Annotated in this window: 57 protein-coding genes, 1 tRNA gene and 1 riboswitch (2 of these 59 cut by a window edge); of the genes, 22 read left to right on the forward strand and 36 right to left on the reverse strand. The window is 67.7% G+C overall.

The annotated features are described in order from the left end of the window. On the forward strand, positions 1–825 hold the 3' portion of the coding sequence (locus ABMQ42_RS03255) for a hypothetical protein (RefSeq protein WP_349721363.1). The gene continues 225 nt to the left of window position 1, outside the view; 825 of the gene's 1,050 nt are visible here — the last part of the coding sequence; the start codon falls outside the window, past its left edge; it ends in the stop codon at positions 823–825. 9 nt (positions 826–834) lie between these two features. Here the strand turns inward: ABMQ42_RS03255 and ABMQ42_RS03260 are convergent, their stop codons facing one another. Both ABMQ42_RS03260 and ABMQ42_RS03265 read right to left on the reverse strand, forming a co-directional pair. Next, positions 835–1,635, reverse strand: coding sequence for an SDR family oxidoreductase (locus ABMQ42_RS03260; RefSeq protein WP_349721365.1), 801 nt, complete (start codon positions 1,633–1,635; stop codon positions 835–837). Between the two features lie 3 nt (positions 1,636–1,638). Then, positions 1,639–2,109, reverse strand: a complete 471-nt coding sequence (locus ABMQ42_RS03265; RefSeq protein ID WP_349721366.1) for a MarR family winged helix-turn-helix transcriptional regulator — start codon at positions 2,107–2,109, stop codon at positions 1,639–1,641. A gap of 101 nt (positions 2,110–2,210) precedes the next feature. Between ABMQ42_RS03265 and ABMQ42_RS03270 the strand changes: the two genes are divergently transcribed. Together ABMQ42_RS03270 and ABMQ42_RS03275 are read left to right on the forward strand one after the other, a co-directional pair. Continuing rightward, positions 2,211–2,301: transfer RNA gene (locus ABMQ42_RS03270), tRNA-Ser, on the forward strand. A gap of 364 nt (positions 2,302–2,665) precedes the next feature. Then, the gene (locus ABMQ42_RS03275; protein ID WP_349721368.1) at positions 2,666–3,490 is read left to right on the forward strand and encodes a hypothetical protein; all 825 of its coding nucleotides are present in this window, start codon (positions 2,666–2,668) and stop codon (positions 3,488–3,490) included. Between the two features lie 30 nt (positions 3,491–3,520). On the opposite strand, the gene ABMQ42_RS03280 is transcribed toward ABMQ42_RS03275, so the two are convergent. From ABMQ42_RS03280 to ABMQ42_RS03290, 3 genes are all read right to left on the reverse strand, one after another. Then, complete coding sequence (locus ABMQ42_RS03280; protein WP_349721369.1) at positions 3,521–4,744, reverse strand: GTP pyrophosphokinase; 1,224 nt, start codon at positions 4,742–4,744, stop codon at positions 3,521–3,523. Between the two features lie 45 nt (positions 4,745–4,789). After that, complete coding sequence (locus tag ABMQ42_RS03285; RefSeq protein ID WP_349721371.1) at positions 4,790–5,392, reverse strand: GIY-YIG nuclease family protein; 603 nt, start codon at positions 5,390–5,392, stop codon at positions 4,790–4,792. 154 nt (positions 5,393–5,546) lie between these two features. Further along, positions 5,547–6,548 (reverse strand): hypothetical protein, encoded by a 1,002-nt coding sequence (locus tag ABMQ42_RS03290; protein ID WP_349721373.1) that lies wholly within the window; start codon positions 6,546–6,548, stop codon positions 5,547–5,549. Between the two features lie 211 nt (positions 6,549–6,759). On the opposite strand from ABMQ42_RS03290, the gene ABMQ42_RS03295 reads away from it, so the two are divergent. Next, on the forward strand, positions 6,760–7,983 hold the full coding sequence (locus tag ABMQ42_RS03295) for an AlbA family DNA-binding domain-containing protein (RefSeq protein ID WP_349721374.1): 1,224 nt from the start codon (positions 6,760–6,762) through the stop codon (positions 7,981–7,983). Between the two features lie 4 nt (positions 7,984–7,987). Next, on the forward strand, positions 7,988–8,320 hold the full coding sequence (locus ABMQ42_RS03300; RefSeq protein WP_349721376.1) for a hypothetical protein: 333 nt from the start codon (positions 7,988–7,990) through the stop codon (positions 8,318–8,320). Positions 8,321–8,393: 73 nt separating this feature from the next. Here ABMQ42_RS03300 and ABMQ42_RS03305 read toward each other — a convergent pair whose 3' ends face one another. From ABMQ42_RS03305 to ABMQ42_RS03325, 5 genes are all read right to left on the reverse strand, one after another. After that, the gene (locus tag ABMQ42_RS03305; protein WP_349721377.1) at positions 8,394–9,221 is read right to left on the reverse strand and encodes a hypothetical protein; all 828 of its coding nucleotides are present in this window, start codon (positions 9,219–9,221) and stop codon (positions 8,394–8,396) included. 473 nt (positions 9,222–9,694) lie between these two features. Further along, positions 9,695–10,807 carry a transaldolase gene (gene tal, locus ABMQ42_RS03310; protein WP_349721379.1) on the reverse strand — a complete coding sequence of 371 codons (1,113 nt, stop codon included), beginning with the start codon at positions 10,805–10,807 and terminating at the stop codon, positions 9,695–9,697. Positions 10,808–10,843: 36 nt separating this feature from the next. After that, a complete protein-coding gene (locus ABMQ42_RS03315) occupies positions 10,844–12,523 on the reverse strand; it encodes a dihydroxyacetone kinase family protein (protein WP_349721380.1) in 1,680 nt (559 codons plus the stop codon). Positions 12,524–12,607: 84 nt separating this feature from the next. Beyond that, entirely contained in the window at positions 12,608–13,507 is a 900-nt protein-coding gene (locus ABMQ42_RS03320) for a dihydrodipicolinate synthase family protein (RefSeq protein ID WP_349721381.1), read from the reverse strand. An 81-nt stretch (positions 13,508–13,588) separates the two neighbouring features. Next, positions 13,589–14,866 (reverse strand): MFS transporter, encoded by a 1,278-nt coding sequence (locus ABMQ42_RS03325; protein WP_349721383.1) that lies wholly within the window; start codon positions 14,864–14,866, stop codon positions 13,589–13,591. Positions 14,867–15,046: 180 nt separating this feature from the next. Between ABMQ42_RS03325 and ABMQ42_RS03330 the strand changes: the two genes are divergently transcribed. Next, positions 15,047–15,760 (forward strand): GntR family transcriptional regulator, encoded by a 714-nt coding sequence (locus ABMQ42_RS03330; RefSeq protein WP_349721385.1) that lies wholly within the window; start codon positions 15,047–15,049, stop codon positions 15,758–15,760. Positions 15,761–15,771: 11 nt separating this feature from the next. Here ABMQ42_RS03330 and ABMQ42_RS03335 read toward each other — a convergent pair whose 3' ends face one another. The 5 genes from ABMQ42_RS03335 to ABMQ42_RS03355 form a co-directional block, all read right to left on the reverse strand. Then, positions 15,772–16,512, reverse strand: a complete 741-nt coding sequence (locus tag ABMQ42_RS03335; protein ID WP_349721387.1) for an Lrp/AsnC family transcriptional regulator — start codon at positions 16,510–16,512, stop codon at positions 15,772–15,774. Continuing rightward, positions 16,475–17,248, reverse strand: a complete 774-nt coding sequence (locus ABMQ42_RS03340; protein ID WP_349721389.1) for an amino acid ABC transporter ATP-binding protein — start codon at positions 17,246–17,248, stop codon at positions 16,475–16,477. The genes ABMQ42_RS03335 and ABMQ42_RS03340 overlap by 38 nt, the downstream gene beginning before the upstream one ends. Next, positions 17,245–18,138: an amino acid ABC transporter permease gene (locus ABMQ42_RS03345; protein ID WP_349721391.1), complete on the reverse strand. Its 894-nt coding sequence runs from the start codon at positions 18,136–18,138 to the stop codon at positions 17,245–17,247. The genes ABMQ42_RS03340 and ABMQ42_RS03345 overlap by 4 nt, the downstream gene beginning before the upstream one ends. A gap of 118 nt (positions 18,139–18,256) precedes the next feature. Then, complete coding sequence (locus tag ABMQ42_RS03350) at positions 18,257–19,063, reverse strand: ABC transporter substrate-binding protein (protein ID WP_349721393.1); 807 nt, start codon at positions 19,061–19,063, stop codon at positions 18,257–18,259. Positions 19,064–19,261: 198 nt separating this feature from the next. Continuing rightward, positions 19,262–20,440: a pyridoxal phosphate-dependent aminotransferase gene (locus ABMQ42_RS03355; RefSeq protein ID WP_349721395.1), complete on the reverse strand. Its 1,179-nt coding sequence runs from the start codon at positions 20,438–20,440 to the stop codon at positions 19,262–19,264. 259 nt (positions 20,441–20,699) lie between these two features. Here ABMQ42_RS03355 and ABMQ42_RS03360 point away from each other — a divergent pair, with 259 nt between their 5' ends. Beyond that, positions 20,700–20,828, forward strand: a complete 129-nt coding sequence (locus tag ABMQ42_RS03360) for a hypothetical protein (protein WP_349721396.1) — start codon at positions 20,700–20,702, stop codon at positions 20,826–20,828. Between the two features lie 44 nt (positions 20,829–20,872). On the opposite strand, the gene ABMQ42_RS03365 is transcribed toward ABMQ42_RS03360, so the two are convergent. After that, a complete protein-coding gene (locus ABMQ42_RS03365; RefSeq protein ID WP_349721397.1) occupies positions 20,873–21,265 on the reverse strand; it encodes a VOC family protein in 393 nt (130 codons plus the stop codon). A gap of 120 nt (positions 21,266–21,385) precedes the next feature. Between ABMQ42_RS03365 and ABMQ42_RS03370 the strand changes: the two genes are divergently transcribed. The 3 genes from ABMQ42_RS03370 to ABMQ42_RS03380 are packed head-to-tail and all read left to right on the forward strand — an operon-like array spanning position 21,386 to position 24,082. Next, the gene (locus ABMQ42_RS03370; protein ID WP_349721399.1) at positions 21,386–22,009 is read left to right on the forward strand and encodes a TetR/AcrR family transcriptional regulator; all 624 of its coding nucleotides are present in this window, start codon (positions 21,386–21,388) and stop codon (positions 22,007–22,009) included. Between the two features lie 2 nt (positions 22,010–22,011). Continuing rightward, complete coding sequence (locus tag ABMQ42_RS03375; protein WP_349721400.1) at positions 22,012–23,106, forward strand: zinc-binding dehydrogenase; 1,095 nt, start codon at positions 22,012–22,014, stop codon at positions 23,104–23,106. A 43-nt stretch (positions 23,107–23,149) separates the two neighbouring features. Then, a complete protein-coding gene (locus ABMQ42_RS03380; protein WP_349721401.1) occupies positions 23,150–24,082 on the forward strand; it encodes a zinc-binding dehydrogenase in 933 nt (310 codons plus the stop codon). A gap of 51 nt (positions 24,083–24,133) precedes the next feature. On the opposite strand, the gene ABMQ42_RS03385 is transcribed toward ABMQ42_RS03380, so the two are convergent. Both ABMQ42_RS03385 and ABMQ42_RS03390 read right to left on the reverse strand, forming a co-directional pair. Beyond that, positions 24,134–25,720, reverse strand: coding sequence for a VWA domain-containing protein (locus tag ABMQ42_RS03385; RefSeq protein WP_349721402.1), 1,587 nt, complete (start codon positions 25,718–25,720; stop codon positions 24,134–24,136). Positions 25,721–26,025: 305 nt separating this feature from the next. Then, positions 26,026–26,733, reverse strand: a complete 708-nt coding sequence (locus ABMQ42_RS03390) for a lysophospholipid acyltransferase family protein (RefSeq protein ID WP_349721403.1) — start codon at positions 26,731–26,733, stop codon at positions 26,026–26,028. A 173-nt stretch (positions 26,734–26,906) separates the two neighbouring features. Here ABMQ42_RS03390 and ABMQ42_RS03395 point away from each other — a divergent pair, with 173 nt between their 5' ends. Further along, positions 26,907–27,221, forward strand: a complete 315-nt coding sequence (locus ABMQ42_RS03395) for a hypothetical protein (protein WP_349721404.1) — start codon at positions 26,907–26,909, stop codon at positions 27,219–27,221. A 124-nt stretch (positions 27,222–27,345) separates the two neighbouring features. On the opposite strand, the gene ABMQ42_RS03400 is transcribed toward ABMQ42_RS03395, so the two are convergent. Next, positions 27,346–28,644 carry an aldo/keto reductase gene (locus tag ABMQ42_RS03400; protein WP_349721405.1) on the reverse strand — a complete coding sequence of 433 codons (1,299 nt, stop codon included), beginning with the start codon at positions 28,642–28,644 and terminating at the stop codon, positions 27,346–27,348. Beyond that, positions 28,641–28,991 (reverse strand): carboxymuconolactone decarboxylase family protein, encoded by a 351-nt coding sequence (locus tag ABMQ42_RS03405; RefSeq protein WP_349721406.1) that lies wholly within the window; start codon positions 28,989–28,991, stop codon positions 28,641–28,643. The genes ABMQ42_RS03400 and ABMQ42_RS03405 overlap by 4 nt, the downstream gene beginning before the upstream one ends. Before the next feature lie 154 nt (positions 28,992–29,145). Here ABMQ42_RS03405 and ABMQ42_RS03410 point away from each other — a divergent pair, with 154 nt between their 5' ends. Together ABMQ42_RS03410 and ABMQ42_RS03415 are read left to right on the forward strand one after the other, a co-directional pair. Continuing rightward, the gene (locus ABMQ42_RS03410; protein ID WP_349721407.1) at positions 29,146–29,685 is read left to right on the forward strand and encodes a YaeQ family protein; all 540 of its coding nucleotides are present in this window, start codon (positions 29,146–29,148) and stop codon (positions 29,683–29,685) included. A gap of 48 nt (positions 29,686–29,733) precedes the next feature. Continuing rightward, a complete protein-coding gene (locus ABMQ42_RS03415; RefSeq protein ID WP_349721408.1) occupies positions 29,734–29,925 on the forward strand; it encodes a hypothetical protein in 192 nt (63 codons plus the stop codon). A gap of 11 nt (positions 29,926–29,936) precedes the next feature. Here the strand turns inward: ABMQ42_RS03415 and ABMQ42_RS03420 are convergent, their stop codons facing one another. The 5 genes from ABMQ42_RS03420 to ABMQ42_RS03440 form a co-directional block, all read right to left on the reverse strand. After that, complete coding sequence (locus ABMQ42_RS03420) at positions 29,937–30,755, reverse strand: energy-coupling factor transporter transmembrane component T family protein (protein WP_349721409.1); 819 nt, start codon at positions 30,753–30,755, stop codon at positions 29,937–29,939. Next, positions 30,752–32,392, reverse strand: a complete 1,641-nt coding sequence (locus ABMQ42_RS03425) for an ABC transporter ATP-binding protein (RefSeq protein WP_349721410.1) — start codon at positions 32,390–32,392, stop codon at positions 30,752–30,754. Before ABMQ42_RS03425 ends, ABMQ42_RS03420 begins: the two co-directional genes overlap by 4 nt. Before the next feature lie 34 nt (positions 32,393–32,426). After that, positions 32,427–33,056, reverse strand: a complete 630-nt coding sequence (locus ABMQ42_RS03430) for an ECF transporter S component (protein ID WP_349721411.1) — start codon at positions 33,054–33,056, stop codon at positions 32,427–32,429. After that, entirely contained in the window at positions 33,053–33,694 is a 642-nt protein-coding gene (locus ABMQ42_RS03435; RefSeq protein ID WP_349721412.1) for a YkoF family thiamine/hydroxymethylpyrimidine-binding protein, read from the reverse strand. Before ABMQ42_RS03435 ends, ABMQ42_RS03430 begins: the two co-directional genes overlap by 4 nt. A gap of 61 nt (positions 33,695–33,755) precedes the next feature. Next, a riboswitch (TPP riboswitch) is annotated at positions 33,756–33,865 on the reverse strand. A gap of 40 nt (positions 33,866–33,905) precedes the next feature. Then, a complete protein-coding gene (locus ABMQ42_RS03440; protein WP_349721413.1) occupies positions 33,906–34,451 on the reverse strand; it encodes a CGNR zinc finger domain-containing protein in 546 nt (181 codons plus the stop codon). A gap of 39 nt (positions 34,452–34,490) precedes the next feature. Between ABMQ42_RS03440 and ABMQ42_RS03445 the strand changes: the two genes are divergently transcribed. Both ABMQ42_RS03445 and ABMQ42_RS03450 read left to right on the forward strand, forming a co-directional pair. Continuing rightward, positions 34,491–35,462, forward strand: coding sequence for an EamA family transporter (locus ABMQ42_RS03445; protein ID WP_349721414.1), 972 nt, complete (start codon positions 34,491–34,493; stop codon positions 35,460–35,462). Between the two features lie 21 nt (positions 35,463–35,483). Next, positions 35,484–35,867, forward strand: coding sequence for a PNPOx family protein (locus ABMQ42_RS03450; RefSeq protein ID WP_349721415.1), 384 nt, complete (start codon positions 35,484–35,486; stop codon positions 35,865–35,867). A 3-nt stretch (positions 35,868–35,870) separates the two neighbouring features. On the opposite strand, the gene ABMQ42_RS03455 is transcribed toward ABMQ42_RS03450, so the two are convergent. Continuing rightward, on the reverse strand, positions 35,871–36,887 hold the full coding sequence (locus ABMQ42_RS03455) for a LacI family DNA-binding transcriptional regulator (RefSeq protein ID WP_349721417.1): 1,017 nt from the start codon (positions 36,885–36,887) through the stop codon (positions 35,871–35,873). A gap of 185 nt (positions 36,888–37,072) precedes the next feature. On the opposite strand from ABMQ42_RS03455, the gene ABMQ42_RS03460 reads away from it, so the two are divergent. From ABMQ42_RS03460 to ABMQ42_RS03480, 5 genes are all read left to right on the forward strand, one after another. Further along, the gene (locus ABMQ42_RS03460; RefSeq protein ID WP_349721419.1) at positions 37,073–39,079 is read left to right on the forward strand and encodes a beta-galactosidase; all 2,007 of its coding nucleotides are present in this window, start codon (positions 37,073–37,075) and stop codon (positions 39,077–39,079) included. Between the two features lie 54 nt (positions 39,080–39,133). Further along, positions 39,134–40,375: a sugar ABC transporter substrate-binding protein gene (locus ABMQ42_RS03465; RefSeq protein ID WP_349721420.1), complete on the forward strand. Its 1,242-nt coding sequence runs from the start codon at positions 39,134–39,136 to the stop codon at positions 40,373–40,375. Between the two features lie 72 nt (positions 40,376–40,447). Further along, positions 40,448–42,082: an ABC transporter permease subunit gene (locus ABMQ42_RS03470; protein ID WP_349721421.1), complete on the forward strand. Its 1,635-nt coding sequence runs from the start codon at positions 40,448–40,450 to the stop codon at positions 42,080–42,082. Positions 42,083–42,147: 65 nt separating this feature from the next. Beyond that, positions 42,148–42,978: a sugar ABC transporter permease gene (locus ABMQ42_RS03475; RefSeq protein WP_349721516.1), complete on the forward strand. Its 831-nt coding sequence runs from the start codon at positions 42,148–42,150 to the stop codon at positions 42,976–42,978. Between the two features lie 259 nt (positions 42,979–43,237). Further along, a complete protein-coding gene (locus ABMQ42_RS03480; protein WP_349721423.1) occupies positions 43,238–43,645 on the forward strand; it encodes a VOC family protein in 408 nt (135 codons plus the stop codon). Positions 43,646–43,713: 68 nt separating this feature from the next. On the opposite strand, the gene panB is transcribed toward ABMQ42_RS03480, so the two are convergent. The 8 genes from panB to ABMQ42_RS03520 form a co-directional block, all read right to left on the reverse strand. Continuing rightward, positions 43,714–44,589 carry a 3-methyl-2-oxobutanoate hydroxymethyltransferase gene (gene panB, locus ABMQ42_RS03485; RefSeq protein WP_349721424.1) on the reverse strand — a complete coding sequence of 292 codons (876 nt, stop codon included), beginning with the start codon at positions 44,587–44,589 and terminating at the stop codon, positions 43,714–43,716. After that, the gene (panD, locus tag ABMQ42_RS03490) at positions 44,586–44,981 is read right to left on the reverse strand and encodes an aspartate 1-decarboxylase (RefSeq protein ID WP_349721426.1); all 396 of its coding nucleotides are present in this window, start codon (positions 44,979–44,981) and stop codon (positions 44,586–44,588) included. The genes panB and panD overlap by 4 nt, the downstream gene beginning before the upstream one ends. Beyond that, positions 44,981–45,826 carry a pantoate--beta-alanine ligase gene (gene panC / locus ABMQ42_RS03495; protein ID WP_349721427.1) on the reverse strand — a complete coding sequence of 282 codons (846 nt, stop codon included), beginning with the start codon at positions 45,824–45,826 and terminating at the stop codon, positions 44,981–44,983. The genes panD and panC overlap by 1 nt, the downstream gene beginning before the upstream one ends. Beyond that, positions 45,826–46,575, reverse strand: a complete 750-nt coding sequence (locus tag ABMQ42_RS03500) for a DUF2520 domain-containing protein (protein WP_349721428.1) — start codon at positions 46,573–46,575, stop codon at positions 45,826–45,828. Before ABMQ42_RS03500 ends, panC begins: the two co-directional genes overlap by 1 nt. Before the next feature lie 90 nt (positions 46,576–46,665). Continuing rightward, positions 46,666–48,363, reverse strand: a complete 1,698-nt coding sequence (gene ctaD / locus ABMQ42_RS03505; protein ID WP_349721430.1) for an aa3-type cytochrome oxidase subunit I — start codon at positions 48,361–48,363, stop codon at positions 46,666–46,668. 79 nt (positions 48,364–48,442) lie between these two features. After that, positions 48,443–49,192 carry an SDR family oxidoreductase gene (locus ABMQ42_RS03510; RefSeq protein WP_349721432.1) on the reverse strand — a complete coding sequence of 250 codons (750 nt, stop codon included), beginning with the start codon at positions 49,190–49,192 and terminating at the stop codon, positions 48,443–48,445. Beyond that, entirely contained in the window at positions 49,189–50,043 is an 855-nt protein-coding gene (locus ABMQ42_RS03515; protein WP_349721434.1) for a sulfurtransferase, read from the reverse strand. The genes ABMQ42_RS03510 and ABMQ42_RS03515 overlap by 4 nt, the downstream gene beginning before the upstream one ends. Positions 50,044–50,262: 219 nt before the next feature. Then, complete coding sequence (locus tag ABMQ42_RS03520; protein ID WP_349721435.1) at positions 50,263–51,318, reverse strand: zinc-dependent alcohol dehydrogenase family protein; 1,056 nt, start codon at positions 51,316–51,318, stop codon at positions 50,263–50,265. Positions 51,319–51,693: 375 nt separating this feature from the next. Between ABMQ42_RS03520 and ABMQ42_RS03525 the strand changes: the two genes are divergently transcribed. Beyond that, on the forward strand, positions 51,694–52,728 hold the full coding sequence (locus ABMQ42_RS03525; protein WP_349721436.1) for an MBL fold metallo-hydrolase: 1,035 nt from the start codon (positions 51,694–51,696) through the stop codon (positions 52,726–52,728). Between the two features lie 150 nt (positions 52,729–52,878). Beyond that, complete coding sequence (locus tag ABMQ42_RS03530) at positions 52,879–53,250, forward strand: four-helix bundle copper-binding protein (RefSeq protein ID WP_349721438.1); 372 nt, start codon at positions 52,879–52,881, stop codon at positions 53,248–53,250. Between the two features lie 294 nt (positions 53,251–53,544). On the opposite strand, the gene ABMQ42_RS03535 is transcribed toward ABMQ42_RS03530, so the two are convergent. After that, complete coding sequence (locus ABMQ42_RS03535; protein WP_349721439.1) at positions 53,545–53,895, reverse strand: hypothetical protein; 351 nt, start codon at positions 53,893–53,895, stop codon at positions 53,545–53,547. Positions 53,896–53,998: 103 nt separating this feature from the next. Further along, positions 53,999–54,338, reverse strand: partial view of a hypothetical protein gene (locus ABMQ42_RS03540; RefSeq protein WP_349721440.1) — the 3' portion only. Its footprint extends 188 nt past the window's final position; only the last 340 of its 528 coding nucleotides appear in the window; the start codon falls outside the window, past its right edge — the gene reads right to left on this strand; it ends in the stop codon at positions 53,999–54,001.

Below are 54,338 nucleotides of genomic sequence, written 5' to 3' on the forward strand. Positions count from 1 at the left end.
GCCCGGCCGGTGCGGGTGGCCGACGGGGTCGACCCGGCGACGATCGAGTTCCCGCCGCTCGGCTACGCCGCGGCCGCGCAGGAGTCGTACGCGGTCTTCCGCCGGCTTCGCGACGAGGGCGCGGTGCCGCAGGGCACGCGCTTCCAGGTGTCGCTGCCGACGCCGCTGGCCGTGGTGGGGGCGTTCTTCCCCGAGGAGCAGCGCGCGGCGATCGAGCCCGTCTACCGCGCGGCGATGTACCGCGAGCTCGACGAGATCCTCGCGACCATTCCGCACGAGGACCTCGCGATCCAGTGGGACAACGCCGTCGAGTTCCAGCTCATCGAGCAGGTGCCGTACCGTGACAAGCCGGCGGCGCAGCCGTGGTGGGGCGACGACCTGTGGGGCGGACTGACCGCCCGCTCGGCCGAGCAGGCCGGCCGGGTGCCCGACGATGTGGAGGTGGGTTTCCACCTCTGCTACGGCGACGTCGCCGAGAAGCATTTCATCGAGCCGAAGGATGCCGCGAACCTCGTCCGCTTCGCGAATATGCTCGTTGCGGCATCCACCCGCCGGATCGACTGGATTCACCTGCCGGTGCCGATCGAGCGCGACGACGACGCGTATTTCGCGCCGCTCGATGGACTGCAGATCGGTGACACCGAGCTCTACCTCGGGCTCGTGCACCGCGAAGACGGCGCCGAGGGTGCGCAGCGCCGCATCGACGTGGCGCTCAAGCACGCGCCGGTGTTCGGCGTCGCCACCGAATGCGGCATCGGCCGCGCCCCGGAGGGCACGACCGATGGCATTCTGCGCACGCACGCGGCGGTCGCCGCGGCGTGGTGAGGGTCTAGATCACTTCGCGTCGTTCCACGACCAGATGTCGTCGCTGCGCAGGGTCGCGTCGGCACCGCCGTCGTCGTAGATGACCTGGCCGGCCAGGTGCGTGTTCTCGACGCTCGTCAGCCAGATGAGCAGGTTCGCGATCGACTCCGGGGGCTGGTGGTAGTTCAGTGGCATCGGGACCGCGGCATCCACCATCTTGGCGCCCTCGGGCGTCGACAGCAGGCCCTCGGTCATCGGTGTGAGAACCGTGCCGGGTGCGACCGCGTTGAGCGGGATGCCGTTGCCGGCGTAGTCCTCGGAGATCGAGGCGCGGCGCACCCAGCGGCTGAGCGCGCGCTTGCTCGACGGGTAGACGAGGTAGCCGATCTGCGGGCCCTGGTCGGCGAGCTTCTGAGCGATCTCGCGGGCGGTGGCCTCGTCGCCGGCGAGGGCAGCCTCGACCATCTCGGGGGAGTTGGGCTGCAGCGATGCCATCGACGAGACGACGGCGGCGCGCGGGGCGTCGGACGTCTTGAGCGCCGGCAGCAGGGCGTCGAGCAGCTCGACCACGCCGAAGTAGTTGACGGAGATCGTCGCGGGGATCGGTGCGGAGATGCCGGCGCAGGCGATCACCGCGTCGATGGTGCCGCCGGCGAGCTCGATGGCCTTGGCTGCGGCATCCACCCGTCCTTCCGCGGTGGAGAGGTCGGCCTCGACGTCCGCGTTGCGCAGATCGATGCCGATCACCTTCTCACCCTTGTCGCGCAGGATCTGCGCGGTGGTGGCGCCGATTCCGGATGCGGAACCGGTGACGACGTATGTGCGAGCCATGGCTCATTCCTCCTTCTGCGAGGTATCGGGGATGTCGACGCCGACGCCCGTGACGAACCGTCGGGTGAGGTCGGCGAAGTGTTGGCGCTCGGCGGGGCTCCAGGCGCCGAGCGCGGTCTCGACGGCGGCGATGCCGCGGGCGACGAGTGCGTCATAGGCGGCGCGACCGGTGTCGGAGAGGCCGACGAACGATGCGCGTCCGTCTTCGGGATCGGGGCGGCGGACGATGAGTCCTGCCGCCCCGAGCCGGTGCAGCTGCTTGCTCATCGTGGGACGCGTGAGCCGCAGGCGGTCGGCGAGGGCGCTGGAACGGAGGTTGCCCTGCATGCCGAGTGCGTAGACGACCGGGATGTCGCCGGGTTCGATGCGGACACCGGCAGCCTCCGCGTACTGCGACTGCACCCGGGGGGACGACCACTGGGTGATCAGGTGCGTGAGTGCCGTCAGGATGACGGTGGATGCCGGTGCCGACATGACTTCAGTCTAAAGTATGTAGTTGCCTGAGGCAACTAGTTGTCGGCGGATGCACAGCCGTCGGTTCGCGAGGCGTCGAAATCTCACGTACACTTGTCGGCGGTGACGTGTCCGAGCGGCCGAAGGTGCAACTCTCGAAAAGTTGTGTAGGGTAACCCCCTACCGTGGGTTCAAATCCCACCGTCACCGCCAAAATAGCCTGATCAGCGCCCCTTTTCTGGGGCGCTGATCTGCGTTTGGGAAGATTCTGTCGGAATCCTGTTCTCGATCAGAGACGTAAATTCGACGGAGGGCGGCTGTTCGCGGCTGATGTGGAATAGGTGCCATGTTGCCTCGCGCGAGCTCCGGGAGCATGCGTGACACACGTCCTGAGATCTCGTCGGCAACTACTTCCGGCTCGTCGAGTTTCATCCCTCCACGTGGTGCGAGCGCGATCCGAATTGGCGCCTTGTGCGCAGGCGCGCTTGAATCGTCAGGTATCCAAATTCGCTTCAACCGTCCGGTGATTGTCAGTAGGTGAGCTATGTCATCCCCACAGGAGCTGAGGACACGCAGGATGCTGTCGACAGTCGTGCTCGACGCCGCCAAGACGAGCGATGGCGTCGTGCTCCGCTCGAATCATCGGACACCGTTGGATGAGTCGACGCTGGCACACGCGTTCGGTGAAGCTCGCGAATTGAACGCTACACGGCATCTGACAGACGCTGTCCTGCAAGCCGAGTACGGCCTGCTCAGTGCTAGCGATCATGCTCGTGCCTTCGCAGCCCTGATGCGGAGTGAGCGAGGGTTCTCAACGGCGCTGATGACGCTCTGCCGAGACACGCTCGAATCACTTTCTCGATCGCGGTGGTTGATGCACGGACTTCCGTTCCGGACGATGGCGCATCGTTCGATCTCGCTCCTGTACGGGGACCTTAGGTATCCGGAAAAATACGGCGAGACGCTGATCAGCCGAGATGGGGACGAGGTCGACCCCAGCGAACGCAGACGGCACTTCGAATGCGAGCTTGAGCGACTTGGGCTGTCGCGACCCTTGAAGATCGTTTCAACGACGCTCGTCGAGGAACTCGTGTCCAGCGATATCCCCCACCAGGCGGGGCCGAAGTTCTATTCACTACTGTCGGCGGCCGCTCATGGGCATCGATCAGCTATCAACGCGTTCGTCCTGACGTCGTCCGATCAGAAGGTGCTAGGACTGTCAGCATCGTTGCCAACCGTGACAGAGCTGGCCTTTGTGATTGCGGCGACGCTCTTGTCTACCGCGGACGCGATGGTCAAGTGGTATGGGAACCCCCAAGCTGAGCAAGCACGAATCCATGCCACATGGACTCGGATTGCCGCGCGCAGCGACTCGCTCCCCCGAGAGGCCTTCGCCGAGTGATGACCGGGTGAGGCTGAAGTGGCAGTCGCGTTACTCCCCGAGGTTCAGCTCGTGGACCTGGTCGGTGTGATTGCCGTGCTCATAGGCCTGCCGGCGATAGCGTTCACGGATGCTCAGCGCTGACTCTTTGGGGTGCTCCACGAGGTAGCGGCCCACCTCTACGTACTCTGCCAGCCTGCCTCCACCGACGGAGTTGAAAGACGAGTACTTGTCTCGGCCGCGATGGAGGAGAGCGAGGGCGGTCCAGTAGATGCCGATCCCTGGGAACGCGGCAATGGGGTCGTCAGTGTGGTGGTGTGTGTCGGGGAGGATGAGCTGGTGGTCGACATCTGTGCAGACGATGGCCATCCGTAGGCCGAGCTTCCCTCCCTGCTCGGCAAGCGCCTCACGGATCTGACTTGACGTGTGCAGATTTGCGATGGCCGTAGCACGCCCAACTTCTCTTCTGTGCTTGAGACCCTTGATCAGTTCAAGGTCGAGCGCGTTCGCGATCTTCTCGTCAAGTGCTCGAGATGCGCGGTCGGTCTCGATGATTCTCTGGATGTATCCCTCCTCGCGCTCCTCCGGTGTGGTCGCTTCGTCGTCGCGTACATCACTGACTTCGTTCCTGATCGCCATGAGCTGCTCATCGACGTTCTCCACGAGCGCTGCAGTGAGAGCAAAGCGGCGGTCAACATCTCTGGAGAGCGTCTGCGCAGCGTGATATTGCAAATCGTGTTGAGTTTCTGCCCACGCGTGCTCGAGGATGCTCCGGATCTGGATCTCTGCCACAGCTGGCGAAAGCGAAGGCTCAAGGATATTCACGCCCCAAGAGGACGGTACGTTCGTCTCCCGAGTTGCCCACGGCATCGTCACCACGAACTGGATGGATCGATACCCGAACTCTCTGTCTCTCAGCATGTCGGCCTTGTTCACGTAGCTGCCTTCGTGAACGTCGAGGATCCTGCGAACGATGTCCTCCACCCGGGGGGCATCGTCCCTGAAGTAGGTGATGATGCGGACGCCGATCACATCCTCGATGTGCATCATCGGGTCCTTCTCGACCTTCTTCAAGAGTTTCCGTTCGAGGCTACTCCGGTCCTTCACACGTGCTGACACGTCGTGCAGACGAATCCTCGGGTCGGCTTCGAGCGCCGTCCGAATTCTCTGTTCGAGGTCAGCAGCGTTCTTCTTGTAGGTGGAAAACGTCGTGTCGTACGCTTCGAGCTCCCGCTCGATTCGGTGATTCGCTTGCTCGTCGTACGTCGATGACATGGTCCGCATAGTATCGTCGGCCCGCGGTCGCTGCCGATCGAGGCGTCATCGGTGCTCGGGTCGCCACTGCTGTGCTTCGATCTTCATCTCGCTTCGAGCCCGGCTTAAGCGCCCGAGTTTGCGGGGGTTCTTCTGGATGTTGATAGGCGGAGCGAAGCGCTTGATGACCGCGGTCTCGACATCCACGAGCCGCTCAGCGCTCCCGTCCGGCTTGAACCACACAGCGAGCTCCAGGTGCGAGTGCATCCATTCAGTGAGGCGCTCATCACCGCCTTGGGAGAGTCCGTACTTGTTGAAGTGCCCCGGATTGTCGAGATTCCGTGGGACCGCGTGCAGGTCCAGCTGGTCGCGCAGAAGTGCGGCGAAAGACCGCCGAACAGTCGACCCGCCGGTTCGGGCCTTTCCAGTGGGGCCGGCGACGAAGTGGTCGTCGAGGTCCCGTTTGACGAGACTCTCCTCAGTCTTGCCTACATACAGCGGGCGGTGTAGCTCCGGTTCGAGCTCGAGGTCCAGCCACGCGGTCGCGTTGCCGTATATGGCGTACAGGCCCGGTAATTCGAGCACGTGGTGAGCTGCTTTGAGGATCCGCCAGCGTTCACCATTAAGGAGAGCATCGGCCGCGATGTCGTCGAGGTGGTGCGCCGTCATGGACGCGACTCTACGGGTTGACGGCGGCCCGTAGAGTCCGCGCCGGTGGGGGAGCCTGGACACGCGCCGAGCGACGCCGGCCGCGCTGTCGACTGACTCCAAGATGGGTCGCCGGGCGGGCGATCACCGTTGGTCAGACGCGTGACGACCACACTCAAGTGTCGCTCGCGGGTAGAGGCTCCTCGGTCCCGCCGAGCAGGTCAGCCCAGTTCGCGCCACCGTGGGTCAAGATCAGGTCGTGGACGAAGAAGATCATCGGTCCAGTGAGCTCTCGTACGACGTCGATTGAGGGCCGCTTCTTGCCAGGGTTGCCGTGCACGAGATTGCTTCTCACGTCGTACGCCCGACGGAAGAAGTCCACCGCCGATTTCTCGCCATACGTGCGCGGCGCGAGCGACTCCGCGAGACGACGACCCGCCGCGCTGATCGACTCGAATCGAAGTCCGATCACGGCAGAAGCCAGCTGGTCCCGATCTTCGGGATCCAGGTCGGTCATCTCCGAGATCTCTTGACGCAGTCCCTTCAGCACAGCAACTTGTTCGTCCGATCGCTTCTCGGTCACGATCATGGCCTCCACTGCGGACATGAGCATCAGAAATCGGGCGTCAGCGTCACCCGTACTTTCGGCCGCACTGTAGAGATCGATCGCGAGCATCGTCCGCTCGTCGGGGCGCAGGTTTTCGTCGTACGCCCGCCGAACGGCATCGACTGTCGTCGCTGCGTTGCGGACTGCCTCAGCGTTGCCTTCGAAACCGAGCCATGACGTTGGCTGGTCTTCGGAGAAGACCTCCAAGCCGGGCTGATCGCTTCGCAGCTCCACAGTTTCGCCGGTTGGGAGGCTCACCTGATCGAGAAACGCTTGCGAGAACTGACCTCGAGGCTTGCGACCCTCAAGATCGACGGGAACGAGCCCCGCAACGGATCCAAGAGCAAGCGCCGAAATCCAACGGTTGCCATCCTCGTCGGCTTCGCCCTCCGTTTGATAGCCCTCGCCCTTGAGCGTGAAGCGCTGTTCCTGCTTGATCGTCTGGTCCATGGCGCGCGGCTGGATCGTAACGCGGGGTGCCGGCCCGTCTCGCAAGATCAGTACTGGCCCATCATGACCAATCCGATTGCCCTCGGGGATCCGAAACGTCATGCGGAATGCGTAGGTCATTGCCGAAGTCTAGGGAGCCGCTCACGTGGGTGTACATCCCATCCGCTCATCGGTCAGCCGGATGCGATTCATGTCTTCCGGGACGGGGAACAGGCGGACCTCGAGGACTTCGAGTCGGCAGGGCCGGTCATCGGTGGGGGCTCGGATCAATGATCATCCGGGGCCTCCAGACGGAAGCGAGCTGGTGGACCGCGGACAGTATTCTCAGGGCATGTCATCTCCCGTGGTTGTCGATGGTCGCTTGTCCCGCGAGAAGCTGGAGGAGCTCCTCGCGCTCGGTGCTGAGCACGCAGAGCTGGATTTCAAGACAATGCTCGATCTCGACGACCCCGCCCAGAGGCTGGGTCTGGTGAAGGACCTGATCGCGATGTCCAACGCTGGTTCGGGAGGCTATGTGATCGTGGGGGTCGATGAGCATGGCGCTCCGGCGACGAACCAGAATCCGGTTGACGAGAAGAAGTTCGACAGCGCAAATCTCGGGCAGCTCGTGGCGAAGTACGTTGTGACTGCTCCCGTGGTCACCTCGCAGGTTCATGAGGTTGACGGGCGAAGGATCATCCTCATCCACGTTGCGGCTTCCGCCAACGGGCTGCCCTCGCTGATCAGCAAGGCGGGCGAGTACGCCGTGCAAAATCGCACGAAGACCGTCCTCGTCGAAGGGGTTCTGTATGTGCGGGACGGCACTCGAAACGCCACAGCAACGGATGCCCACTGGCACCAGGTGCTGAGCCGCTATCGGGAGAGAATCGTCGCCGAAACGCGCGAGAACAACGACGTCCTTGTCGCCAAGCTGGTGGGGGGGTTGGGGGATGCGGCCGCCGGCGTGCGGCTCGCGCCTCTTGCGCTCGAGATGGACGACGTCACCTTCTCTGAAGCCGTGCAGCCGTACTTCGACAAAGACGATGTCCTCAAGGTGCTGCGGCGGTTCCTGCGCTCACTCCGGGTGCCGGCGGGACCGGACAATCCTGATCGATCGTCCCAGGCGGCCGCGCTGGACAAGCTCTGCATCATCGCAACACAGGCGGTGATGGCTGAGTCGCGCGATGGATTCCAGATCACGATCGATCTCCTCTACAGCCTCTACCTCAAGTCGGTCGGATCGTCCGACGCCGACTACGCGACACCACAGCAGGCGCAATACGGGCTGGAGATTCTCCTTCGCCTTCTGCTCGTCGGCGCGACCGCCGTCGATGAGGATGCGTGGTGGGCGGTCGAGCCGTTGGTGAATCGGCCAGTCAGCGACTACTACGTCATCTGGATGCGGCATGCACTGGTTCATGCGTCGCGGGCAGGGTTGCTGTCTGGCGGCAACCGAGAGGCTGCCATGGTGCTCATTCGTGCGCGGGCGCTGGCGCTGGAGAATCCAAGCCTCATGCCCACGCTCAAAGGTCAGGTGCCGTCTGGGGGGGGATGCGGGGCTGCCGGACAACGATGAGCTGTTGAACTCACTCTGCCGGTTCGACTTCCTCTGGTGCACTGTCGCCGTCGTTACCCACCTCGAGAAGAGCGACGGTCCGTTGTTCTTCCCATCGTGCGCGACCTTGAACCAAAGCCGTTCGATCCCCATCGTCGATCAGCTCGTGAGATCAGAACAGACACGTCGTGCGCTGCTTCCGGATGCCTCCGCCGAGAGTTGGAAGGCAGCACTGATCCGGGTCGAAGCGGTCGCCGTCACGCAGAGTCAGACGCAAAATCACGTCACGTGGTGGAGCTCAGACGGGTTCGACGAGTACGTCGAGGAGCGCCTCAGGGACACGTCGCTGCCGAAGTGATGGTGCCGCTGATGAGAAGGTCCTTCCCCGAGCCCTGTTGACGGACAGGCGCTATCCGAGTCGAGCTTCTCTTTCAGCGCGGCGGGACGACCCGGTAGGAAATCGCAGCGACCTGATCGTGATCCCCGCCTCGGTGATACGGAGTCCCCAACGCTGTGATCCGGATTTGCAGAAATGCGTCGTCGGCAACCGTGGCATCCGTGACCGGGACGACCAAAGTGACTGGTGCTCCGGAGTGGAGGGTCACGAATATCCCGCGCTCATTGGTGTTGGACCAGCTTGCTGCGATCTCCATCTGGCGGCTCTGAGGGTCGACCGCGTCGACCTCGATCGTGAGTTCGTCCCCCGGTGAGAGCGTGAGCTCGCTGTAGTGAAATACGATGCGCAGATCCGATGGCAGACCGGCGAAGTCAGTTCCGAGCTGGTCGCGGACGGAGGTGATGACCGGGTAATACCCGCCTGTTGGGTCGGATGAGCTCACGTACAGCACCACCTTGTTCTCGATGTGACCTGCAAGACCGGCCATCAGCAGCCGCTGATGAGGCAAGATCGGACGGCTGTGAGCGATGTCGTTGCGGTAGCTCTCGACTTCTTGCAGCAGTGCCATCGTTCGCTTCTTGTCACCAAGCGCCTGGCTGAGCGGCTCCCAGTGGCGGTTCACCAAGTCGTTCAGCTCGTACAGTTCTGTGAAGTCGAGGAGCCTGTGCTCATCGGTGAGCTGGCCACCCTGGGACAGGCGCCGAGCATTCGATGCCTGTAGCCGCTGTCGCCACTCGTCTCCGTGCTTGGCCTCGATCTTCTGCCACTCTGTGCCGTTTGGGAGTTGGATCGCGATGCGGACAAGCTCCCTCAGCGCTCGCTCCAAGCGATGCAGAGACTCGCTCGGCGTCGGCACCCTCATGATGCCGATAATAGGGCGCCCCGGTGCTGCCTCTGGCCTCCACCTCACTTGAGGTGCGTGACCTGCTGGAGCATGCTCTTCTCGGAGAACGGGCACAGTCGTATCGATGCCCGTGTGCCGCCGACAGTTACACATGCAGGGACCGGAAGAACTTGTGTTCGACTAGTTGGTCCGCGATCGAAGCGGCTGTTCACCGCGTGCTGCGGGAAGACGGTGGGAAGAAATAGATCGAAGTGTACGACGGTGCATCAAATCGAACGGGGCTGAACTCGCGTCGAGGTTCTCTCGAACGTGCGTGAAATCAAGGCCAGCGCGTCCAGATCGGTCCAACTCACGCATCCGCAGAAGAGTTCAAATCCCACCGTCACCGCCAGTTGAAAACCTCCGCGAACCCTTGAAAACACAGGGATCGCGGGGGTTTCTTCATGTCTGGGGAACGTGTCCCGACAATGCGGCGACAACACTCCGAGATCTCATTGCTCCTCGGGCCGCCTCAGCGCCTGTGCCACGGTGTCCTGTAGTTCGTGCCAGGAGGTGATGAACTTCTCGACGCCTTCGTCTTCGAGCACCTGGGTGACGTCGTCGAAGTCGATGCCCACCGATGCCAGGCCGTCGATGACCGCGTGCGCGTCGGCGTAGGCGCCGGTGATGGCGTCGCCGCCGATCACGCCGTGGTCGAAGACGGCCTCGAGCGTCTTCTCGGGCATGGTGTTCACGGTGCCCGGTGCGACCAGTTCGGTCACGTAGAGCGTGTCGGGCAGCGACGGGTCCTTGACCCCGGTGGAGGCCCACAGCGGGCGCTGGGTGTTGGCCCCGGCATCCGCCAATGCCTTCGCACGGTCGCCCGCGAACTCCTTCTCGTACAGCTCGTACGCCAGGCGCGCGTTGGCGATGCCGGACTTCGACTTCAGGGCCGCGGCCGCGTCGGTGCCCACGGCGCCCAGGCGCTTGTCGACCTCGGTGTCCACGCGCGAGACGAAGAACGAGGCCACCGAGTGGATCTGCGTCAGGTCGTGGCCGGCGGCCTTGGCCTTCTCCAGCCCGGTCAGGTACGCGTCGATGACCTCCGCGTAGCGGGCCAGGGAGAAGATCAGCGTGACGTTGACCGAGATGCCCGCGGCGATGGTCGCGGTGATCGCTTCCAGGCCTGCCTTGGTCGCGGGGATCTTGATGTACGCGTTCGGGCGGTCCACCGTGCTCCACAGCTGGGCGGCCTGGTCGATCGTGGCCTGCGTCTGGTGCGCGAGGTCGGGGGAGACCTCGATCGACACGCGGCCGTCCTGCCCGGCGGTGGCGTCGTAGACGGGGCGGAAGATGTCGCACGCGTCGCGGACGTCGGTCGTCGTGATCTGGAAGATCGCGTCGTCGGCGTTCGAGCCGGCCGCGGCGAGCTCGGCGACCTGGTCCTGGTAGCCCTCGCCGTGGCTGACGGCGTTCGCGAAGATCGTCGGGTTCGTGGTCACGCCCACGACACTGCGGTTCACGATCAGGTCGGCGAGGTTGCCGGTCGTGATGCGCTTGCGGGACAGGTCATCGAGCCAGATGCTCACGCCCTGCGCGGACAGCTGCTGAGTGGGAGTGGTCATGCGTTCTCCTTGAGGATTTGCGTTGGCGACGACGCTCTACGCGCCGGAATACCGGGAGAGAGCTTCGATCGCGTATGCGGCTGCCACTGAGCCCGGATCCTTGAGACCGATGCTGCGCTCCTGATGCCACGCTGCGCGGCCGCGAGCCGAGCGGAGGTCGGCCACCTCGTCCACCCGCCTGGTGAGGAAAGCGGCGAGCTCGCCCGAGCTCGTGCCGCGTTCGATCTCATCGAGCGCGGGCACAAGGACGTCCAGGAGGGTCTTGTCACCGAGCTTTGCTCCCCCCTTCTGAGCGATCGCCTCTGCGATCGCCCGTCCGATGGCGACAGCTGTCGCAACGGTCACCTGGGATGTGTCATCGACGACGGCGGAGGCGGCGAGCATCCCAGAACCGAGGAGAGCCGCAAATGTGGATGGGTTGGCGGACGCGAACGCAACGGCTGATTCTCGGAGCAGCACGCTGGAGGCGGTGTTCTCGGGCAGATCGTTCAACCGCTGGGCGATCGCGGCGACGCCCGCAGAGACCGTCAGTCCCAGGTCGCCGTCGCCGAGTGCCGCGTCGAGATCTCGCAGCTCATCCTCATGTGTGGGGAGCTCTTCCGCCAGGGCGATCAGCGCACCGCGCAGAGCCGAGGGGAAGTCGGCTGTCGGAACAGCATCGTCTGAGAGCTCATCCTGCGCCGTCTCGGCCCGAGAGACCGGCTCAGGGATCGAGGTTCCCGGCCGATAGAACGGGGAACGGGCTGGTTCGTTGAGGAGGTCCTCCAACTCACTGTCCAGCTTCATGATGGAGACCGAAGCACCAGCCATTTCGAGACTGGTGGCATACTCACCGACGAAGTTGTAGGCGATGTGGGTGCCCTGCGCTTCGACGAGCCGCGCTACCTCCGAGTAAAGGACGTAAAGCTCTTCCAAGGGCGTCGCACCGAGCCCGTTGATGAGCACTGCAACTCGTGAGTCGCCGTCGAGCTGAAGCTCGGCGTTGATGCTGCCGAAGAGGGTGTTCGCGATCGAAGCGGCGGTGGGGATCTGCACGGTGTCGATTCCTCTCTCCCCATGGATGCCGACGCCGATCTCCATCTCTCCGTCACCGAGGACGAAGGTCGGTCTGCCGGCGGCGGGCAGGATGGTGGGCGCGAGCCCGACGCCGGCGGTCCGAACGGCGTCTGCTGCGCGCTGGGCGATTGCGGCGACGTCGTCGAGATCATCACCGCGCGCCGCTGCCGCACCGGCGACCTTGTAGACCATCACCAGACCTGCGATGCCGCGGCGTGTGCGAGCTTTGTCGGCGGGCGCCGAGAACACGTCGTCGGCGCCGAGGACGGTGCGAGTCGGGATGCCTTCGAGAGATGCCTGTTCCGCTGCGAGGTCGAAGTTGTAGACATCGCCGCCATAGTTGCCGTACAGGTAAAGGACCCCGCGTCCGCTGTCTGCAGCTCTCGTCGTTGCGAGGATCTGTGCCGGCGACGGAGACGAGAACACGTTGCCCACAGCGACGCCGGTCGCCAGCCCCTGGCCGACGTATCCGAGGAAGAGCGGGAGGTGACCGCTCCCGCCCCCGGTGACGATTCCAACCTTGTCGGGAGTGGCAGGGGCGATCACGGCTCTGCGGTCGCGGGATGCGAACTGGTAGGAGTCGGGGTGTGCCCGGACGATGCCGTCGAGCACTTCGTCGACGAAGTCGTGGGGGTCGTTGATGATCTTGCGGAGAGTCATCGGTCAGGTCCTCGCGTGGTGGTTGTGCTGGCTCAGGAAGGTTGGGCCGCCGGCCCGGCTTTGGTGGCCGGGCCGGCGGGGGCGTCAGGAGACGAGGGCGTCGATCAGCGGCTCGACGAGCGCCTTGTGCTTGTCGCTGAGCTCGGTGAGCGGGCTGCGGGCGCTGCCGGTGTCGATGCCCTGGTACTTCACGGCGTACTTGAAGATCTCCAGCCAGTGCGCTTCGGCGGCGCGTGCCGGGTCCATGAAGTACTCCATGAACGGGACGAACTTCTTCCACAGTTGGCGGCCCTTGTCGAGGTCCTTCTCGTCGCGCAGCGCCGTCTGCAGCTCACGGCACTGCTGGGGGAAAGCGGCAGGGAGTCCCGACAGCCACCCATCGGCGCCGGCGGCGAAGCCGCCGACCGGTGAGTAGTCGTGGCCGTAGAAGATGGTGATCCCGTCCGAGAGCGCCCGCAGATCAGCCACACGCGACGGGTCGCCGTGCGCGGCCTTGATGGAGGTCACCACGCCGTCGTTGTACAGCTCCGCCGCCTGTCGAGGGGTGAGTTCGTAGCCCGCGAAGTTGGGGTTGTTGTAGAGGCAGATCGGCAGCCCGACCTCGTCGTGAATGCGGCGGACGTGGCGGATGGCTGCCTCGCGAGAAGGCGTGTAGTAGTACGGCAGGATGACCATGATCTGGTCGGCACCGGAGGCCTTCGCGGCGTGGGCGAGCTTGAGGGTCTCCTTGGTGCCGTACTTTCCAACGCTGGCGAGGACGGGGACCTGCCCGGCGACGAACCGGGTCACATGGTCGATGATCGCCATCTGCTCGTCGTTGTCCATCGCGAGCATCTCGCCGGTGCTGCCGGCGACGGAGACCGCCTCGGCGCCGTTCTCGAGCAGCCAAGTGATGTAGCGCTCCTGCGCGGCGGGGTCATACTGTTCGTTGCTGTCCCACGCGGTGAGCATGGCGGGTACGATTCCACGGGCGTCAGCAGCCATGGACTTTCCTTTCGTTGGATCGGCGCAGCCGATGTTGACGAGACGGGGTTCCTGTCTCGGGGATGGGAAGAGTGTTCGGGATCAGGCCGCGACGGTGGGCTGGACTGAGTCCTCGTGGTGTGATTCGCCGGCCTTGAGTCCCGCGGCCGCGAACGAGGAGACCGCTGCGACGACCAGCACGTAGATGACGACCAGGTGCCAACTGCCGCCGACAGCCGCGATCAGGGCGGAGCCGAGTAGGGGAGAGAGCCCGCCACCGAGGGTGGCACCGATCTGCTGGGTGGCTGACAATCCTGTGTACCGGACCGGAACCGGGTAGAGGTTCGCGAACAGAGCAGCCTGTGCTCCGTACATCGAGCCGTGTCCCAGTCCGAACGCGAGGACCATTGCGATGGTGAGCATTGCGAAGCTGCCGCTGCTGATCAGGAGGAAGAACGGAACGGCGAGCAGGACCTGGAAGATGGCACCGCCGATGTACACCTTCCGCCGGCCGATCTTGTCGCTGAGGGCGCCGAACAACGGCAGGGTGAAGATCTCGACCGCGACCCCAATGAGGATGGCAGTGAGGATCGGGCCGCGATCCTGCCCTTGCTCGACGGTGACTAGGGCGATGGCGACGACGTAGTAGACGTTGAAGAGACCGCTCTCTGCGATCTTCGCGAGGATCGACAGGACGAGGCGTCCGGAGTAGTTGCGGAGCACCTCCGCCAACGGCACCTTGGTGAGTTCCTTCTGCTCGCGCGCGGCGACGAACTCCGGGCTCTCGGTGACCCTCAGTCGAATGTAGACACCGACGGCGATGAGAAGAATGCTGGCGAGGAACGGGATTCGCCACGCCCACTCCTGGTAGGACCCGGCCGGAAGGGTTGCGTCGAGGATCGTCACGAAAGCCGTGGGGATGAGGACGCCCGCGGGTGTACCGATGTGGACGATGGAAGTGAAGAGTCCTTCGCGCGCCTTCGGGCTGTACTCCAGCGCCATCAGGACACCGCCGCCATACTCACCGCCCATGCCGAGCCCCTGAATCAAGCGGATCAGCACGAGAAGGATCGGCGCCCAGACTCCGATCTGCGCGTAGCCGGGGAGAAGGCCGATGGCGAACGTGCCCAAACCCATCATCAGCATCGTGATCACGAGGATGTTCTTGCGGCCGAGGCGGTCGCCGAAATGCCCGAAGATGAGGCCGCCGACTGGACGGGCGAGGTATCCGACGAAGAACGTGGCGAAGCCGGCCAGCACTCCCACGATGGGCTCGGCTGCGGTGAAGAATACGGGACCGAACACCAGTGCTGAGGTGGTCGCATAGAGGGTGAAGTCGTAGTACTCGACCGTGGTGCCGAGTGTGCTCGCAACGAGCACCTTGCGAAGACTGGAAGTGCGTCTCGCCGACGGCGAAGTGACTGTTGACGTGCTCATGCCGCTCCTTTGGGGTCTCTGGGACATCGTGTTACTGAACGCTAATATATTAGCGACTAGATGTCAACGGTAATAGTCAGTATGCTCGACACAGCGCGGTGGATGCCGCGGAAGGGGGTTGCGATGGCTGTGGGCATGCCTCGGGCAGAGACCGAGATGGTTTCAGAACTGATCTCGGACCGGCTCTACCGGATCCTCACCGACCGCATCATCACCGGGGTCCTGCAGCCGGGTGAGCGTATCGACCCCGGAGCCATCGCTTCGGAGTTCGGCGTCTCGCGCGCGCCTGTACGCGACGCGCTGACGCGGATGGAGTTCGAGCAGATGGTGGAGACCAGGGCGCGCTATGGCAGCTTCGTCGTTCGCCCTACCGTGCAAGACATCCACGAGGTGTGCCAGTTCCGAAAGGCGGTGGAGTGGGTGGCAACGGGGCTCGCGACCACGGCTATCGCGCCGGAGGAGCTTCGCGCATTGAGGGCAGAGGCCGTTCATGCGCTCAAAGAGGCCGACCGCGGCGTGTACGAGCCATTCTTCGAGAGTGACAGTCACTTGCACAACGCGATCATCGCCGCCACGGGGAACACCAGATTGCTGCGAGCTCGATCCGCTGTGGAGCCGTGGGTGACCTGGCTTCGCGTTCTCGGCGCCACAGGCGTCCACCGGATCGCTGGATCCACCGCCCGGCATCTGGAGATCCTTGACGCGATGCTCGCCGGCGATGCGGAGACTGCGCAGCGAATAGCCGCGCTGCACCTCGACGAGGTCGAAGCCTGGGCGATCGAAGACTTCCCGGGCGTGGTGGGTTCACCTGATGATGCCGCCACCCGCTCTGCGTGACTGAACCCGACCTAGACGGCGTCTTCCGGCGTGGCCTGGGGTGCGTCACGCTCTGCGAGGATCGTCGTCAGCAAGTCAGGTGCTGGGATCTCGCCCAGCGCCAGAAACGTCTCGAATCTCTGCAAGCCGGGGATAGAGAACAGCCGATCGAGCAGTGTTTCCTGAAGGTGCCGGTGGTCGCGCACCCGAAAGCGGGCGATGAGGTCGTAGCCACCCGTCACGAGGGTGAGTCCGTCGAGCTCGGGGACCTGCCGGAGCCCGTCGAGGATCATCTGGATGTCCACGCCTGCCGTGACGGTCATCGGTATGTAGGCGAGGATGGGCATGCCCACTGCACCCCAGTCGATGTCGACCGAGTATCCCCGAATCACACCAGCTCGCTCCAATCGTGCGATCCGTTCGCCGACAGCTGGAGCGGACATGCCGATGGAACGCCCGAGCTGGCGCTGGGAGACCCGTGCATCCCGGCGCAACTCTTCCAGGATCATCCGATCGATATCGTCGAGCTTTGCCTCTGGTGTCGTGCGTTCAACCAGCGTCGACAAGCTGGCCGTGGGCGATACGAACGACGCGGTCGAGATGCTCTCGTCTCCCATACGTGCCAGCCCTTCCTGAAGTTTGAGCGCGGGTGCCGCCCCAACGGTCCGGGCGGCACCCGCTTTCCTCGGTCCAGTCTCCCAGGCGGTGCCGAGAATGTCGCGAACTGCTCTGAGTTCAGTGAATGCTGCTGAGGAACTGCTGGGTTCGTTCATGCTTCGGAGCGTCGAAGAATTCGGCAGGTGGGGCTTCCTCGACGATCTCGCCGCCGTGCATGAAGATGACGCGGTCAGCTGCCTGGCGGGCGAACGACATCTCATGCGTCACCACGATCATGGTCATCCCCCCGGCGGCGAGATCGAGCATGACCTTCAGGACGTCGCCGACCAACTCGGGATCCAGAGCTGAGGTCGGTTCGTCGAACAGCATCACGTCGGGATCCATCGCCAATGCGCGGGCGATCGCAACTCTCTGCTGTTGCCCGCCGGACAGTTGCACCGGATAGGACTTGGCCTTGTCGGCCAGTCCCACGCTCTCCAGCAGATCTTGAGCTCGTTTGATCGCTGACTTCTTCGGCTGTTTGAGGACGCCGACGGGTGCCTCGATGATGTTCTCGAGAACCGTCAGGTGCGCGAACAGGTTGAACCTCTGAAAGACCATGCCGATCGGCTTGCGCTGGCGGGCAACCTGCTTGCCCGTGAGCTCCCGATAGACCGTTCCGTGCGGCTCGTATCCGATCAGTTCCCCGTCGACCCAGATCTCGCCGCCGTCGATGGTCTCCAGATGATTGATCGAGCGCAGGAAGGTGCTCTTGCCGGCGCCGGAGGCGCCCAGTAGACACACGACCTCTCCGCGATAGACATCCAGGTTGATGCTCTTGAGCACATCTACCGGTCCGAATGACTTCTTCACCGCGATGGCCGAGACGATTGGCTCCTCCTTGCCGTTCACTGTCGCACCTCCCTGTCAGAACCTTCCGTCACGGGCGGATACTCGATGTTCCGCCGGAAGGGAAGCGAGAACGCCTTTCGTGCAATTTCACGCAGCCCAATGGGGGTCTTCCTGCTCACGCTGGACTCGAGAGACCGCTCGAGGAAATACTGACCAACGCTGGTGATCGAAACGATCACCATGTACCAGAACGCGGCAGCGAACAGCGTCTCCATCACTTGCAAGTTGACGGCAGAGATGTTCTGCGCCGCCCGGAGCAGCTCTGGATAAGTCACCACGGAGGCCAGTGAAGTGGTCTTCAGCATGTTGACGAAGTCGTTTCCCGTCGGTGGAACGATCACGCGTATGGCCTGCGGCAGCACGATCCGCCTCATGGTCCGTCCCGGTGACATCGCCAGAGCTCCGGCCGCCTCGATCTGCCCGGTGTCGACGCTCTTGATTCCGCCTCGGACGATCTCCGCCATATAGGCGGCTTCGTTGAGCGCCAGACCCAGGAAGGCGGCGACGAACGGTGTCATGAGCGAATTGGTGGACTCGTCGAACAGCACGATGTGGGTGAATGGGATCACGACCGTGATGCGATCGACCACCAAGGCGATGTTGTACCAGACGAGAATCTGTACCAGTACGGGAACGCCCCGGAAGATCCAGATGAAGAACGATGCCGTTGTGGAGGCCACCGGGTTCGCCGAGATCCGCATGATGGCAACGAGCACGCCCAGGACGATGGCGACGACTTGCGAGATCACAGCCAGCACGACGGTGTTCCACACGGCCGCCAGCACGACCGGATAGACGATGTACGCGGTGACGGATACCCAGTCCACCTTGGCGTGAGCCAGCGCCAGTACCACTCCGACGATGACGGCCAGGATGATGACTGCGGACACCCACCGCCATGGATGGGACCGTCTCACCGTGGGGCGCTGCAGCCGGACCGCCCGGGTGGCGGTCATCTCGTGTGTGCTCATTGTTCTCTCGCGTCCTTCGACGAACCCGGTCGCGTGCTCATGAGTCGCCGTTGATCGTCGCCTTGGCGATTGCGCCCCGTGACAGGCCCCACGCGTCGAGGATCTTCTGATAGGTGCCGTCGTCGATCAGCGACTGCAGTGCCTTCTGTACAGCGTCACGCAGCTGGGTGTCGTCCTTGTTGAATCCGATGCCGTAGGGCGCCGCGAGGATCGGCTCTGTGTCCAAGACCATGAAGTCGTTTCCGCCGCCGGAGGTCTGCGAGACGTAGACGACGTTGGGCAGGTCGTTCAGCGCAGCTGTCACTCGACCGGTCTTGAGGTCGTTCAACCGCTGCTGATCATTCGCGTTCGTGACGACTGTGATCGGTTGCCGGCCCTTGCAGAGATCGGGATTGGCGCTCTCGACCCAGATCACCGAGGTGGAGCCGGCGACGCCGTTGACCGTGTGACCGCAGAGGTCCGAAGGCGACTGGATCTTGTCGGGGTTGCTCTTCTGCAGAAGGATGCCCACGCTCGAGTCGAAGTAGTTGACGAAGTCGATCACTTTCTGGCGCGTCGGGTTGTCGTTCATCGACGCGATCGTCAGGTCGACCCGCTTGGATTGCAGACTTGTGATGAGCGTGTCGAACTGCATGTTCTCGATCTTCATCGTGACGCCGAGCTTGTTGCCGATCGCATTGATCAGATCGATCTCGTCGCCGATCGGGGTGGTTCCGTCGGCGGCGAAGAAGGTCGCCGGCGGCGATTGCAGGTTCGAGCCGACCGTGAGGGTGGTCGTCCCCGACGGCAGCATGGAAGCCGCGGCGTCGTCTTCGGTGACCGCCTTGACGATCGGTGCACTCACGTCCTGGGGCGATGACCCGGATGCGTCCGTCGAGCTGGTGGGTGCCCCTGGAATCGCGGAAGATGAGCAACCGGCAAGTGCGAACGCGGTCACTACTGCGACGGCGGCAACGCTGACGAGTCGTTTCATGATGTTCCTATCTGTTTCTTGTTCGGAGGGTGTGGTCGAGGGAGATGACGGCGAGACAGCCCGGGATGGTCAGGCAGTGATGCCCGTCAACTGCGCGCTGAAGGAACGGAGCCCGGTCTCCAGTTCGGCGATGTCGCCGCCGTATGAGATTCGGAAGTACCCCTCTCCCTCGTCGCCGAATGCGGTTCCCGGAGTAACGGCAACGCGGCGTTCGCGGAGCAGCTGCAGTGCGAACTCATGGGAGGACGTGACGTGTTCACGCGCATCAACCCAGAGATAGAAGGCGCCCGGTGGCACGAGCGCCGGCGAAACTCCGCTGGCGATCAGGGTCGCCACTGCCAGATCTCGGCGCGACTTGTACCCGGATCGCATCTCGCGCACGCAGTCCTGAGGCCCGGAGACTGCTGCCAGCGCCGCTGCTTGCCCGACGGTGCTGACGCAGCTGACCACCGGCTCGTTGATGCGGGTGACGACTTGGGTCAGTCCCTTCGGCAACGTGAGATAGCCGACACGCCACCCCGTCATGGCGTACGTCTTCGAGAAGCTGTGCGCCGTCACGATTCGGGGGCTGTCGCTGAGGGCCGCTGCGGAGACGAATCCCTCCTCGTATGTGAGCTCGTCGTAGCACTCGTCGGCGACGACCCAGATGCCTCGGCGGTCCGCGAAATCCAGCAGCTCCCGCATGAGTGGTTCTCTGATGAGGCTGCCGATCGGGTTGGACGGCGAGTTGAGAACGAGGACCCGGGTGCGAGGGGTGACGAGCTCCTCAAGCTGGGCGAGGTTCGGCACATACCCGGTCTGAGCGTTCAAGGAGTATCCAACGGGCTTCACACGAGCCAAATGGGCCATCCCGAGGTAATTGGACCATCCGGGGTTCGGCAGCAGCACCTCGTCTCCTTGCTCACAGAGTGTGAACAACGTCAAGAGAAGTCCTTCAACGGCGCCGGCAGTGACCATGATCTGATCCGGGTCCGCGGTGATTCCGTTCACTCGATGCACCTTCTGCGCGAGCGCCTCCCGCAGCGCGGGCACGCCTGCGCTCGATGCGTACTTGGTCCACCCGTCTTCCAGCGCACGTTCGGCCGCTTCAATCACATGGGGTGGGGTCGGAAAGCTCGGCTCTCCCAGCGACAGCTGGATGACGTCTCCCATCGTCCTGCCAAGCTCCAGAATCTCGCGGATTCCGTTCTTCGGCGCACCGAGTGCGAAGGCAGAGGCGGAGGAGCTGTGGTCAACAGTGAGCACCATACGTGGCATCCGATCAGTCATCATTGGCTTATGGCTTGCAGATGATAGCTAGTGTGATCTAAATGCCTTACGACTGTCAATACTTCGATGTGCGTCGGCTGATTTTGGGCGCGCAGGTATGGGCGCCTCGGTCTCGGGCGCGAAGCGTGCGCATGTGGAAGGCAAGATTGCTATGGCTGCGAGACCTCAGGTCACGAACAAGCTTCGGATCGTGTGTCGGAGCGCGCGCGAGCGAGACCACCCCCTGAGGCGCGGAGTCATGGGAGATGTCGGGTCGGTGTGGAATGGCGTCGACCCCGATGAGAGCTCGATCGTCGCCGTCTATGGCACGGGCGTGGTCGGATTTTCAGCGGCCTGGGCGACGGCACAGCGCCGCCCGACCGGCTGATCGCCATCGATCATGTGGGCCCGGGAGAATCGAGACGCGGTGTCTCAGCCGTCGGTGTCGGCGCTCGCCTCTTCGCCGGTGTGGGCGACGACGGTGATGCGCTCGCCGTTGGGGTCGATGAACGAGAATCTCCTGATTCCCCAGGCCTTCGTCGAGAGCGGCTCGACGATCGGCAGGGCACGGCGAACGACCTCCGCGTGGATGGCATCGACCTGGCCGGCATCGCCGACGTCGATCGCGAAGCCCGGCGGCAGGCCGTCGTGACCGTTGTCGTTCACGATGACCTGAGCCGACGGATTTTCTGCTGAGCCGAACGAGAGGAAGCCGGACGCGTCATCCCGCATCTTGACCTCGAGGCCGAGCACGGTGACATAGAGGTCTTCGGTCGCAGCGACGTTCTGACTGCGAAGCTCTGGGATTATCCGCGTGACGCCCACAGCACGAACACTAGCCACCGCCCGGTCGCGCAGCCAGTGGCGAATGTGCTCAGGCGGAGGCCCTGAGCCGCGGCATTCACTTTTCTGGACAACTGTCCAGAAGCGAGTAAGCTCACGACTATGGAGCAGTCGTCGACGGCGAGCGATGCGATTCGGAGTGGATTGCAGTCGTCGGACGACCCGAGGGCCGTCCGCACCCGCGGCGTGATCTTCGGTGCCGTGCATGCCCTGGTGGCGGCCGGTGACGACATCACCGTTGCGGCGATCGTCCGCGAGGCCGGCATCAGCCGCGCCAGCTTCTACGCGCACTTCGCGGACCTCGACGAGCTCGCCATGACGATGCAGCGCGAGAGGTTCAGTGCGATCGCCGACCTCTTCCGGCGCGACCGGCTCGCCGGCCCCGGCGCGCTCCGTCTGTCGCAGGAACGCCTGGTCGCGCACTTCGCCGAGAACCGCGCGCTCTTCGCAGCCGTTGCGGCGATGCCGACCTCGAAGCGCGCGCACCTCGCCGGGGTCAGCGCGATGGCCGCGCTGATCGAGGAGAGCTTGGACGAGTCGGGCGTACTCCCCGAGGGAATGCAGCGGGATGCCACGGCCCGGTACATCGCCGGGGCGGCGTATGGGCTGCTCGATGCGTGGGCACTCGGCGAGATCGAGATGGACTCGGCGGCGCTGACGGACCACCTGGTCCGGCTGCTGCCCGACTGGTACACGGCGACGGAGAAGCCGTCGCAGAAGGGATGATCATGAAGGCATCGTTGGTCCGCGAGATCGGTGGGGGCTTCACGTTCGAGGACGTGCAGCTCGCCGAGCCGATCGGGCGCGAGGTGCTCGTCGATGTGAAGGCATCGGGGCTCTGCCACACCGATCTCACGTTCTCGCGCAATGACATGGGCACGCCGCTGCCGATGCTGCTCGGCCACGAGGCCGCCGGTGTCGTGGTGGCCGTCGGGCCCGGGGTCAGCGAGTTCGCGGTCGGCGACCACGTGGTCGGCTGCCTCGTGCAGTCGTGCGGCAAGTGCAAGGCATGTCTGACCGGTCGCACGTTCCAGTGCGAGCATCCGGAGGAGACACTGCGCACCGCCGGTCAGGCCCCGCGCGTGACGGCCGGCGGCGAGAAGGTGGAGCAGGTGTTCGGACTGGGCGGGTTCGCACAGCAGGCGCTCATCCACGAGAACCAGCTCGTGAAGGTCGACGAGCGGATCCCGTTCGCCCAGGCCGCCCTGCTGGGCTGCGGCGTCGTGACCGGGGCCGGCTCGGTGATCAACACCTCGAACACGCAGGCGGGTGACGCCGTCGTCATCATCGGTGCGGGCGGCGTCGGGCTCAACGCCATCAACGGTGCGGTCGTGGCCGGTGCGACCACGATCATCGCCGTCGACGTGGCAGACGACAAGCTCGAGAAGGCCAAGCGCTTCGGCGCCACGCACACGGTCAACTCCACGACGGTCGATCCGGTGGCCGCCGTGAGGGAGATCACGGGCCAGGGCGCCGACGCGGCGTTCGACTTCGTTGGCATCCCCGCCGTCACGCAGTCGGGGCTGGAGATGGTCCGACCCGGCGGGGGCCTCTACCTGATCGGCATCATCGACCCCGCCGCGACGCTGCCGCTGTTGACCGTCGGACTGATCGGCACACAGAAGCGCATCCAGGGCGTCTACATGGGCTCGACGACGCCGAAGCGCGACATCCCCCTCTACGCCGATCTCTACCTGCAGGGCCGGTTCACCCTCGACGACCTCATCTCGCGCGAGATCGCGCTCGACGAGGTCGAGCAGGGTTACGAGGCACTCAAGGACGCCGACGTCACACGGGTGGTCATCACCTCGGGGCTCAGCTGAGTCCCGTTTCGCATCATCGGACACGTACAGAGAAGGAATCGACATGAAGGCATGGCAGTTCACCACAACCCACGAGCCGCTCCGCGAGGTGGAGCTCGCTGATCCCACTCCGGGTGCGGGGCAGGTGGTCATCGATGTGAAGGCCGCCGGCATCTGTCACTCGGACGTGGGCATCTTCGAGGACGAGAAGTGGCTCGACATGATGACCCCGCCCATCGTCCCCGGGCATGAGTCGGCGGGCGTCATCGTCGCCACGGGCGAGGGCGTCACGGACTTCGAGGTCGGAGACCGGGTCGCCGTGTGGCCGATGGAAGGGCACGGATACACGCAGAACGGCGGGTTCGGCGAGAAGGTGCTTGCGGCCACCGACGTGCTGGTGCGCATCCCCGACAATGTGTCATTCGAGCTCGCGGCCGCCGCGACCGATGCGGGCATGACGTCTCACGGCGCGGTCATGGGCACGGGGCGGGTCACGGCCGGCGACCGGGTCGGCATCATCGGATTCGGCGGGCTCGGGCAGATCGGTGCGCGGGTGGCCGTGCTGAACGGTGCCGAGGTGTACGTCGCCGAGGTCAACGAGGAGATCTGGCCGCGCATCATCGAAGCGGGCGCGAAGGCGGTCGCGAAGGACATCAGCGAGTTCGCCGACAAAGACCTCTCGGTGATCGTCGACTTCGCCGGGTTCGGTGTGACAACCGCTCACGCACTCGAGACGGTCGGGTTCGGCGGTCGCGTCGTGCAGGTGGGGATGGGGCGGCTCGAAGCCACGATCAACACCTATCCGCTGATCACCAAGCGACTCCAGCTGCTCGGAAACGTCGGCGGAACCAAGGAGGACATCGAGGGCGTGCTGCACTGGATGTCGACGGGCGACCTGCTGCCGGCCGTCGAGCGGACCGATTTCGCCGGCATCCCCGGCGGCATCAAGCGGCTGGCCGACGGCGAGGTCCGCGGGCGGCTCGTGGCGCTGTACTGAGGCGCGCGCGGCGCGTCCCAGCCGCGCCGCCGTGCAGCGTGCCGCGACGCACTACCCGCAGTTCGGGCGGCAGCCCCGCTGCGTCACGGCATCGACCAGCACCGACGTGATGTCGGTGGGGGCCAGTGCCTGATACGCGGCGCCGTCGGTGGCCGCGGCGATCTTCTCGAGGGCGTCCTGGTCGGTGTCGGGGCCGTAGCCGATCGCGATCACCGACACCGGCTTGGCCGGGTCGTGCAGCGCCCTGAGCTTCGTGAGCAGCCCGTCGAGGTCGAGCCCGTCGTCGTCTTCGTTCACGCCGTCGGTGTTCAGCAGCACGAGGTTGACCTCACCCTCGACGTAGCTGTCCTGCATGTACTCGACGGCCGCGAGCACGCTGTCGTAGAGGCCTGTGCCGCCGCCGACATAGTCGTCGAGCTTGTTGGCGGTGTCGATCATGGTCTGCTTCTGCTTCGGATCGCCGAGCGAGCCGAACGGCACGACCTCTTGCCAGTCCTGTCCACCGATGCGTCTGCTCGAGAACACCCAGATGGCCAGCGACGAGTCCGTCGACAGCGAGTTGATGGCGCGCACCGCGGCCTTCTCGAACAGGGCGATGCGGCTGAGGTCCTTGGTGGCCGGCTCGTTCATCGATCCCGATACGTCGTTCAGCGCGAGCATGCGCGACGGTGCGGTGAGCACCTGCCAGGTGCGCAGCACCTCGGCCCGGTTGGCGCTCATCGTGGCATCGGTGCCCACGCTGACGGCTTCGGCGCCGTCGGCGGCGCCGGCCGCGTCGCGCAGGTCATGGGCGAACAGGCGATCGCTGCCGCCGGCGACGGTCGATGCGAGTGACGTGGCCGCCGCCAGAACGTCGGCGGAAGAGCCGGCCGCCGTCACGATCGGGATGCTGACGACCGGTGTCGCGTCGAAGAGGGGGATCGGCACGAGCGCTGTCTTGGCCGACGCGTTGTATTCCTGCAGCGCCTGCTCGGTGGCCACGGCGATGGTCGGCTTCTTCGCGGTCGAGGCAACCTCGAGTGCCTTCGCCGGGGTGTCGACGACGCCGGTCTCGAGTGCGAGGACGAGCCCCGTGAAGGTGCGAGCGTCGCCGTCGACGGCCTTCTGCAGAGCCAGCAGTGCCGCGTCGCTCGCGGCGGCCGTGGTGGGATCGGGCAGCACCACCGACAGTGAGCCGTCGGCGAGCCCGCTGAGGTCGGCGCCGGCGGCGGAGAGCGCTGTGGCCGTCGTCTCGGTCGCCGCGAAGACGACCGGTGTGCTCGCGATGGTGTCGCCCACGACCAGACCCGCGGCATCCACCCCCGACGTCTTGGCCAGGCGAGTCACCTGCGCCGGCCACATGGCCGAGTCGGGCACCCAGAGGTCGAAGTCGGGGTCGCCGCCGGCGGCGAGTGCGGCCGCGGTCACGGCGCTGTCTTCGGAGTGGATCGCGACGTCAGAGCAACCGGTGTCGGCGATGATCGCCTCGAGCGCGTCGGCGACGGCGGGATCGGCCGTGATGCGCGTATCCGCGGGCAGGCAGTCGCCCGATGCGGCGGCGGCAGCGCCCCCTGTGGGGGCGTCACCGGTGGCTCGATGCAGGAAGATGACCCCGATGACGGCGACCAGGGCGACGGCGAGAAGGATGCTGACAGCCAAGAGGATCCGCGAGTTCCTCCGCCGCTGCGCAGAGCGGGCGGCGGCGCGCGTCGGTGGCTCGCCGGTGGGCGTGGTCGCCTGTACTCGAACCATCGGTACTCCGAGAAGAGGGCGGGCGAAGCCCGCGTGCGGGAGACGGCGGCGTGCCCACAGGCCACGGCGTCGTACGGCGGGGGGACCGTAGACGGGAGTCTAAACGACAGGCGCCGCAGGGCGCGCATCCGTCCGACATCTTGTGGCGCCGAGCGCGGTGTGTCAGATCGTCGGCGGCGACGACCTCATCGCGAAGCAGGCGGAGGAAATGCTCAGTCGCGCGACGACGCGTTCACGCTGCCCGAGCGCTCCTGCCCGCTCAGGTGTGCGATGGCGTCCATCATGCGCGCGGTGATCTCGCGACGGGCCTTGCCGTCCGGTACGCCGTCCAGGTCGGACAGGTCGAGCGGCGTGCCGAAGCGCACCTCGACGCGGGGTTTGCCCAGCAGATGACCCAGCGGCGTGGCGGTGCCGGTCCCGATCAGTCCGACGGGCACGACCGCGGCACGCGTGCTGCGGGCCATCCACGCCGCGCCGCTGTGGCCTTCGTGCAGCTTGCCGTCGCGGGAGCGGGTTCCCTCGGGAAACACCGCGAACACGCTGCCGGCGCGCAGGATGCTGCTGCCCGCATCGAGTGCGGAGCGCGCGTCGCGACCGGCCGCGCGCAGCACCGGGACGCCCCCGACCGAGGTGAAGAACCACCGCTTGACGCGGCCCAGCAGCCCGGAGCCCGTGAAGAACGACGACTTGACGAGGAACTGCACGGGCCGGGTCGCCGACGTCGGGATGATGAGAGCGTCGAGCGCCGCAAGATGGTTGCTCACCAGCAGCACCGGCCCGCGCGCGGGGATGTTGTTTCGACCCACGATGCGCGGGCGGTACAGGAGCCAGAACAGCGGCCGCAGGATGACCCGCCCGAAGAAGTAGATGAATCCCGGCCGCGGTGCGGGGGCCGGGCTCGGCGAGGCAGGCGTGGTCACCCCGCCACCCTATCCGCCGTGGCCGGGCGCGACCTGAGTCGGGGTGGCCATCCGAAGGCGAACCCGCGCCCCGGTTTGACGTCGCCGACAAGGCCGGTCACCCTGGACTGACAGAGCGACAGGAGTCCCATGTCACGTGCCGTTGAACCCGCCGCCGACAGGCGGGCGCCGGAGTGAGCGGCGCCGATGCGTCGGTTCACCGCATCGAGCTGACGCTGCACAAGCCGTGGTTCGCCCTGTACTTCGGAATCCGCCCGACCGTCGTCATCGCCGGGCGCGGGCAGCCCGCGCAGTGGGGCGTCGGCACCTGGCAGGTCCCGTCTGACGAGACCGTGACGATCGGCGTCTTCCTCTTCAACCGCCTCTGGCGCTTCGGGCAGGCGGAGTACGCGCTCGAGCCCGGCGATGCGCCGGCGCTGGTCTACCGCGCACCTGCGTTGCCGTTCACTCGGGGGCGCTTCCGTCCTCGCTCGGGCGCGCGACGCTGAGGCGCGGGCGCCGTGCACGCCGGCGCCGCGGTGGCCCTCACACATCTGGCGCTGTTGCACGCGCACGCCCGGCGCGGCGCGCAACAGCGCCAGATCTGCGGCCGCCCTGCGCGGCCGCAGTGCCCTACTTGCCGCTGTACACCGGGAACGCGCTCGCGTCGCCGTAGTCGCTCTCGTCGAGCTCGCGCAGCGCGCGCACGTCCTCATCGGAGATCGTGAAGTCCACCTGGGCGTTGCTGCGCATGTGGTCGGGGTTCGCGGTCTTCGGCAGCGACACCGTGCCCAGCTGCAGCGTGTAGCGGATGCACAGCTGTGGCACCGAGACGCCGTACTTCTCGGCGATGGCGGCGACGTGCGCGTTCTTCAGGATCTCGCCGTGCGCGATGGGGGAGTAGGCCTCGACGAGGATGTCCTTCGCCGCGCAGTACTCGAGCAGCGCGCTCGGGGTGTTGCCGGCGTGCACGAGGATCTGGTTCACGTGCGGTGCCACGGTGCCGTGCTCGAGGATGTTGTCGAGGTCTCCCGGCAGGAAGTTCGACACCCCGATCGCCCGGATCCTTCCGGCGCGGTGCGCCTCTTCCAGGGCGCGCCAGGCGGCGAGGTTGCCCTCGGAGTAGTCGCCGCCGCGGAAGTCGTCCCACGGCTGTGGCGCGTGGATGAGCATCAGATCGATGTAACCGATGTCGAGCTTCGCAAGCGATTCGTCGATCGCGGCCACGGCCTCGTCGTGGTCCTTGATCTCGGCGGCGAGCTTCGTCGACACGAAGAGCTGCTCGCGGGCGACGCCGGCGCTGCGCACGCCCTCGCGCACGCCCTCGCCCACGCCGCGCTCGTTGCCGTACGCCTGCGCGGTGTCGATGTTGCGGTAGCCGAGCTCGATGGCGGCGCGCACCGCGTCGGCCGCGGCCGCGTCGTCGATGAACCAGGTGCCGAGCCCGAGCTTCGGGATCTCGACGCCGTTCGTCAGGGTGTAGTTCTCATTCAGGATGCTCATGCATCTTCTCCGTTCGTCTGGGGGCAGCTCGTCGTACACCGCGTCGGTGACGGGCTCGAGCCACTCGTTGCTGAGGTTCTCGCCGGGGGTGATGAAGGCGACGTGGGAGAACCACGCGTGGGCCTTCGCCCCGTGCCAGTGCTTGGTTCCCTCCGGCACGCGGATGACGGTGCCGGGCTCCATGCTGACGGGCTCTTCGCCCTCGGCCTGATACCAGCCGCTGCCGGCCGTGCACATCAGCACCTGGTCGCCGCCGCCGGTGCCGTGGTGGATGTGCCAGTTGTTGCGGCATCCCGGTTCGAAGGTCACGTTGCTCACGGGCACGTCACCTCCGGTGAGGGGAGCCAGGTAGCTCTGGCCGATGAAGTACTGCGCGTAGACGTCGTTGGGCTCCCCGAGGGGGAAGATCTGGTCGAACTGCGCGGTCATGATGCGCTCTCCTCGTTCTCGACGATTTCTTTCAGGACGGATGTCGCGGCCATGCCGTTCGGCCAGCCGGTGTAGAAGGCCAGGTGCAGAAGCGCCTCTTGGAGCTCCTCATCGGTGACGCCTTTGCGGCGCGCGAACCCGAGATGGAACCGCAGCTGGTCGGTCTTGCCCAGCGCCGTCAGCGCGGCCACGGTGACGAGGCTGCGATCGCGCGGCGACAGGCCGTCACGCGCCCAGACCTCGTCGAAGAGGACCTTGTCGGTGTAGTGCACCATTCCGGGAGCGAAGTCTCCGAAGGCGTTCTTCCCGCCGGTCCAGCCGGTCGTGCCGGTGTCGTTCGTCGTCATTGTGGGCTCCTCCTGCTCGGTACATGTCCCATCGAACGCCGTTCCCACGTGTTGCGGGAGTCCTCCGTGAAAGGGGTACCGGCAGGGCGCCCCTGGGGTCGGTCGGCGGGGGCTGGGGCGGCGGGCGGCTGCACGGCGCGTAGGCTCGATCGCGATGGCTACCGGAGCGACGATCCACACCTTCGAGGTGCACCTCGCCGACGTCGATCGCGGCGTCTATGAGGAGCTGGCGCTGCGCCTGGCGCGGCATCCCTCCGAGACCGACGCGTACATGATCACGCGGCTGCTCGCGTACTGCCTCGAGTACGAGGAGGGCATCGCGTTCAGCGAGGGCATCTCGGCGACCGACGAGCCGGCCGTGCTGGTGCGTGATCTGACGGGCCGGGTCACGGCGTGGATCGAAGTGGGAGCACCGGATGCCGCCCGCCTGCACTTCGGCAGCAAGCTCGCCGACCGCACCACGGTGTACACACACCGTGACCCCGCGAAGGTCATCGCGCAGTGGGCCGGCAAGACCATCCACGACGCCGACGCGATCACAGTGCACAGCTTCGACCCGGGGTTCGTCGACGCGGCCGCGGCACTCGTCGAACGCCGCAACGAGATGACCCTCTCGGTCACCGAGCGGCAGGTGTACCTCGAGCTGAACGGCACGCATCTCTCCTCGCCGATCCACGATCACCCGATCCGCTGAGGGGTGGATGCCGCGGGTCGCGCCATCCACTCGTGCCATACTGCGGGCATGCCACAGCATTGCGAGCAGTGCCAGAAGGTCATCGTGGGAGCGGGCGTGCGCACCGCCACTCGTCTGCTCTGCGATGAGTGCGGCGCGCGCTTCACGGGACTCGCCGCGGGCTACCTCGCGGGTCACGACGTGCCCACGGCGATCAGCGTGAGCGGATGGTACGAACGGCTGCGCAAGAAGAAGCGGTAGCGGCGCCGCCCTCACCCCGCGCCGAACAGGGCGCCCGGACCGGTGAGCGACCCGGTCAGAGCCGACGCGACGAGGACGGCCGCCAGCACGGCGAGCACGCCCGCGGCGAAGAGCGCATCCCGCGCCGTGAGGGCGACCGGCCGCCACACCGTGCGTGGGGCGAGGCCCAGCCCGCGCTGCTCGAGCGCCCGCGCGATGCGCTCGCCGCGACGCAGTGAGCCGATGAGCAGCGCCCCCGCGGCCGCGACGTGGCCGGAGGGGCCGAGCCGCGGCATCCCGTCCCGTCCGATCGGGGCGCGCACGAGGTGCGCCGCCCGGATCGTCTGCCACTCGGCGCCCATCGTCTGCAGCATGCGATACCCCGCGAGCAGCGCGCTCGAGACGCGGATGTCGAGGCGCAGGTGCTGGTGCGCGCTCGTCATGAGCGCGACCGGATCGGTCGACACGATGAACGCGATCGAGAGCACTCCGGTCGCGAGCGTGCGCAGCGCGAGGGCGAGGCCGATGTCGAGGCCCTCCTGCGTGATGCGCAGCAGGCCGGCCTGCCACAGCACCGTGCCCGGCCGCGTCAGCGTGTTCGCGACGAAGAGCCCGACGGCGAACGCGACGAACGGCACATGCCCGAGCACGAGCGTGCGCACCGGCACGGCCCGTGCCGTAAGCACCGCCGCGACCGCCATGACGTAGAGCACCGCGAGCGTCGGCACGTCGAACACGAACAGCAGCGCGAGCGACACCGCGAACAGCAGCGCGAGCTTGACGCTCGGATTGCGTCGCGCGAGCGGGCCCGCCAGATGGCGGCGGAGGTCGGTCGGAGAGCCCGTGCTCATCGCGACGGCACTCCGTCGTAGGCGTCGAGTGCGGCGTGCAGGTCCGCGGTCGTCCGGCAGCGCGTCAGCAGGTGCTCGATCAGCCGCGGCACCCGCACGCCCGCGCGGCGCAGCAGGGGGCCGTCGCGCAGCACGTCGGCGAGGTCGCCGTCGCGGACGACCTTCCCCTCGTCGATGACGATCGCACGGTCGGCGACGGCGGCCAGCGAGCGGAGGTCGTGGGATGCCGCGAGCACGGCGCGTCCGTCGGCGGCGGCGCCTCGCAGCAGGCGCGCGGCCTGCAGGGCATCGCGCCGGTCGAGCCCGAAGGTGGGTTCGTCGGCGATGAGCACGGGCCGGTCGTGCACGAGCATCGCGGCCAGGCTCAGGCGTCGCTTCTCACCACCCGACAGGCGGTACGGGCTGCTCTCGCGCACGTGCCCCAGGCGATGCGCGGCCAGGGCGCGCTCGACGCGCGCGGAGGAGGCGGCGTCCCCACGCCGCCGCCTCCCGCGCCTGGCCGGCGCGCCGTCGAGCCCGTGCGCGATCTCGCCGGCCGCCGTGCGCCCCACGAACTGGTGCTCGGGGTTCTGGAAGACCATCCCGGCGGGACGGCGGGCCTCCCGGCTCGTCACCGTCCCGCCGAGAGGCCGCTGGAGGCCTGCGAGCGTGCGCAGCAGCGTCGATTTGCCGGCGCCGTTGCGGCCCAGCAGCAGCACGACCTCGCCCGCACGAAGGTCGAGCGACACGTCGTCGAGCACCGGTTCCGATGCGCCGACGCTCAGGCCTTGCGCTTCGAGCAGCGTCGGCCCGGGGTCGGGCACGGCGCCGGACGCGGCCCGCGGCAGTGCATCGAGGTATGCACGATTCGCCGCGGCCTCGAGCCCGCCCGGGGTCCCGGTGATCGCCTGCAGCTCGGCGTCGAGCGGAAGCCAGCACCCCGCGTCACGCAGCGCAGCCGCGTGGCTCGCCAGCACCTCGGCCGTCGCGCCGGTCGGCGCCACGCGCCCGGCGTCGTCGAGCACGAGCGCACGCTCGGGCATCGCCCCCGCATCGGCCAGATCGTCGAGACGGTGCTCGACGAGCACCGTGGTCGCGCCGGTGGCGGCGACGGCCGCATCGACGGCCGCGCGCACGGCGACCACCCCATCGGCGTCGAGCATCGAGGTCGGCTCGTCGAGCAGCAGCACCCCGGGTTCGGACGCGAGCACGGCCGCGAGAGCCACCCGCTGGCGCTGCCCGCCGGAGAGGGAGTGGATGCCGCGGCCGCGCAGGTCTGCGGCATCCACCACCTCCAGCGACGCGGTGATGCGGGCGTCCATATCGCCGCGCGCGACGCCGTGGTTCTCGAGCCCGAAGGCGACCTCGGCGTCGACGTCGACCATGCACAGCTGCGCGTCGGGGTCCTGCGCGAGCGCGCCGACGGTGCGGGCGAGCTCGACGACGGTGGTCTCGGCGGTCGCGATCCCGCCGACCGTCGCGCGCCCGCGCATGGTCGCGGTCACCGAGTGCGGAACGACGCCCGACAGGGCGTCGAGCAGCGTCGACTTGCCGGCGCCCGAGGGGCCGAAGACGATCGTGCGGCTGCCGGGAGGGAAGTCGACGCTCACGCCCTCGAGCACCGTGCGTGTGCCGAAGGCGACGGATGCGGCATCCACGTCCGCTCCCGTGCGCGCCGGCGCTCGCCCGTGCTCAGTCAGCGCGTGCGGCACGGTCGCGACCGATCGCGAAGTTGTCGACCACGCCGGTGCGGGCCAGGCCCGCGACGATCGGCTTCGCCAGCAGCCCGCCGAACACGATGCCCGACAGCACCTGGACCACGAGGCGGATCCAGAACAGATCGGTGCCGTACCAGCCCGAGCGGAACGCCGAGTAGAAGAACACGAACCCGGCCCCGAGTGCGCCAGAGAGCGCGTACTGCAGCCATCCGTAACGGCGGTAGCGGGTCAGTGCGAACGGGAGCTCGCTGCCGGCGCCCTGGATGCCCGCCGCAACGAACAGCAGCGGGCCGACGGCCGAGCCGAGGAAGACGACCTCGATCACCGACGCGAGGATCTCGGCGGCGACGCCCGCGAACGGGCGGCGAACGATCGCCACGGCGATCGGGGCGACCAGCAGCCACCCGCCCAGGAGTACGTGCTGGGTGATGTCGCCGAGAGGGCCGGCGAGCACCGACAGCCACGTCCAGGCCTGCACGAGCGCCCAGTAGAGGAAGCCGGCGACCACGCCGAGCACAACCACGAGCATGATGTCGCGCAGGGTCCAGCCGCGGTTCTCGCGCGCCGTCGCGGCGGTCTCGAAAGCTTCTGCGGGCGCGCTCATGCCGTGACCTCGCTCGGGCTGTTCACCGAGATCGTGACGTGCGTGGTCACGTGCGGCACCGTGCGGCCGACGCGCACCCAGCCGCCCGCGACGGTCTCGAGGACCGTCGCGACGTCGCCGTGCAGGCGCGTCGTGTAGCGGTCGCTGCGCACGAAGCTGCCGTTCTCGCGCGCGGCCTCGATGGCGGCGTGGATGTCGCGCATGTGGTCGGCGGTGCCGCTGTCGTCGAGCGGATACAGCGCCCACTGCGCCGACGCGGTGACGCCGGTCGGCGGCACCACCGGGAGGGGCGAGACGAGGCCGCGCCCGGTCGGCAGCGCGCAGCGCACCTCGCCGGGGCATCCCCGCGAGAACATCACCGTCGCGCTCACATGACGGCCGCCGCGCGAGGCCGCGGCGATCAGGCGTGCGAAGTAGGTCGCCAGCGCCGTCTCGTCGCCGGTCGCCCAGGTGCTCACGTCGTCGGTGGCGACGTCGAGCTCCGCGGCGTCGGCCGCCGCCTCGGCGAGGGCGGTGAGGATGACGTCGATGTAGTCGTCGCTCATGACCGCGAGGGTGATGCGCCCGCCGACACCGAACTCCTGCGGTGTCGGGGTGCCTTGCGTTTCTTGCGGGGTTTCCTGCGTGACGGAATGCACGTTGCGTGCCCTTTCTCCTCAGAGGTAGGCACGGGTGTGTGCGCGACGCGGTGCCGCGCACACGTCGAGAATGCTGCCTCCCTGCGCCGGCATGATCCGGATCAGGTTCGACGGTCGAAGGTTGAAGACCTTCCTCTCAGCCCGGCTCACCGGACTCCCGTGTACGCAGGAAGTGTAGCGCGGCGCGGTCGTCGCGCGCGCACGTCGTCGCTCAGCGCCCGGAGTCGGCGGCGCGCCGCGCGCGATATGCCGCCACCGCATTGCGGTTCGCGCACGCGGTCGAGCAATAGCGCTTCGAACGGTTGCGCGAGAGATCCAGCGCGATGGCCTCGCACTCGTCGTCGGCGCACACCGTGATGCGACTGCCCTCCTCGGCGCGGATCACGTCGATCAGCGCCATCGCCGTCTCCACGAGAACTCGCTCCGGCAGCGGCCGATCATCCGCCACCGCATGCAGATGCCAGTCCACGCCCTCATGCCGCGCCAGCCGCGGCGTCACGGTCACCGACGCGAGCGCCGCGTTCACCTCCGCGACCATGTCGTCGCGGGGAGCCAGCAGCATCCGGCGCAGGCGTGGCCGCAATCCGCGCAGAGTTTCGAGCTCCGCAGCATCCCGATCGATCCGCCCCGTGTAGGGGTGCTCCCGAAGGAATCCGTCGAAGTCCGCACGCGTCACCAGGGTGTCGGGGTCTTCCGCGCTGTTGGCCAACCACACCGCCGTGCGCAGCACTTCTTCTGTGTCATCGGTGAAGACCATGTTGACATCTTACACATCGACGGCGTACTGTCATCGATCATGAGTACTGTGACCAGTGACATCCACCCCCGTGTCGGTACGGGTGTGCTGGTCGCCCTCGCCGCCGCGCTGTCGTTCGGGATGTCGGGGGCCTGGGCTCGCGGACTCATCGACGCCGGCTGGACACCGGGCGCCGCCGTCACCGTGCGCGTGTGGGTCGCCGCCCTCGTGCTGCTCGCACCGACGCTGCTCGCCCTGCGCGGGCGCTGGCGCACCGTTCGCAGGAACGCCGGCATGATCGTGCTCTACGGACTGCTCGCGGTCACCGCCACGCAACTCTTCTACTTCCAAGCGGTCGCCGTCATGGACGTCGGCATCGCCCTGCTCATCGAGTACACCGCACCCGTCGCCGTCGTGCTGTGGCTGTGGGTGCGGCGCGGCGAGAGGCCGACCGGGCGCGTCATCCTCGGCGCCGTGATCGCCTTCGGCGGGCTCGTGCTCATGCTCGACATCCTCACCGGCGCACGCGTGGACGGCGCGGGCATCCTCTGGGCGCTCGGCGCGATGGTCGGCGCCGCCGCCTACTTCGTGCTCTCGGCGCGCAGCGACACCGGACTGCCGCCGATCGCCCTGGCCGGCCTCGGTCTGCTGCTCGGCGCCGTCGCCCTGACGCTCGCAGGCGCGATCGGCATCCTGCCCATGGCATGGTCGACCCACGACGTCACGTATCGCTTCGGCACGGTGCCGTGGTTCGTGCCGGTGCTCGCGATCGGCCTGTTCGCCACCGCGCTCGCCTACGTGCTCGGCATCGTCTCGACCCGCATGCTCGGCTCGCGCCTGGCGTCGTTCATCGCCCTCGCGGAGGTCGCCGCCGCCATGCTGTTCGGATGGATGCTGCTCGGCCAGCTGCCCGACGCGCTGCAGGCTGTCGGCTGCGCGCTCGTGCTCGTCGGCGTCGTCATCGTCAAGCTCGGCGAGCGTCCGGCACCTGCGCTCGTCGAGCCCGTCCCCGAGCCCGAACCCGCGGGGTGACGAACGCCGTATCCTCGACGCATGGGCCCGCTTCGCCGCGCATGGCTGTGGCTGCTGAAGAACACCCTCAACCGGTGGACCAGCGCCCTCGCGCGCACCGGCCGCGGCCCGTTCAGCCTGGTGCGGCACGTGGGACGCAAGAGCGGAACCGTGTACGAGACGCCGATCATCGTCGCCGCGGTGCCCGAGGGCTTCATCGCCGAACTCACCTACGGCGAACAGGTCAACTGGTACCGCAACGTGGTGGCCGCCGGCGGATGCGAGCTCGTCGTCCGCGGCATCCCGCACCGCATCGTCGCGATCGAGCCCTATCCGACGGATGCCGGCCGACGGGCGTTCGGGTTTCCGGCCACCGCGCTGCTGACGCTGCTGCGCCGTCACGAGTTCCGGCTGCTGCGCACCTGAGTCTCAGGCGCTCGCCCGCCGCACGAGCGTCGTCGGCAGCGTCACCGCGCGCGGCGTCGCGCCCTCGACCGCCTCGAGCAGCAGCGACACCATCTCGGCGCTGATCCGCTCCCACGGCTGGCGCATCGTGGTCAGCGGCGGCTCGTTCGTCTCGGCGAGCCCCGAGTCGTCGAAGCCCGCGACCGCGACGTCATCGGGCACGCGCAGTCCCGCACGGCGGAGCGCCGACACCGCACCCGCGGCCATCAGGTCGTTCGCCGCGAACACGGCGTCGAAGTCGCGATCGGCGCGCAGCAGCTGTTCGAGCGCGTTCGCGCCCGACGCGAACGAATAGTCGCCGTCGGCGACCAGGTCGGGATCGAACGCGTCGCCCAGCTCGTCGCGGAAGCCCTTCAGCCGGTAGCGGCCGCCGGGAGTGTCGGCGGGCCCCGCGATCATCGCGATGCGACGGTAGCCCCGCTCGCGCAGGTAGCGCACCATCGTCCGGGCCGACTCCTCCTCTTCGACCGAGACCGTGCCGACCTCGACGTCGTGGCCGAGCGGGATGCCGCAGCTCACGGTTGGAACGCCGGCGGCCACCAGCTTCTCGAGCAGCGGATCGGCCTCGTGCGATGAGATGAGCATCACCCCGTCGACGTGGCCCGCCTGCACGAAGTGGGTGACGGTCTCGCGTTCGGCGGGAGTGGATGCCACGAGCAGAACGAGCGTCATCGACCGCTGCGCGAGCGCCTCGGCCGCGCCCTTGAGCAGGCGCGCGAAGGTCGGATCGGCGAACAGCAGCTGCTGCGGCTCGGTCACCAGGAACGCGAGGGAGTCGGCGCGTCCGGTGGCGAGGCTGCGCGCATGCTGGTTGGCAGTGTACCCGGTGCGTGCGATCGCGTCTTCGATCGCCGTGCGCGCTTCGGGAGAGACCCAGTGGCCTCCGTTCATGTAGCGCGAGACGGTGCCGCGCGAGACTCCCGCGGCCGCGGCCACGTCGCGGATCGTCGGCCGTCTGCCCGCTGTCGTTCGCTCGCTCACGCAGCGACTTTACCCCGGAACACGCCCGGGCGTGCAGCGAACATCCGTGCGTACTGTGACCGTGCACAGTGAATCCCTCCCCACGCTGTCACGGTTGGGTAACGAAGGCCTCTCCGCGAGTTGCGTGAACGCCTTCACGGGAGGCACACTGGGACCGGTCACAGTCCTGGATGCAACGGAGAATCATGACCTCGCACGAACGCTGGCCCGACCTGCAGGGCATCGCCTACGGCGGCGACTACACGCCCGAGCAGTGGAGCCGCGAGACGTGGCGCGAAGACGTCGCGCTGATGCGCGATGCCGGGGTGAACCTCGTCAGCGTGGGCATCTTCGCCTGGGCGCTCATCGAGACCGCCGAGGGCGAGTTCGACTTCGCCTGGCTCGACGACGTGATCGATCTGCTCCACGAGAACGGCATCTCCGTCGACCTCGGCACGCCGACGGCTTCCCCGCCGGCCTGGTTCTTCGCGCAGCATCCCGAGTCCCGCGTCCAGACCGCCGACGGCACGATCCTCGGCTTCGGCGCCCGCGGCATGGCCTCGCCGTCGTCGCCCGCGTACCGCGCCGCCATCGTGCGCATCGCCACGGCGCTGGCCGAGCGCTACGGCGACCACCCCGCGGTCGTGCTCTGGCACGTGCACAACGAGTACGGCGTGCCGGTCGGCGAGGACTACTCGCCGCAGTCGGTGCAGGCGTTCCGCGACTGGCTGCGCGAGAAGTACGGCACGCTCGAGGCGCTCAACGCCGCCTGGGGCACCGCGTTCTGGGGGCAGCACTACACGGCGTGGGAGCACATCGGGGCGCCCGCCGCCGCGCCGTCGGTCGTCAACCCCGCCCAGCGCCTCGACTTCGCCCGCTTCACCGACCACCAGCTGCGCCAGTGCTTCATCGCCGAGCGCGACGCGATCCGTGCGCACGCCTCGCAGCCGATCACCACGAACTTCATGGCGAACCAGAGCTGGACCACCGATCTGTGGGCGTGGGGCCGCGAGGTCGACATCGTCTCGGACGACCACTATCTCTGGGCCGCCGACACCGAGGGCGAGATCGGTCTGGCCATGGCCGCCGACCTGACCCGCAGCGTGGGCGGCGGCGCGCCGTGGATCCTCATGGAGCACTCCACCTCGGCCGTCAACTGGCAGCCGCGCAACATCGCGAAGCGCCCCGGCGAGATGGCCCGCAACTCGCTGACCCACCTGGGCCGCGGCGCCGACGCGATCCTCTTCTTCCAGTGGCGCGCGTCGCGCTCGGGCGCCGAGAAGTTCCACTCCGCGATGCTGCCGCACGCCGGCACCGGCTCGCGGGTCTGGCGCGAGGTCGTCGACCTCGGCGCAGCACTCGGCCGACTCTGCGAGGTGCGCGGCTCGCGCGTCGCGGCCGACGTCGCAGTGCTGTGGGACTTCGAATCGTTCTGGGCGCAGGACCTCGAGTGGCGCCCGTCGGTCGATGTGACCCACAAAGAGCGCATCCGCGCCTACTACGAGCAGCTGTGGCGCGACGGCGTGACCGTCGACTTCGCGCTGCCCGGGCAGGATCTCTCCGGATACAAGCTCGTCGTCGCGCCCGCCCAGTACCTGCTGCGCGTCGCCGACGCCGAGAACCTCAACCGCTACGTCGAGAACGGCGGCACGCTGCTGGTCTCGTTCTTCTCGGCGGTCGTCGACGAGAACGACGCGGTGCACATCGGCGGGTTCGGCGCACCGCTCGAGCCCGCGCTCGGCCTGCGGGTGGAGGAGTTCCTGCCGCTGCGCGAGGGCGAGAGCTCCCGGGTGAGCTGGGACGGGCGCGAGCTGACCGCCGACGCCTGGCAGGAGGACCTCGTCCTCACCACCGCGCAGGCGGTCGCAGCCCACGTCGACGGACCGAGCGCGGGCGCGCCCGCGATCACCCGCAACGCGCACGGTCGGGGCGTCGGCTGGTACGTGAGCACGAGGCTGGATGCCGCGGGCCTGGCAGACGTCTTCACCGCCGTGTACGCCGACGCCGGCATCGAGCGCGCCGCCCAGCCAGCCGGGCTCGAGGTCGTCACCCGTCACGGCGCCGACGCCGACTACGTCGTCGCCGTCAACCACGCCGACGAACCCGCGACGCTCGTCGCGCGCGGCGTGGACCTCGTCTCGGGCGCGGCGTCCGACGAAGGCTTCGAGATCGCGGCCGGAGCGGTCGCGGTCATCCGCACCACACACCAATGAACAGGCGCCCACGGCCGGCCGGCCAGGGGCACACAACCCGGGGAGGAACCGGATATGCGAAAGATGGGACTCGGCATCGTCGCCTTGGCGTCGACGGCCGCACTCCTGGCAGGCTGCAGCGGCGGTGGCAGCACCGCGAAGCCCGCTGAGAGCGAGACGGCGATCGACGCCACGGGCGTCACGCTCACGATCTGGACGGACGCGAACCGCAAGCCCGCCATCGAGGCGGCGGCGAAGACGTTCGAAGAAGAGACCGGCGCGAAGATCAAGCTGGTCCAGAAGAACTTCGACGACATCCGCAACGACTTCATCAACCAGGTCCCGACCGGCTCGGGCCCCGACATCACGATCGGTGCGCACGACTGGCTCGGCGCGCTCGTCTCGGCCGGCGTCGTCTCGACGATCGACCTCGGCGACAAGGCCGGCTCGTTCGAGAAGGTCGCTCTCGAGGCGATGACCTACGACGGCCAGCTCTACGCCCTGCCGTACTCGCTGGAGACCGTGGCGCTCATCCAGAACACCGATCTGGTCGGTGAGGACGCGCCGAAGACCTGGGACGACATGATCGCCAAGGGCAAGGCCTCGGGCGCCCAGCGACCGTTCGTCATCCAGACCGCGGGCCAGACGGGCGATGCGTACACCATGTACCCGTTCCAGACGTCGTTCGGCGCCCCGGTGTTCGTCCAGGACGACGCGGGTTCGTACACGAACCAGGTCGGCATGGGCGGCGACAGCGGCGTGGCGTTCGCGAAGTGGCTCGGTGACAACGGCAAGAAGGGCACCGGCATCATCTCGACCACGATCAACTACGACACCAACAACGAGCTGTTCGCCGCCGGCAAGGCCGCCTACACCGTCGCCGGCCCGTGGGCCATCGAGGCGCTGACCGCCAAGGGCGTCAAGGTGAAGGTCAACCCCGTGCCGTCGGCCGGTGGCGAGACCGCGTCGCCGTTCGTGGGAGTGCAGGGCTTCTACATCAGCTCGCAGAGCAAGAACCAGCTGGTCGCGCAGGAGTTCCTGACCAACTACCTGGCCACCTACGACGCGCAGAAGGCCCTGTACGAGGCCGACCCGCGCATCCCCGCGTGGACTGACCTGGCCAACGACGTGGCCTCCGACCCGAACACCGCCGGCTTCCTCGCGCAGACGAAGGTCGCCGTCCCGATGCCGAGCATCCCCGAGATGGGCTCGGTGTGGGATCTGTGGAACGCCGCTCAGGTGCAGATCATCAACGGGGCCGACCCGACGTCGACCTGGAACAAGATGGTCGCCGACCTCGAGAAGGCGATCAGCTGACACCCCTTCCCCGGGAGCGGGACCCGAACCCGCTCCCGGGGCTCTGCGCACAGATCGCCCTCAGGAGGAACAATGACGTCGTCGTCTGAAGTCACGCAGACCGCCCCCGGACCCCGCCACACCCGTGGAAGCCGCGCGCCCGGCGAGTCGCACGCGCGTCGGTGGGACGGCCTCGGCTGGGGCTTCCTCGTCAAGCTCGTGCTCATGGCGCTCGTCAACGCGATGGGCATCATGGCCGCCTTCGAGGCGTTCCAGGTGGGCTCGTGGGTGATCTTCGGCGTCGCGGTGGCGCTGCTGATCATCGCCGACGTCGTCTACTTCACGAAGAAGGCGCTCCCCCTCAAATACCTGCTGCCGGGGCTGGCGTTCCTCCTGGTCTTCCAGATCTTCATCTTCGGGTACACCGCGTACATCGCGTTCACCAACTACGGCACCGGCCACGTCGGCTCGCAGGAGCAGGCGGTGCAGGCCGCGCTGAGTCAGGGCGAGCGGCGCGTGGAGGGCTCGCCCACCTATCAGCTCGCCGTCGTCGAGCGCGGCAGCGAACTGGGCTTCGCGATCAACGACAACGGCACGATCAAGGTCGGCGCCGAGGACCAGCCGCTGCAGGTCGAGACCGGGGCGGTCGCGTCGGGCACGAGCGCCCCCACCGAGGTGCCCGGGTGGACGGTCGTCTCGCGCCAGTCGCTCATCAGCGATCAGGCGCTGCAGAAGCAGGTCGTCTCGCTGCGCGTGCCCATCTCCGACGATCCGAACGACGGATCCATCCGCACCCTCGACGGACTGTCGGGTGCGGTCTACAAATCGACGATGACGTGGGATGCCGCATCCCAGACCATCACCGACAGCGCGACGGGCACTGTCTACCACGCGACCGCGTCGGGCACCTTCCAGGCCGACGACGGCACGACGCTGCCCACCGGCTGGGTCGTGAACGTCGGCTTCGACAACTTCACCCGGCTGTTCACGGATGCGAGCATGGCCAAGCCGCTGGCGATGGTGACGCTCTGGACGTTCGCGTTCGCGATCCTCTCGGTGCTGCTGCCGTTCGCGCTCGGCCTGCTGTTCGCCATCATCTACAACGACCCGCGGGTGCGCGGGCGCAAGCTGCTGCGGACGCTGTTCATCCTGCCGTACGCGTTCCCCGCGTTCATGTCGGCGCTGCTGTTCCGGGGCATGTTCAACTCCGAGTTCGGCGTCATCAACCAGTTCTTCTTCTTCGGCGCGGACATCGACTGGCTCGGCGATCCGTGGCTGGCGCGCGGTGCGGTGCTGTTCGTGAACGTCTGGCTGACGTACCCGTACTACTTCCTCGTGTGCACGGGGGCGCTGCAGTCCCTCCCCGGAGACGTGCTGGAGGCGGCATCCATCGACGGAGCAGGCCGCTGGCGGCAGATGCGCTCGCTGATCCTGCCGCTCGTGCTGGTGTCGACCGCGCCGCTGCTGATCTCGTCGTTCGCGTTCAGCTTCAACAACTTCACGATCATCTACATGTTCAACAACGGCGGGCCGGCGATACCCGGGGCGCCGTACGCACTCGGCGCCACCGACATCCTGATCTCGGCGATCTGGGACATCTCCGGCGTCTCCGGGGGAGCCGCCGACTACGGCCTGGCCAGCGCCCTCTCGATCATCGTGTTCATCGTCGTGGGCGCCATCGCGGCGTTCGCCTTCCGACAGACTCGTCGACTGGAGGAGTTCCAGTGAGCACCCAGGCAGCCGCGCAGGCCGCGGCATCCCACACCCGTCGTCCCGGCCAGCGGCGTCGCTGGATGCTCGAGGTCGGATGGAAGTACCTCCTCGCGCTGGTGATCATCTTCTACGCGGTGTTCCCGCTGGTGTACGTCGTCTCGGCGTCGTTCAACCCGGGTGGGAGCCTGGCGGCCAGCAACGAGATCTTCAGCGTGTTCGACCTCGCGAACTTCGCGGCGCTCGGGCAGACCGCGTACTGGACCTGGTACGGCAACACCCTGCTGGTCGGAGGGATCGCGTCGATCGGCGCCGTGCTCATGGGCGCGTGCGCGGCGTACGCGTTCTCGCGCTTCCGGTTCCGCGGGCGGCGGACGAGCCTGACGTCGCTGCTGATCATCCAGATGTTCCCGCAGGCGCTGGCGTTCGTGGCCATCTACCTGATGCTGCTGGCCATCGGCGATGTGATCCCGGCGCTCGGGCTCGACTCGAAGCTCGCGCTGATCTGCGTCTACCTGGGCGGGGCCCTCGGCACGAACACGTTCCTCATGTATGGGTTCTTCAACACGATCCCGGTCGAGCTCGACGAGTCGGCGAAGATCGACGGCGCGACGCATGCGCAGGTGTTCTGGCGGATCATCATGCCGCTGGTCACGCCGATCCTCGCGGTGGTCGCGCTGCTGGCGTTCATCGCCTCGTTCGGCGACTACATCGTCGCGAAGATCGTGCTGGTGTCGGAGGACAACTGGACCCTCGCGGTGGGCATGTATCAGTGGGTGTCGAACCAGCTGGAGTCGAACTGGGGGCTGTTCGCCGCCGGTGCGGTGCTGGCCGCGATCCCGGTGCTGGTGCTGTTCTTCGCGCTGCAGCGCTACATCATCGGCGGGCTGACCTCGGGGTCGGTCAAGGGCTGAGACGGGATGCCGCGGTGGTCGGCGGTGCCGCGGTGGTCGGCGGTGCCGCCCGAATGTTGCGAAAACCGTATTGAACTTCCCGCTCACACACGCGGAGGCCGGTTCACCAGTCACCTTCTGCGGGTGCCACGCGGTCGGGGTTGCCGAAAACGACTGCCGAACAGGGGGTGGTGCTGCGCTCACCAGTTGATACGCCTGGGTTATCAAGAGGTGAGGCGCTGAGGAAGGGCATGTCGGGGGTTCGGAGCACAATCAGGGCATGGAGATCCAGCTCAGCATGGTGGTGCTCGAGGTCGCGGACCTGGATGCTTCCGTCGCGTTCTACCGGCGCCTCGGAGTCGACGTTCCCGACCCGCCGACGGACGGGCGCCCGCTTGTCGCGCACCGCATGGGCAGCGGCGTCACGCTGCTGCTGATCAGCGGCTTCGCATCACGCTACGACCCGGAGTGGGCGCCGCTGCCCGGGCGCTCAGCGCAGCTGCTCGAGTTCTATGTCGGCGAAGACTCGCTGGTCGACAGGGCCTGGCACGACCTGGTCGCGGCGGGATACCACGGCCGGATGCCTCCTGCGCAGACGGCAGGCCCGTACGCCGCGATGGTCGACGATCCGGACGGCAACGTCATCCTGCTGACGTCGGATGAGGCGGCGTCTCCCGGAGCACCGTGACGGAGCACCGTGACGGAGCGCCGTGACGGGCGCGCTTCGTGACGGCACCGGCCGCTGAGGCCCGCGCCTCAGCGCAGATCGTCGAGTGCGGCGTGCAGCTTCTCGGCCTCGCCCGCGGCCATCCCATAGCCGTGCTCGGGCGCGGGGTACGCTCCCGAGCGCACCTCGTCGGCATATGCGCGGATGCCCGCGATCGTCGCGGCGCCGATCTCGGCGAATCGCTTGACGAAGCGCGCCTGGTGCCCGTCGTGGATGCCCAGCAGGTCGTGGAACACGAGCACCTGGCCATCGGCATCCGGGCCCGCCCCGATGCCGATCACCGGGATGTCCAGCAGCGGCACGATGGCGGCTGTCGCCTCGCTCGGGATCGCCTCGAACACCAGCGCGAAGCATCCCGCCGCCTGCAGCGCCAGAGCATCGGCGGCCACCCGCTCCGCGGTATCGGCGGTGCGACCCTGCGCGCGGTACCCGCCCAGCACGCCCACGGTCTGCGGCGTGAGCCCCACGTGCCCCATCACCGGGACGCCCGCCGCCACGATCGCCCGTGCCCGCTCGACTGTCGTGCCGCCGCGCTCGATCTTGACGGCGTCCGCCCCGCACTCCTTGACGAACCGCTGCGCGGTGCGCACGGCCTGCTCGTCGCTCGCCTCGTACGACCCGAACGGCAGATCGGCCACGAGCAGAGGGCCGGACAGACCGCGGCGCACGGCCGCGGTCAGCATCAGCATCTCGTCGACCGTCACCGACACGGTGCTGTCGTAGCCGAGCACGGTCATGGCTGCCGAGTCGCCGACGAGCACGGCATCCACCCCCGCCGCCTCGGCGGCGCGCGCACCCGGATGATCGTATGCCGTCACCATGACGATCGGCTCGCCCGCGGCCTTCTTTGCCGCGAGGGTCGCGAACGTGGTCTTCGGGGCGCCGTCGCCCGGGTGCGTGCTCATGAGAGGACCTCCGTGGAGAGCAGGATGCCGGGATCGGAGTCCACGGCGATGATGCGGTTGCCCTCATCGACGTGCACGATGCGCGGCGCGTAGTCGTCGAGCTCGGCGTCGTCGAGATCGGCATAGGAGATGACGATGACGGTGTCGCCGGTGTGCACGAGCCGGGCGGCGGCGCCGTTGAGCTGCAGGTCTCCCGAGCCGCGCTCGCCCGCGATCGTGTAGGTGACCAGGCGCGACCCGTTGTCGACGTCGACGACGTGAACCTGCTCGTTCGCGCGGATGTCGGCGGCCTCGAGCAGATCGGGGTCGACCGTGATCGACCCGACGTAGTGCAGGTCGCTGCCGGTCACCCGGGCGCGATGGATCTTGGACTTCAGCATGGTGCGGCGCATCAGGAGGCCTCCAGCAGCCGGTTGTCGATGAGGCGGGCGGCGCCGATCCGGGCTGCCACGGCGAGCAGGGCGCTCGGCGCGACGGCGTCGGCCGGCGCGAGGTCGTCGGGGGAGCGCAGCTCGAGGTACTCGGGATCGATGCCCGCTTCCGCCAGCACCGCACCCGCCGCCGCAAGCACCCCGGTCGCCGCCACCTGCCCGGCCGCGACCGCGCTCTGCGCGGCATCGAGCGCGCGGCTCAGCGCCCTCGCCTGCACGCGGGCCGCGGCATCCAGGTACGCGTTCCGTGAGCTCATCGCGAGCCCGTCCGCCTCGCGCACGATCGGGCACGCGACCACGCGCACGTCGAGGTTCAGGTCGCGCACCACGCGGCGCACGACGAGCACCTGCTGGGCATCCTTCTGCCCGAAATACGCGGCGTCGGGCCGCACGATGCCGAAGAGCTTCGTGACCACGGTCGCCACGCCGTCGAAGTGCCCGGGGCGCGTCGCGCCGCACAGCACATCGGTGATCCCCGTCACATGGATCGAGGTCGCGAACCCGTCGGGATACACCTCGGCGACCGGCGGGGCGAACAGGATGTCGGCACCGGCGTCCTCCGCGAGCGAGGCGTCGCGCTGCTCGTCGCGCGGGTACGCGGCGAGGTCTTCGCCGGGCCCGAACTGCGTCGGGTTCACGAACAGCGACACCACGACGAGGTCGTGCGCGGCGCAGGCGGCGCGCATGAGCGACAGGTGTCCCTCGTGGAACGCGCCCATCGTCGGCACAAGGCCGACCGACCCTCCGCGCTCGCGCGTCGCGCGCACGGCGTCGCGCACCTCGGCGACGGTCCGCAGTGTCTGCATCACAGGCTCCGTTCCGCCGCGAGGGCACGGGTGCGGGCGGCGAGCATGTCGAACAGCGGTACGAGCTCGGCGTCGATCGCGGCGCGCTGTCGTGCGACGGTGTCGTCGTCGCCGCGGGCGATGGGTCCGGTGAGGGCGGATGCCGCACCCGCCGCCGCCCAGTTGTCGACCGTGCGGCGCACGAGGGGCGCGAGCAGGGCGCGGGCGTCGTCGCCCGTCAGGCCGGGCACCGCGTCGTGCAGAACGCGCTCGGCCACGCCCTCGAGGGTGATGAGGAAGTTCGACGCGAACGCCGCGGCGGCGTGGTAGCCGGCCCGGTCGGCGTCGGCGATCTCGAAGGGGTGCATGCCCAGCGCCTCCGCCAGCACGCGCGCGACCGCGAGCGCCTCGGGGGTGCGACCACCGATCGCGGCGCCGATGCCGGCGAACACCGACGGGTCGTCCGAGCCTGCGAACGTCTGCAGCGGGTGCAGCCCGAAGTCCACGTCGTCGAGGCCGGTTGCGCCCGACGTGTGGCCGACGAACCTCGCGCGGCCGGCGGCGGCGGCCGCGGCATCCCGGATCTGTCGATCGGGAACGCACAGCAGCACGACGTCTGCGTCTGCGACGGGCTCGTCGCGACCGGTCGGCCCCAGCACGGTGTACCCGGCGAGGGCCAACGCGGGGGCGATCGCCGACCCGAGCCGACCGCGACCGACGACCGACACGCGGACGGCGGCGTGCGGCGACGGGAGTGCGGAGGAGGTCATGGGGGAGCGATCTGCGGACGGAGAGGGTCGCATCGAGCATAATGATCTGCGCTCCGCGGGGCGATTCGGTCCCGTAACGGGCTGACGCCCTCAGGTGTGGACCGGCATCGCCTCGGGGTGGTTCAGGTCGAACGCGGGGCGCTCGCTGCGGATGCGCGGGATCGACGTGAAGTTGTGCCGCGGCGGCGGGCAGCTGGTCGCCCACTCGAGCGATCCGCCGTAGCCCCACGGATCGTTGACGGTGACCCGTGGCGCCTTGCGGGCGGTGATCCACACGTTGAAGATGAACGGGATCATCGATGAGCCCAGCAGCATCGCACCGATCGTGGAGACCTGGTTCATCCAGGTGAACCCGTCGGACGGCGCATAGTCCGCATAACGCCGCGGCATGCCGGCCACGCCCAGCCAGTGCTGCACGAGGAAGGTCATGTGGAAGCCGATGAACAGCATCCAGAAGTGCACCATGCCCAATCTCTCGTTGAGCATCTTGCCGGTCCACTTCGGCCACCAGAAGTAGAAGCCCGAGAACATCGCGAACACGACCGTGCCGAACACCACGTAGTGGAAATGCGCGACGACGAAGTACGAGTCGGTGACGTGGAAGTCCAGCGGCGGAGAGGCGAGGATCACGCCCGTCAGACCGCCGAACACGAACGACGTCAGGAACCCGATGGCGAACACGAGAGGTGTCTCGAACGTCACCGAGCCGCGCCACATGGTGCCGATCCAGTTGAAGATCTTCACCCCGGTCGGCACCGCGATGAGCATCGACATCAGCGAGAAGAACGGCAGCAGCACACCGCCGGTGGCGTACATGTGGTGCGCCCAGACCGATGCCGACAGCGAGGCGATCGCGATCGTCGCGTAGATCAGCGTGCGATACCCGAAGATCGGCTTGCGGCTGAACACGGGGAACACCTCGGTGACGATGCCGAAGAACGGCAGCGCGATGATGTACACCTCGGGGTGCCCGAAGAACCAGAACATGTGCTGCCACAGCAGCACACCGCCGTTGGCGGCATCGAACAGATGCGCGCCGAGGATGCGGTCGGCAGCCGCCGCCAGCAGGGCGGCCGCCAGCACCGGGAAGGCCATCAGGATCAGGATGCTGGTCAGCAGGATGTTCCACGAGAAGATCGGCATGCGCCACATGGTCATGCCCGGTGCGCGCATGGTGATCACGGTGCTGATGAAGTTGACGGCGCCGAGGATGGTGCCGAAACCGCTCATGCCCAGGCCCAGGAACCAGAGGTTGCCGCCGGCGCCGGGTGAGAACGTCGCATTCGCCAGCGGCTGGTAGGCGAACCAGCCGAACGCCGCCGCACCCTGCGGGGTCAGGAACCCGGCCACCGCGATGAGCGAACCGAACAGGAACAGCCAGAACGCGAACGCGTTCAACCGCGGGAACGCCACATCGGGCGCACCCAGCTGCAGCGGCAGGATCGCGTTCGCGAAACCCGCGAACAGCGGCGTCGCGAACATCAGCAGCATGATCGTGCCGTGCATCGTGAACAGCTGGTTGAACTGATCTTTCGTCGCGACGATCTGGATGCCGGGCTCGAACAGCTCGGCGCGGATGATCAGGGCCATCACGCCGCCGAGCATGAAGAACATCACCGACGAGATCAGGTACATGTACCCGATGATCTTGTGGTCGGTGGAGGTGATCCACCGGACGACGATGTTGCCCTTGTGCTCGATGCGGGTGCGGTTCAGGAGGTCAGCCTGCGCAGGCGGGAGATGAGACGTCTTCGTGTCTGTGAGGTCGACCGGGATCGTGGTCGCCATATCGGCAGTCTCCCACCGATTCCGGGGGTGGGGGCCGGTTCGGGATGCTGCGGTTCGCCGTGTCAGTCGGCGAACGCCGTCAGGCTTTCGGTCCGCCGGCCACGTACAGCACCTGGCCGGAGACGAAGCCCGAGGCCTCCGACACGAAGAACGAGACGGCGTTCGCGATGTCGTCGGGCTTGCCGCCGCGCCCCACCGGGATCTCGGCCGCGCGGGCGGCGATGAACTCGTCGAACGGCACGCCGATGCGCGCGGCGGTGGCCGCGGTCATGTCGGTCTCGATGAACCCCGGTGCTATCGCGTTCGCGGTCACGCCGAAGCGGCCCAGCTCGATCGCGAGCGTTTTGGTGAGGCCCTGCATGCCGGCCTTCGCGGCGGCGTAGTTCGCCTGCCCGCGGTTGCCGAGCGCCGAGGTGCTCGACAGGTTCACGATGCGGCCCCAGCCCGCGTCGACCATGTGCTTCTGCACGGCGCGGCTCATCAGGAACGCGCCGCGCAGGTGCACGCGCAGCACGGTGTCCCAGTCGTCGGCGGTCATCTTGAACAGCAGGTTGTCGCGGATCACGCCCGCGTTGTTCACGAGCACCACGGGTGCGCCGAGCTCGGTCGCGACGCGCTCGACCGCGGCGGCGACGGCCGCCTCGTCGGAGACATCGGCGCCGACGGCGAGCGCGTGTCGGCCCGTCGCGCGGATCTCGTCGACCACCGGCTGCGCATCGGCTTCGACCAGGTCGATCACGGCGACGTCGAAGCCGTCGGTTGCCAGGCGGCCTGCGGTCGCGGCGCCGATGCCGCGGGCACCTCCCGTGACGATGGCGACTCTGCTCATTGTTCCTCCTCATCGGGTGCGGGCGCGGCGCCGGTGGCGACCGGGCGGCCTGGTGTGTTCGACCATTGGCTCCACGAGCCGGGGTACAGGGCGGCGTCGATGCCGGCGACCGCGAGTGCGAGCACCTCGTGCGACGCGGTCACCCCCGAGCCGCAGTAGGCGGTGACCGGGATGCCGTCGGTCACGCCCAGCGCGGCGAACCGGGCCCGCAGCACCTCGGGTGGCAGAAACCGCCCCCGCGCGTCGACGTTGTCGGTCGTGGGCGCGCTGATCGCGCCGGGGATGTGGCCCGCCTGTGGGTCGATCGGCTCGACCTCGCCGCGGTAGCGCTCGGCGGCCCGGGCATCCAGCAGCACGCCCGTCGCGGGGGCGGCGGCCGCGGCATCCATCTCCACCGTCGGCATGCGCCCGGTCGTCAGGGTCACATCCCCCGGCGTCTGCTCGCTCTCACCCGTCTCGACCGGCAGCCCGGCGCCGACCCATGCGTCGTACGCGCCGTCGAGCACGCGGGCGTCGACACCGGCGTCGCGCAGCAGCCACCAGGCGCGGGCCGCGGACGTGTTCTTGATGTCGTCGTAGACGACGACGGTGTCACCGTCGCGCAGGCCCCAGCGGCGGGCCGCTTCCTGCAGGCGCGCGGGGGACGGGAGAGGATGCCGGCCGTCGGCCGGTGCGCCGGGGGCGGCCAGCTCGGTGTCGAGATCGACGTATACGGCGCTGGGAATATGCCCCGCGGTGAACGCCTCGCGTCCGTCGGGACGGTCGAGGCGCCAGCGCACATCGAGCACGCGGGGCGGACGCGGCGACGCGAGCATTTCGCGCAGCTCGGCGGCGGTGACGAGAGGGGACATCGGCGGCTCCTTCCGGGAAGAGCCTATGCCTGCGGCGCGCGCCACCCACCTGCGCGGCGTGGGCGTTCGTCTCGCAGGAGGATCCGGCCGGTGCTCCGCGACACGCCGGACGACACGCCCGGGAGCGCAAAAGCGTCCTGCGAGATGAACAGGGCAGGCGGGGTGACGACGGCCCGGCCCCCGGGCGCGCACGGTGCGTCCGGGGCCGGTCGGTGCGGGTCAGGCGTTGAGGATGACCTTGAGCGCCTTCGTCTCGGCGGCGCGCGAGAAGGTGTCGTAGGCCGATTCGATGTCGCTCAGCGCGAAGTGGTGGCTGATGAATCCGCTCGGATCGATGATGCCCTCGGCGACGAGCTTGGTGAGCATGCCGGCCGTGTCGGTGTTGACCAGGCCGGTCGAGATGTGCAGGTTCTCGATCCAGATGCGATCGAGCGGCAGTTCGACCGGCTTGCCGTGCACGCCGACGTTGGCGACGTGCCCGCCGGGGCGCACGATGTCGAGCACCATGTCCCACGTCTGCGGGATGCCGACGGCCTCGATCGCGACATCCACCCCGGCGCCGTCGGTGAGGGCGATCACCTGGTCGCGCCAGTCGGCATCGGTGGAGACGACGCCGTGCGTGGCGCCGAACCGCTTGGCCTGTTCGACCCGGTTCGGGTCGATGTCGATCGCGATGACCTTGCTGGGGCCGTACAGCTTCGAGGTCATGATCGTGGCGAGGCCGACGGGACCTGTGCCCACGACCGCGACGACGTCACCGGCCTTGACCGCGCCGTACTTGACGCCGATCTCGTGTCCGGTGGGCAGGATGTCGCTGATGAGCACCGCGGTGTCGGCGTCCACCCCTTCGGGCAGCGTGTACAGCGAGGTCTCGGCGAACGGCACGCGCACGAGCTCGGCCTGCGTGCCGTCGATGAGGTGACCGAAGATCCAGCCGATGCCGCTCGCGCCCTCGGGGGCGAGGCAGTGCGAGCGCAGCCCCTCGAGGCAGTTGCTGCACTTGCCGCAGGCGCTGACGCAGGAGAGGATGACGCGGTCGCCGACCGCGAACTCGGTGACGGCGTCGCCCACCTCGGTGATGACGCCGACGCCCTCGTGCCCGAGGATGCGTCCGTCGGTCACGGCCGGGACGTCGCCCTTGAGGATGTGCAGATCGGTCCCGCAGATGGTCGTGCTCTCGATGCGCACGATCGCGTCCGTGGGTGCCTGGATGCGGGGGTCAGGCACCTCCTCCCAGGACTTCTTCCCCGGGCCGTGATAGACGAGTGCCTTCATGGTTGTGCTCCTGTTGTTCCGAGGCGCCGGGCGCGAGTGCGCCCCGTCGGTTCTGAGTCGAGCACAGGGGATGCCGCGCGGCAAGGGGTGCGGCGAACACGGCGCCGACTGTTCATCTTGCAGGACGTTTCGGCTGCCAGATCGGGGCTCGCCGGGCCGCCGCTCGGGCTGCGCAGATCTGTCGGTGTTGCGCGGGAGTGCGCCGGGAAGGGCGCAACGGCGACAGATGTGACCCGCGCCGCGGCGCGTCCGGTCCCGTTTCCGGCCCGAGCGGGGCGCACCGCGCGCGGTGCCCCGCCGATTTCCGGCCCGCGCGGCGGCTCGGTAGCGTTCGGAGAGCGGAGTGCTGAGACGCCTTCCGCCGGAAGGAAGACGATGGAGCCTGTCAGCGACGCCCAGTACCGAGCCGCGACCTCGGGCGGCATGCCCGACGCCGAGAAGCTCGCCGAAGGGCTGTGGTCGTTCGCGATGCCGATGCCCGGCGGCTCCGGTCTCGGGTACACGTTGACCGCCGTGCAGCTCGGCCCCGACGGCCACGTCGCCGTGGTCGACCCGGGGTGGGCCGAGCCCGGGTCGCTCGAGCGTCTCGACGCGTTCCTGCGCACCCTCGACCGCGGGCTCGCCGACGTCGACATCGTGATCGTCACGCACTCGCACCCCGACCACCTCGGTCTCGCCGCCGCCGTGCGCGAGGCGAGCGGCGCCCGGGTCGTGCTGCATGCGAGCGAGCAGGCCTCGCTCGACGCCGCCCCCGACCCGACGTCGCCCGACGCGGTCGCCGCGTTCGAGGAGCGGCTGCGCGGCTGGGGTGTCGCGCCGGACCGTGCCCGGGTGATGGCTGAGCGCGCCCGCACCGCGGGCGGCCCGCAGTCGACGTCGCTGCGGGCGGATGTCCTGGTCGCCGACGGCGACGAGCTGCCGGTCGCCGGTGCGTCGTGGCGCGCCCTGCACACCCCGGGCCACACGCCCGGGCACCTCTGCATCGTTGACGAAGAGCGCGGCCTGCTCTTCTCCGGCGACCACGTGCTGCCCACGGTCTTCCCCGGGCTCGGGCTCGGGGCCGGCTTCGACGAGAACCCGCTCGCCGCTTATCTGCGCGCACTGCACCGGCTGCACCCGTACGACGACTACGAGGTCGTGCCGGGCCACGGCTACCGGTTCCGCGGGCTGGCCGACCGCCGCCGCGACACCGCATTGCACGCGCTGCGCCGGGCACGCGAGACCGCGGAGATCCTTGAGGACGAGCCGGATGCCTCGACCTGGGACATCGCGTCGCGCCTGACCTGGAGCGGGGGCTGGGCCCAGCTGCAGAACAGCGTCATGGTGGTGTCGGGACTCAGCCAGACCGACATGTATCGCGACTTCGTGCGCGCGGGCGGTCTGGAGTCGCCCGACGCGATCTGGTCGTAGCAGGGACGGCCGAGCCTCGGCGCGGCCACCCGAGAATCACCCATCGACCGCGGCCGCTTTCGGCGCTAGCCTGGCCTCAGGCGGGCCGCACCTGCCCGCCGCAGCGAGGGGGAAGGCGGAACAGGTATGGACGCGATGATGATGGACGCCATGAGCAAGGACATGATGTCGATGCCCGGCATGGAGTCGATGGACATGGCCGCGATGCAGGCGTGTATGGACGCCTGCTCGGCATGCGAGCAGGCCTGCACGGTCTGCGCAATGGAGATGATGGACTGCGCTCCGGAGTGCATGAACTGCGCCGACATGTGCAACACCATGATGCGGTCGATGATGCGCATGAAGGGCATGACCCCCGCGGTCATGATGGCCATGCTCGACGCGTGCGTCGCGATGTGCCAGATGTGCATGGACGCCTGCATGGAGATGGACGACGACGTGTGCCGCATGTGCGCACAGGCCTGCAAGGCCTGCATGGACGCGTGCATGGCCATGCGCGCGTCGATGCCCGCCACCATGTGACGCCGGTTCAGGATGCCGCGGCCCGGCGTCAGAGCAGGCGGCGCTCGCGCGACACGTGTGCGCGCTGTAGGTCACCGAAGACGCACGGAACCCTGCGCGAGATCACTGTTGTGCACGCATATTCGCGCCCAGGCGTGCACAAGGATGATCTCGCTGAGCGGGGCGGCGTAACCTCGGGCGCTCACCAGTTGATAAGCCTGAGTTATCAAGAGGTGAGCGATTCAGGCATACATGCGGGGTCGGAAATTTCGGCCGAAAGACAGGGGTTCGCGGGCGAGAAGGCGACCGCGCGCGTCAGGCGCCGAGCGCGACGTTGTACTGGATGCGGCCGACGGCCAGCACGCCGTAGCGGGGGTGCAGGGCCACCGGGCTGCCCGGCTCGACCTCGAGGGCTGCGCCGCCGGCGTTCCAGATCTCATATGTCGTGCCGTCGAGCGCCAGCAGCCGGATGTCGCCGGTCGCGGCATCCACTCCCGTCACGAGGGCATCGGCCCACTCCGACGGCGTCGCCGACGCGATGCGCGCCTGGATCAGGTGCAGCGCGTGCCCCGGTGCGAAGGAGGAGCAGGCTCCGCCGTGCCCGCACATGCACTCGACACGCTCACGCACCTCGAAGGGCGTTTGGCGGGTCAGTGGCGTGCTCACAGGAATCTCCTTCTGATCGGGACTCTCCGAGAGTACGGTGCCTGTGCGGCATCACGAAGCGATGTGACACGGGGCGAAACATTCCCGTGCCGGCTCGCTGCGTTCAGCTCTGGGCCATGAGCCCGACGCACGGGCCGAGCACGATGAGCCACGCCGCCGCGGACACGATGAGCACGCCGGTGGCGACCATGCGTGTGGAGCGGAAGAACATCATCACGATCGCCGCGACCGGCACGAGCAGGAGCAGCCACCACGTCTGCGCGAGCACGCCGGAGGCAGCGAGGACGAACATCAGGATGATGCACACGATCTGCGCGCCGACGCCGATCCCCACGCCGATGCCGACCGCGCCGCCGCCCTCGTTCCAGCGCTTCTGCGGCGGGGGAGGGGGGAAGGAGGCGGGCTGTCCGTATGGCGGCTGGGTGTACGGCTGCTGGGGTTGC

This window comes from Microbacterium sp. KR10-403, from assembly GCF_040196215.1.
Classification (GTDB): Bacteria; Actinomycetota; Actinomycetes; order Actinomycetales; family Microbacteriaceae; genus Microbacterium.

What these genes read in the sequence shown, in the direction of transcription:
- ctaD (WP_349721430.1), bottom strand. Translation starts at nt 48,363, where the DNA reads ATGGCGACCACGATCCCGGTCGACCTCACAGACACGAAGACGTCTCAT.
- ABMQ42_RS03510 (WP_349721432.1), bottom strand. Translation starts at nt 49,192, where the DNA reads ATGAGCAGAGTCGCCATCGTCACGGGAGGTGCCCGCGGCATCGGCGCC.
- ABMQ42_RS03410 (WP_349721407.1), top strand. Translation starts at nt 29,146, where the DNA reads ATGGCTACCGGAGCGACGATCCACACCTTCGAGGTGCACCTCGCCGAC.
- ABMQ42_RS03370 (WP_349721399.1), top strand. Translation starts at nt 21,386, where the DNA reads ATGGAGCAGTCGTCGACGGCGAGCGATGCGATTCGGAGTGGATTGCAG.
- ABMQ42_RS03330 (WP_349721385.1), top strand. Translation starts at nt 15,047, where the DNA reads ATGGCTGTGGGCATGCCTCGGGCAGAGACCGAGATGGTTTCAGAACTG.
- ABMQ42_RS03515 (WP_349721434.1), bottom strand. Translation starts at nt 50,043, where the DNA reads ATGTCCCCTCTCGTCACCGCCGCCGAGCTGCGCGAAATGCTCGCGTCG.
- ABMQ42_RS03260 (WP_349721365.1), bottom strand. Translation starts at nt 1,635, where the DNA reads ATGGCTCGCACATACGTCGTCACCGGTTCCGCATCCGGAATCGGCGCC.
- ABMQ42_RS03430 (WP_349721411.1), bottom strand. Translation starts at nt 33,056, where the DNA reads ATGAGCGCGCCCGCAGAAGCTTTCGAGACCGCCGCGACGGCGCGCGAG.
- ABMQ42_RS03450 (WP_349721415.1), top strand. Translation starts at nt 35,484, where the DNA reads ATGGGCCCGCTTCGCCGCGCATGGCTGTGGCTGCTGAAGAACACCCTC.
- tal (WP_349721379.1), bottom strand. Translation starts at nt 10,807, where the DNA reads ATGACCACTCCCACTCAGCAGCTGTCCGCGCAGGGCGTGAGCATCTGG.
- panC (WP_349721427.1), bottom strand. Translation starts at nt 45,826, where the DNA reads ATGCAGACACTGCGGACCGTCGCCGAGGTGCGCGACGCCGTGCGCGCG.
- ABMQ42_RS03420 (WP_349721409.1), bottom strand. Translation starts at nt 30,755, where the DNA reads ATGAGCACGGGCTCTCCGACCGACCTCCGCCGCCATCTGGCGGGCCCG.
- ABMQ42_RS03295 (WP_349721374.1), top strand. Translation starts at nt 6,760, where the DNA reads ATGTCATCTCCCGTGGTTGTCGATGGTCGCTTGTCCCGCGAGAAGCTG.
- ABMQ42_RS03375 (WP_349721400.1), top strand. Translation starts at nt 22,012, where the DNA reads ATGAAGGCATCGTTGGTCCGCGAGATCGGTGGGGGCTTCACGTTCGAG.
- ABMQ42_RS03480 (WP_349721423.1), top strand. Translation starts at nt 43,238, where the DNA reads ATGGAGATCCAGCTCAGCATGGTGGTGCTCGAGGTCGCGGACCTGGAT.
- panB (WP_349721424.1), bottom strand. Translation starts at nt 44,589, where the DNA reads ATGAGCACGCACCCGGGCGACGGCGCCCCGAAGACCACGTTCGCGACC.
- panD (WP_349721426.1), bottom strand. Translation starts at nt 44,981, where the DNA reads ATGCGCCGCACCATGCTGAAGTCCAAGATCCATCGCGCCCGGGTGACC.
- ABMQ42_RS03355 (WP_349721395.1), bottom strand. Translation starts at nt 20,440, where the DNA reads ATGGTGCTCACTGTTGACCACAGCTCCTCCGCCTCTGCCTTCGCACTC.
- ABMQ42_RS03415 (WP_349721408.1), top strand. Translation starts at nt 29,734, where the DNA reads ATGCCACAGCATTGCGAGCAGTGCCAGAAGGTCATCGTGGGAGCGGGC.
- ABMQ42_RS03280 (WP_349721369.1), bottom strand. Translation starts at nt 4,744, where the DNA reads ATGTCATCGACGTACGACGAGCAAGCGAATCACCGAATCGAGCGGGAG.
- ABMQ42_RS03445 (WP_349721414.1), top strand. Translation starts at nt 34,491, where the DNA reads ATGAGTACTGTGACCAGTGACATCCACCCCCGTGTCGGTACGGGTGTG.
- ABMQ42_RS03285 (WP_349721371.1), bottom strand. Translation starts at nt 5,392, where the DNA reads ATGACGGCGCACCACCTCGACGACATCGCGGCCGATGCTCTCCTTAAT.
- ABMQ42_RS03275 (WP_349721368.1), top strand. Translation starts at nt 2,666, where the DNA reads ATGCTGTCGACAGTCGTGCTCGACGCCGCCAAGACGAGCGATGGCGTC.
- ABMQ42_RS03305 (WP_349721377.1), bottom strand. Translation starts at nt 9,221, where the DNA reads ATGAGGGTGCCGACGCCGAGCGAGTCTCTGCATCGCTTGGAGCGAGCG.
- ABMQ42_RS03265 (WP_349721366.1), bottom strand. Translation starts at nt 2,109, where the DNA reads ATGTCGGCACCGGCATCCACCGTCATCCTGACGGCACTCACGCACCTG.
- ABMQ42_RS03460 (WP_349721419.1), top strand. Translation starts at nt 37,073, where the DNA reads ATGACCTCGCACGAACGCTGGCCCGACCTGCAGGGCATCGCCTACGGC.
- ABMQ42_RS03405 (WP_349721406.1), bottom strand. Translation starts at nt 28,991, where the DNA reads ATGACGACGAACGACACCGGCACGACCGGCTGGACCGGCGGGAAGAAC.
- ABMQ42_RS03335 (WP_349721387.1), bottom strand. Translation starts at nt 16,512, where the DNA reads ATGAACGAACCCAGCAGTTCCTCAGCAGCATTCACTGAACTCAGAGCA.
- ABMQ42_RS03520 (WP_349721435.1), bottom strand. Translation starts at nt 51,318, where the DNA reads ATGAAGGCACTCGTCTATCACGGCCCGGGGAAGAAGTCCTGGGAGGAG.
- ABMQ42_RS03320 (WP_349721381.1), bottom strand. Translation starts at nt 13,507, where the DNA reads ATGGCTGCTGACGCCCGTGGAATCGTACCCGCCATGCTCACCGCGTGG.
- ABMQ42_RS03400 (WP_349721405.1), bottom strand. Translation starts at nt 28,644, where the DNA reads ATGACCGCGCAGTTCGACCAGATCTTCCCCCTCGGGGAGCCCAACGAC.
- ABMQ42_RS03530 (WP_349721438.1), top strand. Translation starts at nt 52,879, where the DNA reads ATGAGCAAGGACATGATGTCGATGCCCGGCATGGAGTCGATGGACATG.
- ABMQ42_RS03315 (WP_349721380.1), bottom strand. Translation starts at nt 12,523, where the DNA reads ATGACTCTCCGCAAGATCATCAACGACCCCCACGACTTCGTCGACGAA.
- ABMQ42_RS03465 (WP_349721420.1), top strand. Translation starts at nt 39,134, where the DNA reads ATGCGAAAGATGGGACTCGGCATCGTCGCCTTGGCGTCGACGGCCGCA.
- ABMQ42_RS03360 (WP_349721396.1), top strand. Translation starts at nt 20,700, where the DNA reads ATGGGAGATGTCGGGTCGGTGTGGAATGGCGTCGACCCCGATGAGAGC.
- ABMQ42_RS03470 (WP_349721421.1), top strand. Translation starts at nt 40,448, where the DNA reads ATGACGTCGTCGTCTGAAGTCACGCAGACCGCCCCCGGACCCCGCCAC.
- ABMQ42_RS03525 (WP_349721436.1), top strand. Translation starts at nt 51,694, where the DNA reads ATGGAGCCTGTCAGCGACGCCCAGTACCGAGCCGCGACCTCGGGCGGC.
- ABMQ42_RS03475 (WP_349721516.1), top strand. Translation starts at nt 42,148, where the DNA reads ATGCTCGAGGTCGGATGGAAGTACCTCCTCGCGCTGGTGATCATCTTC.
- ABMQ42_RS03290 (WP_349721373.1), bottom strand. Translation starts at nt 6,548, where the DNA reads ATGACCTACGCATTCCGCATGACGTTTCGGATCCCCGAGGGCAATCGG.
- ABMQ42_RS03440 (WP_349721413.1), bottom strand. Translation starts at nt 34,451, where the DNA reads ATGGTCTTCACCGATGACACAGAAGAAGTGCTGCGCACGGCGGTGTGG.
- ABMQ42_RS03380 (WP_349721401.1), top strand. Translation starts at nt 23,150, where the DNA reads ATGAAGGCATGGCAGTTCACCACAACCCACGAGCCGCTCCGCGAGGTG.
- ABMQ42_RS03500 (WP_349721428.1), bottom strand. Translation starts at nt 46,575, where the DNA reads ATGACCTCCTCCGCACTCCCGTCGCCGCACGCCGCCGTCCGCGTGTCG.